A 56,723-nucleotide genomic window follows, 5' to 3' on the forward strand; every position below is an offset into this window, starting at 1 on the left:
GAGGTCCGGCGCGGCCAGGATGCCGAAGAGCAGGATTCCCCCGCCCAGCAGGAACGATGCCGTAACGGCGCGCAGGATGGCCTTGGGAGCGGTCTTCTTGGGATCCTTGGTTTCCTCGCCCAGCGAACTGGCAGTGTCGAAGCCGTACATGACGTAGCCGGAGGCCATGGCGCCGATCAGGAAGACGCCGAAGAAGCCCAGGTCGTGGCCTTCGCCGAAGCCGTTGGTCTGGAAGAAGACCTCTGGGCCGCGCACCACATGCCAGCCCAGCGCGAGGATCAGCAGCACGGCCGCGATCAGCTCCACGAAGACACCGATGCTGTTGATCCTGGTCATCAGCTTCACGCCGAACGCGTTGATGAGGGTGGAGATGGTGATCATGATGGTGGCCAGCACCACGCCGTTCATGGCGAAGTCGTAGGGGCCGGTGCCGTCACCAACGAACTGGAAGCCAGACCAGAGCTGGGGCAGGGTTATCTGCAGGGCCAGGGCCACGGAGCCCAGCGCCATGATGGAGGACAACAGCAGCAGCCAGCCGGCCAGCCAGGACGAGGTCCCGGACGCCAGGCGCTTGGCCCAGTTGTAGACCGAACCCGCAACCGGGTAGCGGCCGGCCAGTTCGGCAAAACACAGGGCCACCATCAGCTGGCCGACGAACACGATGGGCCAGGACCAGGCGTACGCCGGGCCGGCCATGGAAAAACCAAAGTAGAACAGTTGGAAAACACCGGTGAGGATGGAGATATAGCTGACACCTGCGGCGAAGCTGGCAAACTTGCCGATGCTCCGGTCAAGGGTCTGGGTGTAGCCGAATTCATCCATGCCGCTTGAATCAATACTCTTGCTGGGTTCCAATATGGACTCCTAGATCAGAAAAGCACGATGGGACCGGCCGCCCTGGGGTGCGGCGGAATAACGAGGGTGGGGGCCGCCGCTGTTGGGGAAGTGCGGCCCCCTAAGACCTGCCGCTCAGGCGAGGGATGTGGTGAGCTCCTTTTCTTCCATGGCGTCTTCGACCGTGCGGTCCGCGCGGATCAGATCGGCACAGCGCTCGCCGATCATCATGACGGTGATGTTGGGGTTGACGGTGACGTGTTCGGGCATGACGGACGCATCGGCGACGCGGAGGCCGGTGACGCCCTTGACCCGCAGCCCGGGATCCAGCGGCGACATGTCGTCGTCGGCCGGGCCCATGCGGACGGTGCCCACCGGGTGGTAGACGGTGTTGTGGGTCTTGCGGATGTAGTCCTGCAGCTCTTCATCCGTCTGCGCCTCGATGCCGGGCGACAGTTCCCGGCCGGTCCATTCCGCCATGGCGGGCTGGCTGGCGATTTCACGGGCCTTGCGGATGCCGGCCACCATGACGCGCATGTCGTGGCCGTCGGGGTCCGTGAAGTAGCGGGGGTCCACCATCGGCTTGTCGCGGAAGTCGCGGCTGCGCAGCCGGACGGTGCCGCGGGAGCGGGCGTGCGTAACGTTGGGGGTGAGGCTGAAGCCGTTCTCCGTGGTGGGGTAGCCGTGCCGCAGCGTGTTCATGTCGAACGGGACGGAACCGTAGTGCATCATCAGGTCGGGGCGGTCCAGGCCGTCCTCGGTGGGGGTGAAGATTCCGATCTCCCACCACTGCGTTGAGGTCTGCACCATGGGCTGTTTTGCCTCGAACTGGACCACGCCCTCGGGGTGGTCCTGCAGGTGCTCGCCCACGCCGGGGGAGTCCACCAGGACGTCGATGCCGTGCTGTTCAAGGTGCGCTGCCGGTCCGATGCCGGAGAGCATGAGCAGTTTGGGGGAGTCGATGGCGCCGGTGGACAGGACCACCTCGCGGTGTGCGGAGAGCCGGTGGGTGCGGCCGAAGGCCGAGTCCACCACGTCCACACCGGTGCAGCGCTTGGCCGCATCGAACACCAGCTGGCGGGCGCGGAGGCCGGTCAGCAGGGTGAAGTTGGGCCGGTCGATGATGGGGTGGATGTAGGAGACGGAACTGGAGGCGCGCGTGCCGTCCGCCCGGCGGTTGATCTGGAAGAAGTTGGCGCCGTTGACCACGGTGGTGCCGGTGTTGAACTTGGCGCGGGGAATTCCCGCCTGCTCGCAGGCGTCCAGAAGAGCGACGCCGGCAGGATCCGCCGGGGGCACGTTCATCAGGTGCACGGGGCCGGAGTCCCCGTGGTGGGGTGCGTCCGGGCCGGCGTCCTCGTTGGTTTCCAGCCGCTTGTACAGCGGCCAGGCCGCGTCGGCATTCCAGCCGGCGGCGCCGTACTTGGACTCCCACTCGTCCAGGTCCTCCCGTGGCGCCCAGAAGGCGATGCACGAGTTGTGGCTGGAACAGCCGCCCATCACCTTGGCACGGGCGTGGCGCATGAAGGAGTTGCCGTTTTCCTGCGGTTCCACCGGGTAGTCCCAGTCGTAGCCGGATTCCAGCAGCTCCATCCAGCGGTCCAGCTGCAGGATCTCGGGGATGTTGCGGTCGTCCGGGCCGGCCTCCACGAGGGCCACGGTCACGTCCGGGTCCTCGCTCAGGCGTGCGGCGACGGCGGCGCCGGCGGATCCGCCGCCGATGACGATGTAATCGAACGAGCGCTCGCTGAGGTCCTCGATGTTGTCGAAGTGCATCTAGTTCTCCTTGCCGTGGTCAGCGAACCAGCCGGTGACCTGCGGGCTTGTGTTCTGGTAGATGTGCTTGGCTTCCTGGTACTCCGCCAGGCCCGTGGGGCCCAGCTCGCGGCCGACGCCGGACTGGCCGAAGCCGCCCCACTCGGCCTGGGGGAGGTAGGGGTGGTAGTCGTTGATCCAGATGGTGCCGTGCCGCAGCCGTGACGCCACGCGCTGCGCCTTGCCGGCGTCCTGGGTCCAGACGGCGCCGGCCAGGCCGTAGATGGTGTCGTTGGCGGTGGCCACGGCTTCGTCCTCGGTGCGGAAGGTTTCCACTGTCACCACGGGGCCGAACGCCTCGTCGGTGACCACGGACATGCCGCGCTGCACCTGGTCCAGGATGGTCGGCTGGTAGTAGAACCCGCCGTCGTACTTCTCCCCGGAAGGTGCCGCGCCGCCGGTGCGGAGCCGCGCGCCCTCCTGGATTCCGCGCTGGACGTACGCGTGCACCTTGTCCCGGTGGGCGGCGGAGATCAGCGGGCCCGTCTCGGCGGCATCGTCAAAGGGGCCGCCGAGCCGGATGCCCTGGGCGCGGCGGACCAGCTCGTCCACGAAGCGTTCGGCGATGGATTCCTCCACCAGCAGCCGGGCGCCTGCCGAGCAGACCTGCCCGGAGTGGACGAAGGCACCGTTGAGGGCGTTGTCCACGGCGGCGTCGAAGTCCGCGTCGGCAAAGACCACGTTGGGGTTCTTGCCGCCCAGCTCCAGCGCCACCTTCTTGACGGTGGCTGCGGCGGCGGCGGCGATCCGCTTGCCGGTTTCCAGGCCGCCGGTGAAGGAAACGAGGTCGACGGCGGGGTGTTCCGAGAGCGGTGCGCCCGCCTCGGCGCCGGGTCCGGTGACCAGGTTGGCCACGCCGGCGGGCAGGCCAAGGTCCTTCAACAGCTGCATGGCCATGATGCTGGTGGAAGGGGTCAGCTCGGACGGCTTAAGGACGAAGGTGCAGCCGGCGGCCAGCGCGGGGGCGATCTTCCACGCCGCCTGGAGCAGGGGGTAGTTCCATGGTGTGATCAGGCCGCAGACGCCAACGGGTTCGTAGACGATCCTGCTCACGACGCCGGGGTCCCCGGCGTCCACCACCCGGCCGGCCTGCTGCCCTGCGAGCCTGCCAAAGTACTCAAAGCAGGCGGCGATGTCGTCCATGTCGATGCGGCTCTCGACCATGCGCTTTCCGGTGTCAAGGGACTCGGCCCGGGCGAACTCTTCCCGCCGTTCCCGCAGCCCGGCAGCGACCTTGAGGAGGAAGGACCCGCGCTCTGGTGCCGGGACGGAGGACCAGGCGCCGGAGTCGAAGGCGGCGCGGGCCGCGGCAATGGCGCGTTCGGCGTCTTCCCGGCCGGCCTCGGAGACCGTGGCCACCAGCTCGCCGTCTGCCGGGTTGCGGATCTGGCGCACGGCGCCGGATGCCGCCGGCTCCCACGCGCCGTTGATGAACAGGGAGGACGCTGCGTCCGTTGTGGTGCTCTCGACGGCGTCCAGGGTTGGTGTGGCGTATGTCATAGGAAGGACAGTAATGCACGTTGAACGAGTGTTCAATACTTTTTTGAACACTCGTTCAATGTTACTTTCGGGCCGTCTGCGCCCGGGAGCAGGCGGGTTAGCGCGGGCTGGGCTCCTGCCCGCCGGCCCCTTCATCCTGGACCGGCGCGAAGGCAATCTGTTCCGTGCGCTGGATACTTCGCTGGATGGCGGCATTGTCCACCCCGAGCAGTGCGGTCAGCCACATGCCGTTCTGGATGACCACGATGTCCGATGCGCGCTCCCGGCATGCCTCCCAGGAGAGCCCTGGCCTGGCGCTGGATACCAGTGCTGCGAGCCCGTCGATGTAGCGGTCGAAGGCGGCGGCGTTGATCTGGGCGTAGTCCTCGTCGGCCTGGGCGAGGGCCCAAAGGTGGAGGCGCAGGGACAGGTAGCGCGTGGTCAGCAGGTCGGCGCCGGCAACCCGCCGCAGGGCCTTGCGCAGCTGTTCATCCGGGGGCATGGACGGATCGGGGGCGACGAGCAGAAGGTCATGCTCATCCACCCGGCGCAGGGCTGCCCGGATCAGGGTGGTTTTGTCGTCGTAGTAGTAGTTGACCAGGCCCAGCGCCACGCCGGCTTCCCGCGCCACGGACCGCATGCTCACTCCGGAAATGCCGTGCCGGGACAGCAGGTCCATGGCCGCCTCGAGTATGCGCGTCTGCCTGTCCACTTGTTCGCCGGAGTTAACGGCACTGGTCCCCATCTGGCCAGACTATTGCCTAACCGGCCGGGAGCGCACTTTCGCGGATCCGCACTCAAACAGAAGAATCCCCGCCCTGCTGCCGGCAGGGCGGGGATTCCTTCGTCGGCAGGCTGCCTTATTTCTTGGGCAGGCCCGCCGGGTTCAGCTCGGACTTCTGGATGGCCTCGGAGGAGAGGCCCCAGCGGTCCAGGATTTTGGCGTAGGTGCCGTCCTCGATCAGGTGGTTCAGCGCAGCCTGGGCGGCCAACGCCAGGCCGTTGCCCTTCTTGGTGGTGAAGGCGATCTGTGCCGTCAGCGGCCAGCCGCCGTTCAACGTGCCCACCTGCTTCGTCTTTCCGTCCTGCGCTGCCTTGTACGCGGCAGCCGCGTTGGGGCCGAACGTCAGGTCAGCACGGCCCGACTGAAGGGCCAGGCTCGAGGCGGAGTCGTCGTCGTAATACTGGAACTGGACCGGCGCCAGGCCGTTCTTCTTGTTCTCCTCGTCCCAGCGCACCAGGATGGCTTCCTGGTTGGTGCCGGATCCAACGATGATCTTCTTGCCGGCTACATCCTTGGCTTCCTTGATCTCACCGATGCTGGAGTCGTTCTTGGCGTAAAAGCCCAGCAGGTCATTTCGGTAGGTGGCGAAATCGAACTTCTCCTTCCGCGCCTCGGTGACGGTCACGTTGGAAAGCACGGCCTCGTACTTGGCAGACTCCACGCCCAGCGGCCAGACTGCCCACGCCACAGGCAGGACCTCCACGTCCAGGCCCAGCGCCTCGCCCACCGCGTAGGCGATGTCCACCTCGCTGCCAATCAGGGTCTTGTTGTCCGTGGCGAACAGGCTGAGCGGCGCCGCCCCGCCGGTGGTCACTACGGTCAGCTTGCCGTCCGCTTTGATGGCCTCCGGCACCAGGGCCGCCGCGGACGGGTCTTTGGTCGCTGTGATGCGGTTCTGATCCGGGGACAGGTTGAAGGTCTTGCCACTGGCGTTGGTGGCGGACGACGACGGTGCCGTCGCCGCCGAGGCGCCGGGATCGGAGCAGGCAGCCAGTCCCAGCAGGGCTGAGACGGCCAGGGCAACGACGGCGGCCGGCTTGGGCTTGATGGCCATGATTCCTCCTTGGAAAGGGGGTGGAGATGCAACGGAATGTGCGCGTTGCAGCAACTATCCGGCAGCCGCCGACAGCGAATCAAAGCCCCCGAAACGCTGGGATACAGGAAGTAACGGCGGTTAACCGGAGGACCGCGGCGGTCACATTTCAGCCCAGCCCGGGCCACTACCCCCATGGCGCGTCACAGATCCATCAGAAAACGAGTACCCGGCCGGAAAAGACAGGTGGTGACTACGCGTGTTCTCCGCCCGTGCCCCAACTTACGGTGAGATACGCTGCGGCCCGGATGGGCTGCGGGCAAATGAGGGAGGCACAAACATGAATCATTCGCCGGGTGGGAAGACTGCAACTGGGGGGACGGGCCTGCTTAGGCGAACCAGCACCAGGACAGCGGCGGCAGTAGCTGCGGGAAGCATGCTGCTTGCGGGCGGTGGGGTGGCTTACGCCGATGACATTTTCAACAACCTTGACGGCACGGTTGACTCAGTGGCAGAGCTGATGCCGCTCAACGTCGGCGGTGCCAACGGCAGCACTACGCTGGCAGTGGCGCCTACGGGCAGCGATGGCAAGAGCGGCTGCAACCTGACAGGTGCAACCACGCTCACGCTGAACCTCAGCTCCAGCAACCCTGCCGTCGCCACGGTGTCCCCGTCGTCGGTGACCTTCACGTCATGCGGTGACACGAAGTCCTTGACCGTCACCCCGGTCAGCGCCGGTTCTGCCACCGTGAGTGCAAGCCAGGCAAGCAACAACAGTGGCGGAACCTTCAACCTTGCCCCAGCCACGTTCACGGTGAACGTGGTTGCCCCCGCGCCGTCCAACACGGCGCCCAAGCTCAATATCACCGGCGTCACCGCTGGCGCCTCGTATCCGAAGGGCGCCGTTCCTGCCGCAACCTGCAGCGTGACTGACGTTGAGGACGGCAACAGCTCCTTCCCGGCAACCTTCGGTGCCGTCTCGGGCGCCGACGGAGCCGGCGGTGTCGGCACGCAGGAAGCCAGCTGCAGCTACACGGACAAGGGCGGACTCACCGTAGCCAGCTCCGTTACCTACGGGATCACTGACGGGTCGGCTCCCGTCATTTCCTATACCCTGTCGCCCACTACGCCGGATGGCTCGAACGACTGGTACAAGAGCGCTGTCGCCCTGCATTGGACGGTGACAGAAAGCGATTCTTTGAGCACCCTCAGCAAGACGGGGTGCCAGGACCAGACCATCGCCGCGGACCAGGTGGCTACCGACTTCAGCTGTTCCGCCTCCAGCTCCGGTGGGACTGCGGCCACTCAAACCGTCAACCTGAAGAAGGACGGCACCGCCCCCACGGTTGGTTTCACAGACGCAACGGGAACCGCCGGCACCAACGGCTGGTACACGTCCGACGTGGATGCCACATTTACCGGATCGGATGCCACTTCGGGATTGCTGACCTCATCACAGAAGGTGACCTCCTCCGGCGAAGGACCGGCAGTCCAGGTAAACAGCCCGTCTTTCACTGACATTGCGGGCAACACCGCCGCGGAGGGCGCGGCTTCACACACCTTCAAGATCGACAAGACGGCTCCGGAGGTAAGCTACGCCGATGAAACCGGAACCGCCGGCACCAACGGCTGGTACACCTCCGATGTCCAGACGGACTTCAGCGCCACGGACCTGATCTCCGGACCGCTCACCGCAACGCAAACTGTAACCTCTGCCGGGGAAGGCGAGGCGGTGACGGTCCAGAGTCCGGCGTTCACCGACAACGCGGGCAATACCACCGCCGCTGGTGCCGTTTCCCGGTCATACAAAATCGACAAGACCGCACCGGATGTCAGCTACGCCGACGTTGCGTTCGGCACCCTGGGCCTGAACGATTGGTACGTATCGGACGTCGAGGCCCGCTTTACAGCCACGGACAAGACATCGGGGCTGGCTGTCTCCTCCCAGACGGCAACCTCCAGCGGTGAGGGCTTGGACGTGTTGGTACCGAGCCCTGCCTTCGTCGACAACGCCGGCAACACCACACCCACCGGGGCCACCACCAAGTCGTTCAGGATTGACAAGACCGCGCCGAAGGTCGCCTACAGCGGGGCCACGACGCAGGCCAACAGCAACGGCTGGTACAACACAGACGTCACTGCCACCTTTACAGGAACTGACGACGTGTCAGGTCCTGCCTCCGCAACCCAGTCACGGACCACCACCGGCGAGGGTGGGACGGTGACCGTGAACAGCCCGGCCTTCACGGATGGCGCCGGCAACACCACTCCTGAAGGCGCCACCTCGGCCACCTTCAAGGTCGACAAGACGGCGCCCGCCGTTTCCTTCGACTCGATCGTGGGGGACAGCTTCTTTGGCTCCACCGCCGCCAAACCCACCTGCACGGCAACGGACAGCGGCGGTTCGGGCCTCTCGGGCAGCTGCGCGGTCACCGGCTATGACACCAAGAACGGGACGCACACGCTCAAGGCAACGGCAACCGACCTGGCCGGTAACACCACAACGGTGGAGCAGACCTACACGGTCAAGGCCTGGACGCTGAAGGGGTTCTACCAGCCGGTGGACATGAACGGTGTCCTGAACACGGTGAAGAACGGCAGCACGGTTCCGGCGAAGTTCGAGATCTTCGCCGGTGCTACCGAGCTGACTGATCCGGCACTTGCCAAGTTCACCACCAAGCAAGTGGCCTGCTCGCTCCTGAGCCCGATCGACGACATCGAAACCACAGCCACCGGCAACACCTCGCTGCGGTACGACGCCACGTCAGGACAGTTCATCTACAACTGGAAGACGCCCGCCACGGCCGGCAGCTGCTACACGCTGACCATGACGGCGAACGACGGCAGCTTCATCAGTGCGAACTTCAAGCTGAAGTAGCACTGCCGGGCCGGCGCCCAATGACGCGCGCCGCAAGGAGGGGACCAGTTCATTGCGAACTGGTCCCCTCTTTTATGGCCGTTTGTGCTTGCTGAACTAGCTCAGGGCAGCCAGGACTTCCTTGGCCACGTCCTCGCTGGACTGCGGGTTCTGCCCGGTGATGAGGTTGCCGTCGCGGACCACGTTGGAGGACCAGGCGGCACCGTTTTCGATCACCGCGCCCTTCTCCTTCAGCGCATCCTCCACCAGCCACGGGGTGTTCTCCCCGGTCCCGCCGCCCAGCTCCTCCTCGTTGGTGAAGACCGTCAAACGCCGGCCCTTGAAAGCGAACCCGCCGTCGTCGTCCGTTGCACTCAGCAGCCCCGCCGGACCGTGGCAGAACGGCGCAATGATCTTGCCGTCCCTGTTGGCTGACACCAGCAGGCGTCCCAGGTCGGCGTCCTGGTACAGGTCCGCCATGGGGCCGTGGCCGCCGGGCATCACCACGGCGTCATACGCTGCGGCGTCGACGTCGGCCAGCACCAGCGGGTGCGCCAGCTCGCCGTCGATCTTTTCCAGGTAGTCCCGGAAGCCCTGTGCCCGGTCCTCGCCACCCGCCGATTCGGCAGCCAGGCTGACTTGGTCCACGGTGGGCTTCCGGCCGCCGGGGGTTGCGATGTGGACGGTGTTGCCGGCCTGCGTCAGGGTCTGGTGGGCCACCACCAGTTCCTCTGCCCAGTAGCCGGTGGGGTGCTCGCTGCCGTCCTTCATGGTGAGGGAATCCGCGGCCGAGACGACCATCAAAATGTTTGCCATGGTGTTTCTCCTGTCTCTGATGCTCTACTTGCCGGCCGCTTCAAGCTCCGCGTACGTATCGTCATCGAGCGTGATGCCTGCGGCGGCCATGTTCTCTTCGAGGTGCTGCACGGAGCCGGTGCCGGGGATGGGCATCATCACGGGGGAGCGGCGCAGCAGCCAGGCCAGGGCCACCTGGGAGGTGGTGGCGCCAAGGCGCTTGGCGGCCTCATCCAGCGGTCCGCCGGGCCGGGCGAGCTCGCCGGCGGAGATCGGCGCCCACGGGATGAAGCCGATTCCGTTCTCCTCGGAGTAGCGCAGCACGTCCTCGGAGCTGCGGTCCGTCAGGTTGTAGCGGTTCTGGACGGTGGACACCGTGAAGTGCTTTCCGGCGGCTTCGAGTTCGGCCACGCCCACCTGGGACAGGCCCAGGGCGCGGACCTTGCCTTCGTCCTGGAGCTCCCGCAGCACGCCGAACTGCTCCTCGGCGTCCACCTTGGGATCGATGCGGTGCAGCTGCAGCAGGTCCAGTGTGTCCACCTTCAGCTTGCGCAGGCTCAGTTCCGTCTGCTGGCGCAGGTATTCCGGCCGGCCAACGGGAACCCATTTGTTGGGCCCCGTGCGTGTGAAGCCCACCTTCGTGGCGATCTTCAGCCCCTCCTTGTAGGGGTGGAGGGCCTCGGCAATGATTTCCTCGCTGATGTTGGGGCCGTACGAGTCGGCGGTGTCAATGAAATCCACGCCGAGTTCGACGGCGCGGCGCACCACGGCCACGGCGGCCTGCCGGTCTGCGGGCTCACCCCAGACGCCGTCACCCACAATGCGCATGGCACCAAAACCCAGCCGGTGCACGGTTCCCAGGTCCTTGAGGTCGATCGTTGCGGACAGTTCCAGCTGCTTCGTTGAATCATGGCTCATAGGGGCGGCAACCTCATCAGTATGCTGAGTATTCCCCAGCTCACAGAAATAAGGCGGGGCCCGCCGTCGTTATGCATCACGTGCCCGCCGCAATCCGGCCGGCACCCCCCCCTACGAAACATTTTGAAAGGCCGGCACCTGACGTGACTCTTCCCCTCTCCATCCTTGACCTGGCAACCATTGGCAAAGGCCAGACGGCGGCGGAGAGTTTCGCAGGCAGCGTGGCCATGGCGCAGAGCGCCGAGAAGCTGGGCTACCGGCGCGTCTGGTACGCCGAGCACCACAACATGTCCTCCATCGCCTCCTCCGCCACCAGCGTGCTGATCGCCCATGTGGCGGCGCACACCGAAAGCATCCGGCTGGGCGCCGGCGGCGTCATGCTGCCCAACCATTCCCCGCTGACCATCGCAGAGCAGTTCGGCACCCTGGAAACGCTGCACCCCGGACGGATCGACCTGGGCCTGGGCCGGGCCCCGGGCAGTGACCAGAACACCATGCGGGCGCTGCGCCGGGACCCGATGTCCGCCGACAGCTTCCCGCAGGACGTCCTTGAACTGCAGGGCTACCTGACCGGCCCCACCCGCATCGAGGGCGTCGAGGCCACCCCGGGCAAGGGGACCAACGTGCCGCTGTACATCCTGGGCTCGTCCCTGTTCGGCGCCCGCCTGGCCGCGCAGCTGGGCCTGCCCTACGCCTTCGCCTCGCACTTCGCCCCCGCCGCTTTGCAGGACGCGGTGGCCATCTACCGCAGCGAGTTCAAACCGTCCGCCCAGCTGGACGCGCCGCACGTGATCGCCGGCGTCAACGTCATCGCCGCCGACTCCGCGTCCGAGGCGCAGGCCATGTTCCAGGCCACCAAGCGCGCCCGCGTCTCCCTGTTTTTCGGCGGCGGCCGCGAATTCACCGACGACGAGGCGGACATGATCCTGGACTCGCCGCAGGGACGCCACATGGCACAAATGATGACGTACTCCGCAGTGGGGACGCCCGACGTCGTCATTGACTACCTGGACAGCTTTGGAAAGCACGCCGATGCAGACGAACTCATCGTGGCGCACCAGAGCCCGGGGACGGAGGCGCGCCTGCGGTCCGTGGAACTCCTGGCCGAGGCGGCCGGGCTGGTCCGGGTGTAGCCGCTGTGGTTTGCCGGCCGGTGCGCAACATGCAACGCCACTCGGTCGGTCGGACTTTTACACATACGCAATGAAGGGGACTTCCGGGGGTAACTGCCCGGGCTGAGGATGGGATGTGCCCCGGGTCATCCACCCGGAACCCCGGGGCGCCAACCGGTAGCCCGCGGACCGTCCGTGCGGCTGTGTTCCCGGCCTGGCCCTGCCTCAAAGGGGTTTTGGATGCCGACGCCATTGAACCAGAGCGTGGCGGATTCCGCGCTGCTCACCCGGTCCCTTCCGCTGGACATGCTGCGCGCCTTCATCCAGTCCGATGCGGCGGACAACGGGCTGACCCCCGCCCTGCTCACGGAACTCAAGGTGCTGGCCCGCGTCCCCAGCCTCCTGGTGGCCTGCAATTACGGCGGAACGCTGTGCGACGCCGAAGGCATTTCCACCGAGACGCTCCCGCTGGGCAGCGCGGCCATTGCGCTTCGTGCGCTGGCAGCGCTGCCCAATACCCATGCGGCGATCATCTCGGGCCGCTCACTGCGTGACCTGGCAGCGGTGTCACGGCTGCCCGCGGAGGTGCACCTCATCGGTTCGCACGGCGCCGAAGCGGACATGGGGTTCGCCCACGCGCAGACCCTGGCCACCGAGTCCGTCCTGCAAAAGGTCAATGCCGCCCTCAACGAGGCCGTCGGCTTCCACGAGGGCATCTGGATCGAACGCAAACCGGTGGCAGTTTCGGTGCACACCCGGCCGGCCCGGCCGGACGTGGTGGCGACCGTGACGGAAATTTCCCGGCAGATCGCTGCTGCCCACGGGCTGTTCTTCATTGTGGACGGCTCCGTGCTGGACCTGTCCGTGGTGGAACCGTCCAAGGGCGAGGCCTTGGAGACCCTCAGGTCCCGGCTGGGGGCCAGCGCGGCCATGTTCGCCGGGGACGCCGCCAGCGACGAACTGGCCATCGCCACCCTGCGCGGGCCCGACCTCGGGCTGCACGTGGGCCCGGGCGAGACGGCAGCACCGCACCGCCTCCGCGACCCCCAATCCTTCGCCCGCGTCCTGGCGTTCCTCTTCGAACTGCGGCGGGCGTGGCTGTTCGGGGAGGACGCGGTTGGCCTTGAACGCCACTCGATGATCGGCAACGGCTCCTCCACCGCGCTGCTGACGCCCGACGCGAAGATCTGCTGGATGAGCCACCCTCTGCCGGACTCCGGTTCACTGTTCGCCCACATTTTGGGCGGCGATGCCGCCGGGCACTTCTCGGTGGAACCGGTCAAAGCCTCCCAGGTGCTGGGACAGCGCTACGTGGACAGCACCATGATTGTCGAAACCCGCTGGGCGGACGTCACGGTCACCGACTACCTGGAGCCCGCACCGGAAGGCATCACCAGCCTGGTCCGGGTGCTGACGGGCCACGGCGCAGCCAGGATCACGTTTGCTCCGCGGCCGGACTACGCCAACGCCCCGTTCAGCATGGAGGCGCGGGGCGGGGAACTGCATGTGCTGGGCACCTCGGAGCCCATCATCCTGTTCGCGCCGGGCGCCGCGTTCAGCATCACCTCGGACGGCCGCCATGCCACGGCAACGGCATCCGTCAACCTCCAGGACGGGCCCGTGGTACTTAACCTCCGCTGCGGGGACACCGAACCGCAGTCCGCGGACCCCGGCGGGGAGACGGAACGGCGGGCCCGGGTGGCGCTCCATGCCCGGCAGTGGGTGCAGAACCTTTCCCTGCCATCGGTCAAGCCCTCGCTGGTACGGCGGTCGGCGCTGGTGCTCCGCGCCCTGGTGCATGAACCCACGGGCGCCGTACTCGCGGCCCCCACCACTTCCCTGCCCGAGGGAATCGGCGGGACCAGGAACTGGGATTACCGGTACTGCTGGCTGCGGGATGCCTCCATGACCGTCAATGCGCTGGTGGACCTGGGCTCCACGGCGGAGGCAGCCGGATTCCTGGGCTGGCTGGGCCGGATCCTCGAACACGCACCCGGCCCCGAATGGCTGCACCCCCTTTACTCGGTGACGGGCGCGCCGCTGTCCACGGAAGCCGTGGTCGACAGCCTTCCCGGGTACGCGGGCTCCCGTCCGGTGCGGATCGGAAACGCGGCGGACCACCAGGTCCAGCTGGACGTCTTTGGGCCGGTGGCCGAACTCATCCACTCGCTGAGTGAACGCGAGGGCGCGCTCGCCGACGACTACTGGGAGCTGATGATCCAGATGGCCTCGGCGGTCCTGGCCCGCTGGCATGAGCCGGACCACGGGATCTGGGAAGCCCGGCGGGCGGCACGGCATCACGTGTATTCAAAGGTGATGTGCTGGGTGACCCTGGACCGCGCGCTGCGGACCGCGGCGCGGCACGGCCGGGAGCCGGACCCGGCCTGGGCGCCGGCGGCAGCCACGATCCGTGCGGAAGTGCTCCGTGAGGGCTGGGACGAGTCCGCGAAGTCCTACACTGTTGCCTACGACAGCCCGGACCTGGATGCCGCCGTCCTTCACATCGGTCTCTCCGGCCTGCTGGACGTCACGGACCAGCGTTTCCTGGACACCGTCACCGCCGTGGAGCGGGAGCTGCGGGTGGGGCCAACGGTCTTCCGCTACAGGTACGACGACGGGCTGCCGGGCCTGGAGGGCGGGTTCCACATCTGCACCACCTGGCTGATCGAGGCGTACGTGGCCGTGGGCCGCATCGATGAGGCCTGGGACCTGTTTGACCAGCTGGTGAACCTTTTCGGCCCCACCGGGCTGCTCCCCGAGGAATACGACCCCGGCACCGAGACCCACCTGGGCAACCATCCGCAGGCCTACTCGCACCTGGGTTTCATCCGCTGTGCCCGGCTGCTGGACGAACACCAGGGCAGGAGATAGTCGGCTCCCGTCGTGGGTACGTAGAGTGGAGGTAACAGGGACCCACATTACTGAAACGAGACTGATGACGACCGCCCGCGCCCAGGGAGTGGGGTTCCGGTCCGAACGCGGACCCATCCTCATCGCACTGATGCTGTCCACGGGACTCGTGGCCATCGACTCCACCATCGTGGCCACGGCCGTGCCGTCGATCGTCCGTGACGTGGGCGGCTTTTCGTCCTTCCCCTGGCTGTTCTCCGCCTACCTGCTGGCGCAGGCAGTCACGGTACCCATCTACGGAAAACTTTCGGACATGGCGGGCCGCAAGCCCATCATCCTGACCGGCATTGGCCTGTTCCTGCTGGGTTCCGTGCTGTGCGGCGTCGCCTGGAGCATGCCGTCGCTGATCGCCTTCCGGGCCCTGCAGGGACTGGGCGCCGGCGCGGTGCTTCCGGTGTCCATCACCATCGCGGGCGACATCTACACCCTGCAGGAGCGCGCCAAGGTCCAGGGCTACCTGGCCAGCGTGTGGGCTGTTTCCTCGGTGGTTGGCCCCAGCCTGGGCGGCATTTTCTCCGCGCTGGGCATCTGGCGCGGCATCTTCCTGGTCAACGTTCCGCTCTGCCTGCTGGCCGGGTGGATGCTGGTCCGCACGCTCCACGAAAACGTGGAACGTGCCAAGCACAAGGTGGACTACGCCGGCGCCGTGCTTTTGGCCGGCTCGCTGGGGCTGCTGATCCTCGGCGCCCTCCAGGGCGGCCAGGCCTGGGCCTGGAATTCGCCCATCAGCATTGGCGTCTTCGTGGTGGGCGCAGTCCTGCTGGCCGCGTTCCTCCTGGTGGAGCGGCGCGCGGCCGAACCCATCCTGCCCTCCTGGGTGGTATCGCGGCGCCTGCTGGCCACCACCGCCCTGGTGTCCTTCGGGGTTGGCACGGTGATGATCGGCCTCACCTCCTACGTGCCCACCTTCCTGGAGGGAGCACTGTCTTCCTCGCCCCTGGTGGCCGGCCTGGCCCTGGCAGCCCTGACCCTCGGCTGGCCGCTCAGCGCTTCGCAGGCCGGCAGGTTCTACCTGCGCATCGGCTTCAAGTCCACGGCCCTGATCGGCATCGCCATTTCCGTGGCGGGCCTGCTGATCCTGTCGCTGACCGCCGGCGCCCCCAACGTTGCGCTGATCGCCGTCAGCTGCTTCGTCGTCGGGCTCGGCCTGGGCCTGCTGGCCACGCCAACCCTGATCGCCGCTCAGTCCAGCGTCCCCTGGCATGAACGCGGCGTGGTGACCAGCACCAACATGTTTGCCCGCTCCATCGGCAGTGCGCTGGGCGTGGCCGTGTTCGGTGCCGTGGCCAACGCCATCTACGGCCGCAGCAGCGGCGGCGAGGGGGACCCCGCCACCGTGGTGGCCGCGTCCGGGGCTGTGTTCCTGGCCGCGCTGGTGGCCGGGTTGCTGACCGTCGCGGCGGTGCTGGCCATGCCCGCCGTCAAGGCCGAAACAGCGGAGCCTGCCGCAGAACCTGTGGAGGAACCTGTCGATCCGGAACCCGTGTCCAGCCCCGAAGGCGGCTCCAGCCATGGCCGCGCCGTCTAGTGGAATGCCGGCTGGCGCGATGCCCGCCGGGGGATGACTACCGGGAGGCTCGGAAGATCGACGGCGCGGGCCGGGCCCCGGTGGCAAGGTCGGCCAGGATCCGTCCGATGACGGGGGTGAACTTGAAGCCGTGCCCGGAGAAGCCGGCGCCGATCACCACAGGCCCCACCCGGTCCAGGATGAAGTCCTCGTCCGGGGTGGTGGTGTACGTGCAGCTGATGGCCTCGAGGTCATCGGGGTCGACGCCGGGCAGCCACTGCCGCGCGTAGTCCTGCAGCGCTGCCAGCTGCGTTGGTTCGGGCCGGAAGTCGCGGTGGTCCGGGTCCACCACGGGTCCCACCCCATGCCAGCCGGCCTTGATGCCCTCGCCCGGAGTCTGCATGCCATAGACAGGGGAGTACCAGCCCCGGTAGTCCGGACCCGGATAGTGGTTGAAGCCGGGCCACACGGCGCCGGCGTCCGCCACCCGGAAATGCGCAGGCTGCTCCTGCGTCACCCGGAGCCGGGGTAGGCGGATCCTGCCAGCGTCCGCGTCTGACGCGTTGCCGGAGAGAATATCCAGCAGCTTCCCGGTCCAGCCGCCTGCCGTCACCACTGCCTGCGCTGCCGTAACCACCTCGGTGCCCGCAGCCGATTCGAGCGTCAGCCGCACGCCGTCGTCGAGCACCACAAAGTCCACCACCTTGGTGTGGTGCCTGATCTCGGCGCCCCGGGCGGTGGCCAGCCGCTGGAAGGCGGGCAACGCGGCTTCCGGGTTGAGCTGGCCGCCGTCGGGCATGTGCAGGACCTGCTGGTCGAAGCGGATGCCGCGCCACCGTTCATGCGCCTCGGCAGGGTCCAGGAACTCGGCCCGGATCCCGGCAGCGGTGAGGGCAGCCGAAACCTTTTGGAGGTCCCCGCCGGGGCCGTGGTTGACGATCCCGGTGCGCGCCAGCAGCTGTGTGCCGCTTTCCTGCTCCAGCTCGTCCCACAGGGCCAGCCCCTCGGCCAGCATGTCCACGTACTCGGGCCGGTGGTAGCCCGGGTTCAGGTTCCGTGTTGCCCCGTGGGATGCGCCGATCCTGTGCCCGGGACCGAACTGCTCCACCAGCGTTACCTGCCGGCCGCGGCGGGACAACGCCCACGCGGCGGCGGAGCCCATGGCGCCGCCGCCGATCACCACGGTGTCAAGAACAGTGTTCATCAGCCCTCCAAGCTGGGTGTGCGGTTCAACAGATTCACAGGCTTATGCCAACAAAAGCGCGACGCCGATCATCGCCGGCACTGCCACCACGGTGGTGATTAGCACGGTGTCCTTCGCCACGGTGAGCCCCGTCTGGTACCTGCTGGCGGCCACGAACACGTTCTGCGCGGTGGGCAGGGCCGACGTGACCACCACCGCGAACAGGGCATGGCCGTCCATCCCCAGCGCGAAGCGCGCGAAAACATAGGCAAGGGCCGGCTGGACCACCAGCTTGAAGCCGCTCGCCAGCAGGGTGTCCACGCGCCGCCCGGCCGAAGCCTGCAGCGGGCGGGTGCCGTTCAGGCTCATCCCGAAAGCGATCAGCATGGCGGGAATCGCCGCGCCGCCAATGAGGTGGATGGGTTCCATCACCAGCGCCGGAACCTGGAATCCGGTACCGGCCACCAGCAGCCCCAGGCCGGAGCCCACAATCATGGGGTTCCGCAGGATCATCAGGAGGAAGCCCAGGGCAGTGGTGCGGTGCGTGCTGGTGCTCGAGTCGAGGATCATCAGGAACATCGGGGTGAAGAACGCCAGCTGGAAGATCAGCAGCGGGGCCACGTAGCTGGCATCGCCCAGGACATATACCGCGATGGGAATACCCAGGTTCGCCGAGTTGGCCAGCGATGCTGACATGGCGGACATCAGCGATTCGGGGAGCGCCCGCTTCAGCCAGAACCTGGCGAGGGCGAAGAAGATGCCGGCGGTGGTGATGGCCGCCGCCGCGGTAACCAGCAGCGGTTCGGCGAATACTTCCTGCAGCCGGGCCTTGCTGAGGGTTTCGAAGAGCAGCGCCGGGCTGGCGACGAAGAAGGTGAGGCCGCTGAGTACGGGCCGGGCGTTGTCGCCCAGGATCCTCCGCCGGCCCACGAACCATCCCACCAGGATGATGCACCAGACCACGAAGAACCCGGCCAGCACCCCTAGCAAGGATCAGCCTTTTGGGCGCACTGGAGTAAAGGACCGGGTTGCACGCTCCGGTTACAGGGTGGCGTTGTTAAGCGCGAAAGGGGGGCGCATCATCCCGGGGGTGAGGCCCTCTGCGGGATCGTTGCCCAGCTGGATCATCCGGTTGTTTTCATCCACATGGACCACGCGGGGCTCGTAGGCCTTGGCCTCTTCGGTGGTCATCTGGGCGTAGGTGATGAGGATGACAATGTCGTTCTCGTGCATGAGGTGCGCCGCTGCACCATTGATGCCGATCACGCCGGAGCCGCGCTCACCGGCGATGGTGTAGGTCTCAAGCCGCGCGCCGTTGGTGACGTCCACAATGGACACCAGCTCGCCGGGGAGGATGTCGGCGGCCTCGAGCAGGTCAAGGTCCACGGTGACCGACCCAACGTAGTGCAGGTCGGCGTGCGTGACGGTGGCCCGGTGGATTTTGGACTTGAACATTGTTCGATTCATAACGGCTCCAGTCTAGACCTGCGGCCTTCTGCCCGCAGTGACGCAGGAAACACAAGAGTCACGTACGCTGCTGCGCAGTGATGCCGGGGATCGCTGCGCAAGGGGGGCGCACCTGCGCAACGACGTGCTGTGTGGCGGCGCAGGGAAGGGTGCGTACGACGGCGGCCGGTCACCCGGCGTCGTCCCTTGCCACTGCGGCGGCGGCCGCAGCCAGGGTCTCCCGGGCGGCCAGGATGGCCGGGCGCTGGGCGCTGGAGCGGCGGACCGAGGTGAAGATGGTGCGGTGCGGCTTGCCGGGAAGCTCCAGCAGCTGGGCCGTGGTGCCGCGGCCGGTCCACACCAGGTCCGGCATCAGGGCCACGGCATTGCCGGACTCGATCAGGCGTGCCTGGGCCTGCAGGTCTGCGGTCTCAAAGCGGACATCGGGCTCGAAGCCGGCGCTGCGGCAGGCCTGTTCCGCCCAATGGCGCGACGCGGCACCCCTCGGTTCCATGACCCAGGCGAGGTGCGCCGTGTCCTCGATTCCGCGAATGGCCGGGCCGCCGTCGGACGCCGGGGGGACCGCCAGCCGGATGGCGTCGGTGGTCAGCTTTACCCGGTCCAGCTCCGGATAGCGCGGGGCGGCGTGCCCGGGGTATTGCTCGGCGATGACCAGGTCGAAGTCCCGCGCCCATGTCTCATGCAGCGCGGTCTCGGGCTCGCGCTGGATCATCTCGATCCGGACCTCGGGGTAGGCGGTGGCCATGCGGGTGAGGGTGTCCGGCATCAGGGCCAGCGCCGCGGACTGGAACACGGCAATCCGCACCGTCCCCGTGACTGTGGTCAGGGACGCGGCCAGGTCCGCTTCGGCCTGCTCCATGGTTTCCAGCAGCTGCGCCGTGTGCGCCACGAGCACCTCCGCCTGGGGTGTCAGCTGCACCCGCCGCCCGGTCTTCCGGAGCAGTTCCACGCCCACTTCCTTCTCCAGCAGGGCCAGCTGCTGGGATACCGACGACGGGCTGTACTGCAGTGCCTCAGCCACCTCTGCCAGCGTCCCCCGGATGCTTAACTCGCGGAGCAGCCGAAGCCTGCGGACGTCAAGCATGATGGATTCCTAACTGAAACTAATGAATATAGGTTAGAAGTAGTCACTTTATCTAACGCAACCGCGCACGCATACTGTTGAAACCGAGTTACCCCCCTCACAGCCAGTTTCCTTGGCGTGCCGCGGCGGGGTCGCACCCCAAGCAGGAGTTCCTGATGAGCAGTAAAGATATGAGCCAATCGATCATGCGGCGCAAGCCAATTGATGACATCGAAGAAGAAAACAAGCACAGCGGACTGTTCAAGTCCCTTGGCCTGTGGCAGCTCACCGCCATCGGCGTTGGCGGAATCATCGGCGTCGGCATCTTTTCCCTCGCGGGACTGGTGGCCGCCGGCAGCGAAGGAACACCCGGGGTGGGGCCCGCGGTACTGATTTCCTTCCTGATCGCAGGCCTGGCCTCAGCGGCCGCAGCCCTGTCCTACGCGGAGTTCGCGGGCATGATCCCGCGCGCCGGCTCCGCCTACACCTATGGCTACGTAGCGCTCGGCGAGGTGATCGGCTGGTTCATCGGCTGGGACCTGCTGCTGGAATACATTGCCATTGTGGCGGTGGTGGCCATCGGCATCTCCGGCTACCTTGACGCCTTCCTCGCCGGCATCGGCATCCATTTGCCCACCTGGATGACCTCCACCGCAGACGAGGGCAAGGGCGGCATCGTCAACATTCCCGCCATCCTGGTCTGCCTGCTGGTGACCTGGATCCTCTCCCGCGGCACCAAGGCGTTCGGCCGGTTCGAACTCGTGGCCGTGGCCATCAAGGTCATCCTGATCCTCTTCATCATCGGGCTGGGCATCTTCTACATCGACACCAACAACTACAACCCGTTCATGCCCAGCGGCTTCGGTCCCGTGGTGGCAGGCTCCGCCACTGTCTTCTTCGCCGTGTTCGGCTACGACGCCATGAGCACCGCGGCAGAGGAAGCCAAGGACGGCAAGAAGCACATGCCCAAGGCCATCGTGCTTTCGCTCATCATCGCCATGCTGCTTTACGTTGCCGCCACCCTGGTCCTCACCGGCATGCAGAACTACAAGGACATCGACCCCAAGGCGGGCTTCGCCTCGGCCTTCACCTCCGTGGGGCTCCCGGTCATCGCCACCATCATCTCTGTGTTCGCCGTGCTGTCCATCCTCACCGTGATGCTGACGTTCCTCCTGGGCGTTACCCGTGTCTGGTTCTCCATGAGCCGCGACGGCCTGCTCCCCGGCTGGTTCTCCAAGACCGACCGCCACGGCACCCCGCAGCGCGTCACCTGGATCGGCGGCATCGCGTCCGCTTTCCTTGCCGGCGTGTTCCCCATCAAGGCGGTCGCTGACCTGACCAACATCGGCATCCTGGCCGCGTTCGTCGTCGTCTGCCTGTCCGTGATCATCTTCCGCTACAAGCGCCCCGACGCGCCCCGCACGTTCCGCCTGCCGCTGATGCCCCTGGTTCCGGCCTTCGGCGTCCTTGCCTCGGCCTTCCTGATGCTGCAGCTGCACTGGGAGACCTGGCTGCGGTTCGTGGTGTGGCTGATCATCGGCCTGGCCATCTACTTCGGCTACGGCCGCAAGCACTCGCTGATGAACCCCAACAGCCCGCGCCATGAGGAGCTCGTGGAGCTGCACCGCCCCCTCGCCTAACCCTCCTCCGGGACGCCCGCTCACATCCGGCGGGTTTTCCGGGAACCCCCGCTCACTTATGGGCGTCCCGCAGCGAACCCCCGCTCACCCAGTGAGCGGGGGTTCGCTGTTTGTTGCCGGAAGTGAGCGGGCGTTGAGGTTTCGGGCGTCAAAGGTGAGCGGGCGTGCGGGGGCGGAACCAGGGCGGCAAACCATCGGTTTTCCTAACCTGTATTGGTTGGAAAAGATCGCTTTATCTTATGTGAGCAGAAGCTCATACTGGTGGAAAGACCTTCTCCCACGGCAAGAAAGATCGGGAAAAATCATGACCCACGTTGCAATGGAACCAGCAACTTCAGCCGGTACCGCACCGCAGACCGTCGACGTCGACGTCCCCCAGGCAAAGGCCCTCGCCAATGAGTCAGTCGCCTTGGTCCGCCGCTGGCTCACCGAGGCCTCCAAGGTCCCCGTGGACGCCTCCGCCGAGCAGCTGGCCGGCGTGCTGAAGGACCCCAACGGCCTGGAGTTCACCGTGGGCTTCGTGGATGGCGTGGTCCGTCCCGAGGACCTGAACGTGGCGGCCCGCAACCTGGCCAAGCTCGCCCCCAAGGTCCCGGCCTTCCTGCCCTGGTACATGCGCAGTGCCGTGGCCATCGGCGGCACCATGGCCCCCGTCATGCCGCAGGTGGTCATCCCCATCGCCCGCAGGGTGCTCCGTGAAATGGTGGGCCACCTGATCGTTGACGCCACCGACGCCAAGCTGGGCCCGGCCATCGCCAAGATCCGCAAGGACGGCATCAAGCTCAACGTCAACCTCCTCGGCGAGGCAGTCCTGGGGGAGCACGAGGCGTCCCGCCGGCTCGAGGGCACGCACACGCTGCTGGCCCGTCCCGACGTCGACTACGTTTCCATCAAGGTCTCCTCCACCGTGGCCCCGCACTCCGCCTGGGCGTTCGATGAAGCCGTGGAACACGTCGTCGAAAAGCTCACCCCGCTCTTCCAGCGCGCAAACTCCTTCGCCGGCCCGGGAAAGAAGGCCAAGTTCATAAACCTGGACATGGAGGAGTACAAGGACCTGGACATGACCATCGCGGTCTTCACCAGGATCCTGGACAAGCCCGAGTTCAAGGACCTCGAAGCCGGCATCGTGCTCCAGGCCTACCTCCCGGACGCACTCTCCGCCATGATCCGCCTGCAGGACTGGGCCGCCGAGCGCCGCGCCAAGGGCGGCGCGGGCATCAAGGTCCGCGTGGTCAAGGGTGCCAACCTGCCCATGGAGCAGGTGGAGGCCTCCCTGCATGACTGGCCGCTGGCCACCTGGGGCACCAAGCAGGACTCGGACACGAGCTACAAGCGGGTCATCAACTACGCGCTGCACCCGGACCGGATCCAGAACATCCGGATCGGCGTGGCCGGCCACAACCTGTTCGACATCGCCTTCGCCTGGCTCCTGGCCAAGCAGCGCGGCGTGGAGTCCGGCATCGAGTTCGAGATGCTGCTGGGCATGGCGCAGGGCCAGGCAGAGGCGGTCAAGAAGGACGTGGGCTCCCTGCTGCTCTACACCCCCGTGGTGCACCCCTCCGAGTTCGACGTCGCCATCGCCTACCTGATCCGCCGCCTGGAAGAAGGCGCCAGCCAGGAAAACTTCATGTCCGCCGTCTTCGAACTCAGCGAGAACGAAGGCCTCTTCGAGCGCGAAAAGCAGCGCTTTCTGTCCTCGCTCGACGCCCTGGACAACAGCGTGCCGCTGCCCAACCGGCGCCAGGACCGCAACCTCCCGCCGGAGCCCATGCCGCACGCCGGTTTCCGGAACACCCCGGACACCGATCCCGCGCTGCCGGCCAACCGCACCTGGGGCCGCGCCATCCTGGAACGCGTCCCGGCCTCCACCCTGGGCAACGCGTCGGTCAAGGCCGCGTTCATCAACGACGAAGCAACCCTCAACACGGCCATCGCCAACGCCGTGGAAAAGGGCAAGGACTGGGGCGCCCTGTCCGGCAACGAGCGCGCGGACATCCTGCACCGCGCCGGGGAAATCCTGGAAGCCCGCCGGGCCGACCTCCTGGAGGTCATGGCCAGCGAGACCGGCAAGACGATCGACCAGGGCGACCCCGAAGTCAGCGAAGCCGTGGACTTCGCCCACTACTACGCCGAGTCCGCGCGGAAGCTGGACACGGTCGACGGCGCCACGTTCGTCCCAGCCAAGCTCACCGTTGTCACGCCGCCCTGGAACTTCCCGGTCGCCATCCCCGCAGGGTCCACCCTCGCGGCACTCGCCGCCGGCTCCGCCGTCGTCATCAAGCCTGCCAAGCAGGCCGCACGCAGCGGCGCCGTGATGATCGAAGCCCTGTGGGAAGCCGGCGTGCCCAAGGGCGTGCTGACCATGGTGCAGCTGGGGGAGCGGGAACTGGGCCGGCAGCTGATCAGCCACCCGTCCGTGGACCGCGTGATCCTCACCGGCGGCTACGAAACCGCCGAGCTGTTCCGTTCCTTCCGCAAGGACCTGCCGCTGCTTGCTGAAACGAGCGGCAAGAACGCCATCATCGTCACGCCCAGCGCAGACCTGGACCTGGCGGCCAAGGACGTGGCCTACTCCGCGTGCGGCCATGCCGGCCAGAAGTGCTCCGCGGCCTCGCTGGTGATCCTTGTGGGCTCGGTTGCCAAGTCCAAGCGCTTCCACAACCAGCTGATTGACGCCGTGACGTCCCTGAAGGTGGGCTACCCGCAGGACCCCACCAGCCAGATGGGCCCCATCATCGAGCCCGCCAACGGCAAACTCCTCAACGCCCTGACAACCCTGGGCGACGGCGAGAACTGGGCCGTGGAACCGCAGAAGCTGGATGACACCGGGCGGCTGTGGAGCCCCGGCGTGCGGTACGGCGTCAAGCGCGGCTCCTACTTCCACCTGACCGAGTTCTTCGGCCCGGTCCTGGGTGTGATGACCGCTGACACGCTGGAAGAGGCCATCGCCATCCAGAACCAGATCGAGTACGGCCTCACCGCAGGCCTGCACTCGCTGAACTCCGAGGAGCTGGGCATCTGGCTGGACACCATCCAGGCCGGCAACCTCTATGTGAACCGCGGCATCACCGGCGCCATCGTGCAGCGCCAGCCGTTCGGCGGCTGGAAGAAGTCCGCCGTCGGCGCCGGAACCAAGGCCGGCGGCCCCAACTACCTGGCCGGGCTCGGCGATTGGGCGCCGGGCACGGCCTCGGCGAATGCCGCTGTCACCCACCCCGGCGTGCGGCGCATCGTCAACGCCGCCGGCCCCGCCCTGCAGCCCGCCGAGCTCGAGTCCGTCCAGCGCGCCCTGGCCTCCGACGCCGAAGCGTGGGCCAAGGAGTTCGGCACCGCCAAGGACGTCTCCGGACTCAGCGCCGAGCGCAACATCTTCCGCTACCGGAGCCTGCCGGTCACCATCCGGCTCTCCGAAGGCGCGCCGCTGGCGCACCTCGTCCGGACTGTGGCGGCCGGCGTGCAGGCGGGTTCGGCAGTCACCGTGTCCACCGCCGTCGAACTTCCCGCCCAGCTGCGCTCCGTGCTCACCGCCCTTGATATCGACGTAGTGGTGGAGTCCGACGCCGGCTGGCTGGCTTCGGCGGCAGGCCTCGCCTCCGCGGGCAAACTGTCCGGTGCGCGCATCCGCCTGATCGGCGGCGACGCTTCCGCGCTCGCCGATGCGACCTGCGGCCGGCCGGACGTGGCCATCTATGCCCACGCCGTCACAGAGGCCGGGCGCGTGGAACTGCTTCCGTTCCTGCACGAGCAGGCCGTCAGCATCACGGCACACCGGTTCGGCACCCCGAACCACCTGTCGGACGCGCTGATCTGAGCCATTGAGGCTCTGATCCCTTGAAACCCGCGCGCCGGAGCCAGGCGCAAGGAATGGCCGGGCAGCCACCGAACGGTGGCTGCCCGGCCGTGTCTCTTTAGGGCCTTGTCTCTTTAGAGCAGTGTGTTTAGCCGGTCTCGCTAGCCCAGATACCAGCCCGGTGGTGTCCAGGTGGCCGGGACGCTGTGGGCCGAGAATTCCTCGCAGCGGGTGCAGGTGTACGCCACTTCGCCAAGAGTGGCCACGGTTCCGTCACGCCGGTAGGTGGGCGGAATGTACGATTCGAGGTAGACGAACTCGTCGGTACGGCATTTGTCGCAGGTGGGTTTTCCCACGTAGCCGGAGTCCACGGAGGCGTGTCCGGTTCCGAGGGTGTTCTGGCGGGTGGACGGCCGTGCGGTGTTGTACGGGCGCGCGTGCGCTGAACCGAGATGGATGTTCCTGGCTGTCGTCATTGGCTGCCTGTCCCAGGCGCGGCTTTCCGGCATGCGGATGCGCGCTTGTTTTAGTGAACCGGCCTGCTGCTTGACCTTGGTAATTGAGCATAGGGGATGGCACCTCCCCTATCAATGGACACGGGCCCCTAACTCCCCTAAATGCAGGAATTTGTGCCGATAGGGAGTTAAGTTTGGCGGTTAATGGTCCTTCCGACGATCGATTGGGTGAGGGCGTCGATCACCTCGGCGTTGGCCAACGGGTTGCGGATCAGCGTGAAATCCACATCCCCCACGGCGGGAAGATCGAACCGGCGCGTGATGATTTTCAGGTCCTCGGGCACCAGCGACGTCGGCATCACGGCCACGCCGATGCCGGCCCGGACTGCCGCAAGCACGCCGCTGATCTGGCGGGTGGTGCAGGTGATCCGCCAGGTCCTGCCATGGGCTTCCAGCGCATCGATGGCCAGCTTCCGGCTGAGGCTGGGGGCCGGGTAGGCGATCAGGGGCACGGGCGTTCCAGGCTCCAGCACCGTCTGCTCCAGCCCCACCCAGGAGAAGGAATCGTGCTGGACCACGGTGCCGTCCTTTGCGCCGGCCACCCATTTCACGAACACCAGGTCCAGCTGTCCGGCGTTGAGTTTCCGGTACAGCTGGTCGCTTTGCCCAACGGTCAGTTCCAGGTTGATCTGCGGGTAGATCTGCCGGAATTCACGCAGGATCCGGGGCAGCCCGGTGATGGCGAGGTCGTCCGCGGTGCCGAACCTCAGGCGGCCGCGCATTGCCGAGCCGGAGAAGTAGCGCGCGGCGGCGTCGTGCGCGGACAGGATGTTGCGGGCAAAACCCGCCATGGCGTCGCCGTTGTCCGTGAGCCTGACGTCCCGGGTATCCCGGGCAATCAGGCTGCGTTTGGCGGCCGCTTCAAGTTTTCGGATGTGCTGGCTGATGGTGGGCTGGGCCAGGCCCAGGCGCTCGGCGGCCTTGGTGAAACTCAGGGTGTCCGCCACCGCGAGGAAGGAACGCAGCTGGGCTGGTTCAAACATTGTGGGTTCCCGGGCCTTCCACTCTGGATGGGTTATTGCGTTTCGCAATACGAGTTATAGGGACTATACGCCTCCATAATCTGCTCCGCCAGCCTAGCGTTAAGGACATCCCAGACCGCCCGCAATTTGAGGACACTCCTGTGGCACCCCCACCGCCTTCGTCGGCCTCCGTCTCCCAGCCAGTCATCGACGCCGCGGGCACCCCGCCGCCGGACAACCAGACCCAGCCGCTCGCCGTCGTCGCCGAAAAGCTCCCCTGGAAGCACACCTTCATCTCGTTGAAAGTGCCCAACTTCCGGATCTTCGCCGTGGGCCACTTCATCGCCGTCATTGCCATCTGGATGCAGCGCATCGCCCAGGACTGGCTGGTGCTGCAGCTCTCGGGATCGGTGACGGCCGTCGGATTCACGGTGGCCCTGCAGTTCATGCCCTCCCTGCTGCTTGGCCCGTGGGGCGGCATGATCGCCGACCGGTTCGCCAAGCGGAAAATCCTCATTCTGTGCCAGGCTATGGCCGCCATCCTGGCTGCGTCACTGGCCCTGCTGGCGCTCACCGGCGTCATCATGGTCTGGCATGTTTATGTCATCGCCTGCGTCCTGGGCCTGGTGACCGTCCTTGACCAGCCCGCACGGCAGGTGTTCGTCAATGAACTCGTCGGCCCCAAGTATCTGCGGAACGCCATCAGCGTCAACTCCACCACCTTCCAGCTGGGCGGGCTGATCGGTCCCGCGATCGCGGGCCTGCTCCTGACGGCAGTAGGGGCGGGCTGGGCGTTCGCTGCGAACGCCCTGGCCTGCTGCTCAACGGTGACCATGCTCCTGCTCCTGCGCAAGGACCAGCTGTACGTCAGCGCCCCGACGCCCAAGAGCAAGGGCATGCTCCGGGAAGGGCTGCGCTACGCCCTGAGCAAGCCCACCATCTACTGGCCATGGCTCATGGCGGGGTTCATCTCGGTCTTCGCCATGAGCCTGCCGGTGCTGCTTGCCGCCTACGCGGACCACATCTTCCAGGTGGGCGCCGGCGGGTACGGACTCCTCAACGCCCTGGTGGCACTGGGTGCCCTGTCCGGCGCCGTGGCGTCCACCCGCCGTCGGCAGCTCCGCCTCCGGTCCGTGGTGTTCTGCGCGGGGATGTATGGCCTGATGCTCTGCCTCGCAACCCTCGCCCCGTCCATGGTGTGGTTCGGGGCCGTGATGGTCCTGTCAGGGTTCTGGTGCCTGATGTTCCTTACCGGCTCAAACCAGCTGGTGCAGGTCAGTTCCAACATGGCCATCCGCGGCCGCGTGATGAGCCTGTACATCATGGTGCTGATCGGGGGCCAGGCGCTGGGCGGCCCCATGCTGGGCTGGATCGCCGAACATGCCGATCCCCACGTTGCCCTGCTGGTATCCGGCGGTGTTCCCGCGCTGGCGGCCATGACGGTGGCGGTGGTCCTGGCGCGCAAGGGTGGATTGAAGCTCCGGATGGACCTGAAAGGCGGCCACCCGGTGAGGATCGTCAGCCGCCACGCAGGTGCCTAGGACTGCGCCAGCCGGTCCGCCATGTGAAGAACCCGGTGCGGATACTCCGGGGAGCGCTCCTGGAACTGGAGCACGGCTTCATTGCGGATGACCCCGTCACGGATCTCGATGGCCCGCGCGATGGTGTCATTGCCTTCCCAGGCGTCAGGACCGGCCATCACGGTTTCGAGGAACGGCTGCAGGGCCTGGCTTATCTCCCAGCTGGAGGAGTTCCAGAGGTAGGAGGGGCTGTGGTCCACCGCGTAGTAGTTGATGTGGTCCCCGACCGTAAACATCGGATCGGCAAACGTGGTGGAGCGGGCCCAGCTGAATCCCATGCCCTCATCACAGGAGACATCGATGATGAGGCTGCCCGGGCGGAATCCCGCCAGGTCCTCTGGCCGCAGGTACGTCAGGGGGTTGTTGGGGTCCTGCAGCGTGCAGTTGACCACGATGTCGCTTTCGGCGAGGAACGGGGCCAGCGGAACCCGGCCCCGCTCGGTGATGACCTGGCTCAGGAAGGGGGCCTCGGCGTCGTGGTCAAACTGCACGATGTTCACCGAATGGATAGGGGCACCCACCGCAGCCACACCGCGGTTGGTGAGCACCTGGACGTCGTGGACGCCGTGCGCGTTCAGTGCCGTCACAGCCCCGCGGGCGGTGGCGCCGAAACCGATCACCACGGCACTGAGGCGGCGCCCGTAGTCCCCGGTGGAACCGGTCAGGGCCAGCGCGTGCAGGACCGAACAGTAGCCGGCAAGTTCGTTGTTCTTGTGGAACACGTGCAGGCCGAAACCACCGTCGCTGGCCCAATGGTTCATCGCCTCAAAGGCGATGAGGGTGAGCTTCTTGTCAATGGCGAGTTGGGTGATGGCACGGTCCTGGACGCAGTGCGGCCACCCCCAGAGGACCTGCCCATCGCGCATGTCGGCAAGGTCTTCCGGCTGGGGTTTGGGCAGGAGCACGACGTCGGCCGCGGCCAGCAGCTCTTCCTTGTCCGCCATTCTTCCCACCAAGGTGGAGAGATGGCTGTCCGGAACACCGAAGCGCTCGCCGTAGCCCTGTTCCAGGATGATGCGGCCGCGGAGTTCGGGGTCGATCCGCTCAAAATGCAGGGGATGGATGGGAACCCGGCGCTCGTCCGGTTTCCGCGTAGTGGCCAGGACGCCCAGGCTCAGCTGGGCCTGTTGGCCTGTCACTTCTTCTTAGCGGCCTTGCTGGATGTGATGTCCAGGGAGCTGGCGGGCGCAGCGGCGGCCTTCTTGTCTGCGCGCTTTTCCTTGAGGGACTTGCCGGACTTTTTTGATGCCGTTTGACGCGGGGACTTGTCAGCCATGATTGCTCCTGTAGCGGAACCGAAAAGGTTCCTGACTACCGACCCTACACCCCTGTACCTAATACGCGCCGGGGGTTGCAAAGCTGTGGGAAGAGGGAAAACAGAGCGGCTGACGGGAATCGAACCCGCGTATCAAGCTTGGGAAGCTAGCGCTCTACCATTGAGCTACAGCCGCATGCCGCCACTCGCGCGGGGCAGAACTTAGCTTAGCGCAGATCTGCGGGCTCCCCGCCAACCCCGAAGCTGTGCGGGTTCCGTGTCCTGAACGCGGGACGTCATCCAGTAACTCTTCAATAACGTCGGCGCTGTCGGCTGGGTCTGGGCGCCGGGCGCTGGCTAACCTGATCCGGGTAGCGGCCGCGTTGGGGGAGGCAGCTATTGCGGCAGCCGACGTCAACCACAGGAACTATCTTCATGGCAATCGCAGAGTACGAGGTCCTCATAGAACGCGACGCCATGGCGGTCTACCAGTACCTCCTCGACGCCACCAATCTTCCCTCCTGGCGCAACGATGTCCGCAGCGTGAAGCTCGTGCAGGGGCCGGCCGAGGCCGCGGGGGCTGTCTACCGGAAAATGGTGGCGGGCCGTTCGGGCCTGAGCATTCCCGCGGACCTGGAAATCACCAACGTGCGCCCCGGCGCAGAAATCCAGTTCCACGTTGTGTCCGGGCCGGCAACCCGCTGGGGCGGCTATTACCTGAGCACCGAAGACGGGGGAACCCGGGTCCGGTTCGCCATGGAAGCCAAACGCGAGGGGCGCCTCGGTTTCTTCAGCAGGTTCGGCTTCCTGGACGGTATGCTGCAGCGCCGTGTCAGCGCGGATGTGGCCCAACTGGACCGGCTGAAGCACGTGCTGGAGCTCCAACCGGCCATCTGAGCCCATGCCGGCAGTCCCGGCCTACTGGGCCAGGCGCTGCCCGGTCCAGGGTCCGGCAAGGTTCGACGGCGAGGCAAGGCTTCCCGCGGTCAGGTCCCAGTACTGCACGGTGTCGTTGGCGCGGCGGAGCGCCACGCCCGTGGAGTTCAGCCCAGTGACGTTGCGCAGCGCCCGGATTCCCGTAACGTCCGTCCAGCCGGTGGCCACGGTGGGCCGCGTCTCTGCACGGAGTGCGGTGGTGCCCCACCCGCGGTAGAGCTGCACGCTGCCGTCCGCTTTCAGCGCCAGCACGTCCTGGAAGCCATCGGCGTCATAGTCCACCATCGAAAGCCGGGAAGCGTAAACACCGGTGGCAACGGTGGCCCGCTCCGCGATATCGCCGGTGCCCTTGTTGGCGTAGAGGAACAGGTTCCCGGCCCCGTCCAGGGCCAGGATCTGGGGCATCCGGTTGTTGGCGCACCAGCCGCCCACGGCCAGGGTCAGCGTGTTCCAGCCGCCCTTACCGAGAGTGATGGCGGCCTGGAACCCACCCCCGGCGATGCCCCGGTGCAGAGTGAGGTCGCCGCCGGTCCACTGGGTGAGGACGTCATACGTGCCGTCACGGTCCCAGTCCGTGACAAAGACTTCCTTCGCTCCGCTGAACCCTGAGCCGATCACCCTGGCCGGAGCATAGGTGCGGGGTCCGGTGGATGCCCTGTCCAGCAGCTGCCCCGCGGAGTCGACGGACACGATGTCGGCCGGGCCTGTGATCGCGGCGGCGGCGCGATTAAGCGTGGGCGGCATGTGCTTGGCGGGTGCATCGCACAGGCTAGGCGCCGGCGGCGGGAAAGCGTCCCCTGATCCCGGGCCGCCCGGGGAATCCAGGGTCCCCGCCGGCAGCGTGGTGTAGCCGAAGAAGTTCACCACGCCCCAGATCTGGTAGGTGGAGTTGGTGTAGGAAATGCCGGCACCCATCACGTTGAACCGTGGATCGAGGAGCATGGCGTTGTGGCCCGGTGACCCCTTCCACCATTCCACCAGCTGGGCGGCGTCGCGGTCGGTACGGATGGCGATCACCTCGCCGGCGCCGTTGTTGGGGCTGAGGGCGCGGGGATCGGTCCAGAAACTTGCCCGGTGCTCGATCACGTCACGGCCGGCGATGCTGTCCGACCATTCCTGCGACATGCCGGCCACCGTGGGGTGGTACTTGACCTTGTTCAGGCCGTTGGCCACCCGGTATTCGTTGATCCTGGTGAACACGGTGAGGACGGCTGCAGCATTCGAGTCCGGGACCAGTGCCTCCGTGGAGGGAAGCGCGGTGCCGGACTCAGGGGTGGCCAGCCGGGTGGCCGGCGGCGAAGCCAGTTCCTGGTCCGGCGCCCACAACGGAGGGATGGACACCGTCCGGGGTGCGGGCTCCGCCGGAACGGCAGTTGGTGATGCCACCGGTGACGTTTCCGTGGAGGGCACAAGCGCAGTAGTTGCAGGAGCGGCTGTCACAGGCGCGGACGCTGCAGTTGGCGTGGCTGTGGCCGCCGGCAGGGGCGAGGCCACCCGGATGTCCGGGTCCACGGCAGGGGTGAGGCGTCCTGCGGAACCGTCACCATCGACGGATGTTCCGCCCCGAACCACGGGAGCCGCCAGCGAGATGCCAGCCGAATCCGCCTGGCTGAACGGCAGCGGCGCGGGAGGCGCTGCTGCCGACGAAGAGACCAGTGCCCACGCACAGAGCACGCCAATAAAAGAGGGTGCCACCAATTTATTCACAAACATCCCCAGCCCTGTTACGCCATCCGGGAGACCATTCCGGCGGCTTTCATTCGCAACATTAGCCCCACGAGGCCACAGCAACAACGGGAAAGTGCGGCTGTGGATAACCGATACGGTAATTTGGGACGGTGCTGATCTCTGACCGCGACATTCGTGCCGAAATTGATTCCCAGCGGATCGTGCTGGAACCGTTCGATCCTGCGATGGTCCAGCCGTCGTCCGTGGATGTCCGGATCGACAAGTTCTTCCGCCTGTTCGACAACCACAAGTACGCGCACATCGATCCCGCGCAGGAGCAGCCTGAGCTGACGAGGTTGGTGGAAGTGGAGCAGGACGAGGCCTTTATCCTGCACCCGGGGGAGTTCGTCCTGGGTTCCACCTATGAAACCGTGACGCTGCCCGACGACATCGCGGCCCGCCTGGAAGGCAAATCATCCCTGGGCCGCCTGGGCCTGCTCACGCACTCCACCGCAGGTTTCATCGACCCCGGATTTTCCGGCCACGTCACCCTGGAGCTGTCCAACATGGCCACGCTGCCCATCAAGCTGTGGCCGGGGATGAAGATCGGGCAGCTGTGCTTCTTCCGGCTCAGCTCGGCCGCGGAATACCCCTACGGCCAGGGCGAATACGGCAACCGGTACCAGGGCCAGCGCGGCCCGACCGCAAGCCGCAGCCACCTCAACTTCCACCGCACCAGCATTTAGCCGCACCAGCGTTCAGCTGCGGCAGTGTCCGGCAGAACCGGCACGGCCGCCGGCGCGCCTCCAGCGCCTAGAGCTGCGGGGCGACGGCCGGCCTCCGGATAAACGGCCTGGCCAGCGGTTCCACGTAGCGTGCGGCCAGCGGGCCCAGCACCGCCATCAGCAGCACGTAGGCCGTAGCCAGCGCCGCCAGCTCGCGCGGGACCACTCCCGATGCAACGGCCAGGCCGGCGATCACGATGGAGAATTCGCCGCGGGCCACCAGCGCGGCGCCGGCGCGGAACCGGCCGGGCCTGGCGATGCCGGCGCGTTTGGCGGCCCAAATCCCGGTGGCCATCTTGGTGGCGGTGGTGGCCGCCGCAAGGACCAGGGCCCAGCCAAGGACCGGGGGAATGGATGACGGGTCCGTGTTGAGTCCGAACGCCACAAAGAAGATGGCGGCAAACAGGTCGCGCAGGGGTTCAAGGATCCGGGTGGCGTTGTGGGCCGTGGAACCCGAGATTGCGATGCCCAGCATGAAGGCCCCCACGGCTGCGGAGACCTGCATTGCCGATGCCGCCCCCGCCACCAGCAGGGCGGCCCCCAGGACGTTGAGCAGGAAGACCTCGGAATTTTCGCTGTGCACCGCCTTGGAAACATGGTGCCCGTGCCGCAGCGCCACCATGAGGACCATGGTGACCACCGCCAGGGCGATGCCCACCGCGGTGAGCCCGCCCAGGAAACTTACTCCCGCGAGCGTTGCCGTGAGGATGGGCAGGTAGACGGCCATGGCCAGGTCCTCGAACACCAGGATGGACAGCACCACTGGTGTCTCGCGGTTTCCCAGCCGGCCGAGGTCGGTGATGACCTTGGCGGCGATGCCGGACGAGGATATGTACGTGACGCCGCCCATGACCATGGCGCCCACGCCGCCCCAGCCCAGGAGCAGGGCCAGTCCCGCGCCGGGCAGGAAGTTAAGGACCAGGTCCAGGACGCCGGCCTGCCACGAGCGCCGCAGGCCGGTGAAGAGCTCAGACGCCGTATATTCCAGTCCCAGCATAAGCAGCAGCAGGATGACGCCGATCTCGCCGGAGAGATGTGCGAACTCGTGCATGCCTTCCAGTTTGACGATGCCGCCCGCACCAAAAGCCAATCCGCCCAGCAGGTAGAGCGGGATGGGCGACATTCCGATCCGTCCGGCCAGCCTGGCCAGCAGCCCCAGGCAGAACACAACGGCCCCCAGTTCAATGAGGGTCAGGGCCAACGGGTCCATAGGGCTTAGCCGTGGCGCAGGATATCGGCCGCTGAGTCGAGGCCTTCCTGGGTACCCACAGCCACCAGCAGGTCGCCGGGGTGCAGCACGACGTCGGGGCCGGGCGACGGCAGCACCTCGCCCTCGCGCATGATGGCCACGATCGACACGCCGCAGCGGGTGCGGATGCAGGCCTTGCCCATGGGCTGGTTCTGGAACGGGGAGTCCGCGGCGATGGAGAACTGCCGGGTGACAATCCCGGGAACGTCCTTGTGCTCTTCCGCGAGCTTCATTGCCAGGTGCGTGCCGCCGAGGAGGTTGCCCAGGGTGGCGGCTTCGTCGCTGGTGAGCGGAATGGAAGCCTGGCAGGTGTCGGGGTCGTCCCAGGTGGAAACGATGAGTTCCGTCTGGCCTTCCCGCCGCTCCACGACACCGATGCGGCGTCCGGAGGCGGTCATGAAATCCTTCCGGCGGCCCAGGCCGGGAAGGTTGGTTTCGTCCACGTTCATAGGTCAAGCCTAGTCTGCCTGGCAACACTTGGCCGGGGCCTGGAACGTGGCCCGGAAGGTGTTTTCAGGCGGCGGGGACCACGGCGATGGGTGCCTTGGCCGGCGACTTCACCGGTAGCAGCACCACGAGCCCTGCCAGGAGGACCACCATGATGCCCAGGATCCCCCACCGCTGTGCCTGCCCGGCCGGCACCAGGGGGGTGGCCACGGTGATGCAGAGGGTGAACAGCGCCGGCGCCAGGAAGCTGACGGCCCGTCCGGTGGTGGCGTAAAGGCCGAACAGCTCCCCGGATTCGCCGTGCGGCGCGAGCCGGGCCAGGTATGCGCGGGAGGAGGACTGGGCAGGCCCGACGAACAGGCAGAGGAAGAGCCCGAATACCCAGAACGTGGTGGTCCCGGCCCACTGCATGCCGAAGAAGACATAGTCCCCGTTGCCCAGGGCCAGGATCGCCGACCCGGCGACCAGGAGGCCCGCCAGGGACCCGGTGATGACAGCTTTGGGGCCCACCTTGTCGTCCAGGAATCCGCCAATGACCGCCCCGACGGCAGCCACCACGTTTCCGAAAATGGCGAAGAAGATCACTTGGGACAGGGCAAAGCCGAAGGTACCGGCAGCGATGATGCCGCCAAACGTGAAGACGGCGGCCAGTCCGTCACGGAACACGGCACTGGCCAGCAGGAAGTAGATGGTGTGCGGGCTGGTGGCATAGATCGCCTTGATGCGCCGGAACAGCAGCCCGTAGCTGGCAAAAAAGCCCAGGCGGCCCGCCTGTGCGGACCGGGGCAGTTCGGGGACGGCAAACAGGACGGGGAGGGCGAAGACGAAGAACCACAGGGCGGAGAAGACGGCAACGAGCCTGATGTTGAGGCTGTCCCGGGTGGACGCGCCGAACCAGTCAAAGGCCGGCTGGACGAACAGCTGCAGGACGATCAGGAGTGCCACGATGCCGCCAAGATAGCCGGCTGCCCAACCCAGGCCGCTGACCTTTCCGATGTTTTGCGGCGTGGAGACCTGGGCCAGCATGGCGTTGTAGTTCACGCCGGCAAATTCAAAGAACACGTTGCCCAGGGCGATCAGCGATACCCCGAGGAGCAGGAATTCCGGGCGGGGGAATACGAAGAAGCACAGGGCCGTCAGGATGGCGACGGCGGCCGAGTTGACTCCCAGCCACAGCTTCCGCCGGCCCCCCGCGTCCGAACGCTGGCCCGTGACGGGCGCCAGCAGGGCGATGGCGAACCCGGCAACGGCAAGTGCGGCGCCCAGGACCGCCGAGGCACTGTCCTCGCCGCCGAAAGCCTTGGACGTCAGGTAGACGGTGAAGACAAAGGTGGTCATCACTGCGTTGAAGGCCGCCGAGCCCCAGTCCCAGGAAGCCCAGGCCAGTACGCGGCCCTTGCTGGAGTTCCGGGTTCCGGCTTCGAGTTCCGAGGCAGGCTGCATTGCTCCCGGAGCGCTGGCGCTGTTCATACGATGCATCGTATCCGCCGGTGGCGAACACCCTTGGGACCACGGGCCTTTGACGGCGGGGTTCCGCCGTCGGTGGCGCCGCTGACGGGGGAAGACACCCGACGGGCCTTGATAAACTGAGCCCTCCCGGACCTTACTTTTTGCCGCCTGCTCCAACTTTTGACAATCGAATTCCTGACGTTGCGGAGAATACAGTGATCACAGTCCTTGCCGTGCACTTTTCGGTGGCTGTCCTCGCGCCCTTCCTCTTCAGGCTCTGGGGCCGCAACGCCTTTTACGCGCTGGCTGCCGTTCCGGCTGCTTCCTTCGGCTGGCTGGTGTTCCAGCACGGTCCCGTCTACTCAGGGTCAGGGTCAGGAGCCGTCACCGAGGCCTTGGACTGGATCCCCAGCCTCCACCTGGAATTCGCCTTCCGCATGGACGCACTGGCTTGGGTGATGTCACTGCTGGTGCTTGGCGTCGGCGCCCTGGTGCTGGTTTATTGCGCCCGGTACTTCAAACGGAAAGACCAGGACCTCGGCCAGTTCGGCGCCCAGCTGCTGGCTTTCGCTGGTGCCATGTTCGGGCTGGTCACCGCCGATGACCTGCTGCTGCTGTTCATCTTCTGGGAACTGACCACCATCCTGTCCTACCTGCTGATCGGCTTCGCCCGGACCAGGCTTGCCGCCCGCCGGTCCGCCCTCCAGGCACTGATGGTCACCACTGCCGGCGGCCTGGCCATGCTGGTGGGCCTGATCATGCTGGGCTACACCGCGGGCACGTACCGTATCTCCAGCATCCTGGAGCAGGCTTCCACACTGGCGTCCGGACCGTCCGGCGCCGTGGTGGGTGCCGCCGTCGTGCTCATCCTGGTGGGTGCCATCACCAAGTCCGCGCTGGTCCCGTTCCACTTCTGGCTCCCCGGCGCCATGGCCGCGCCCACCCCCGTCAGCGCCTACCTGCATGCCGCCGCCATGGTGAAGGCCGGCATCTACCTGGTGGCGCGCCTCGCTCCGGGATTCTCCGCGACGGCGTACTGGCAGCCCGTGGTCCTGGGCCTGGGCCTGGCCACCATGCTGGTGGGCGGCTACCGGGCACTGCGGCAGACCGACATCAAGCTGATCCTCGCGTACGGCACCGTCAGCCAGCTGGGCTTCCTCACCATGGCGGTGGGCCTGGGAACGCCCGACGCCGCGCTGGCGGGCCTTGCCATGCTGCTGGCCCACGGCCTCTTCAAGGCCACGCTCTTCCTGGTGGTGGGCATCATCGATCACCAGTCCGGAACCCGCGACGTGCGCAAGCTGTCAGGGGTCTTCCGTTCCTCCCGTGCGCTGGGCATCGTGGCCGGCATCGGTGCCGCGTCCATGGCGGGCGTTCCGCTGCTGGCCGGCTTCGTCGCCAAGGAATCCGTGCTGGAGGCGTTCGTGCACCACGCCGCGGACCCGCACTCCGGACCGTGGGGCACGGTGGTCCTGGCTGGGCTGGTGGTGGGGTCAATCCTCACGTTCGCCTACAGCGCCCGCTTCATGTGGGGTGCCTTCGCGGTCAAACCCGGCGTGGACCCCATCCCCTTCAAAGCCATCCGGCCCTCCTTCCTCGCCGCCCCTGCCGTCCTCAGCGTCCTGACCATCGTGTACGGGCTCTGGCCCGTGCCGGTGGACGCCTGGATCCAGCCGTACGCGGCGCTGTTCGCTTCCACAGCGCCCGACGCCGGCACTCCGGCCGCGCAGGCGGGCCACCTTGCGCTGTGGCACGGACTGACCCCGGCGCTTGGGCTGACGGCCGTCACCTTCGTGCTTGGCGCGGCCATGTATCTTGGCCGCAACGCGGTGGCCCGCGTCCAGTCCCTGGTCCCGGCCTGGGTGGACGGCGACCGTGCCTACCAGCTGACCATCGGCGCCCTGGACGACGTGGCCGTCTGGATCACCGGCCGGACCCAGCGCGGCTCACTGTACTTCTACCTTGCCGTGATCCTCAGCGTGGCGTTCGTCCTGCCGCTCACGGCCATCCTCCTGGGCGGCAACCCCCTGCCGCAGAACGTCTACCTGGTGGATCCCAACTCCCCGCTGCAGCTTGTGGCCGGGGTGGGCATCGTGATCGGCGCCCTGGCCGCCGTCAAGGCGAACAAACGCTTCCTCGCTGTGCTGATGGTCTCCGTGACCGGGTACGGCATCGCCCTGGTGTTCGCCCTGCAGGGCGCTCCGGACCTGGCGCTGACCCAGATGCTGGTGGAGACCATCATCCTGGTGGCGTTCGTCCTTGCCATGCGCAGCCTCCCGCCGGAACTGCGGGACCGCACCGGCGGCAAATACCGGGTGGTGCGCGTCATCATCGGTTTGGGTTTCGGCGCCACCATGGTGTTCGCGGCCATTTTCGCCATGGGCGCCCGGACCGCCCTGCCCGTATCACTGCAGTTCCCGCAGCTTGCCTACGAGGGCGGCGGCGGCCTGAACGTGGTCAACGTGACCCTGGTGGACATCCGCGCCTGGGACACCTTCGGCGAGATCAGCGTCCTTGCGCTTGCCGCCACCGGCGTCGCCAGCCTGATCTTCGTACGCGGGCGCGGCGACCGGCTGCAGCGGTCCGCATCCGTTGCCGAGGGCACGGTGGGACGGTCCCACGGCGTGGATCCCGGCTCCCGCGACGGCGCGGCACTGGCCATCAGCCGCAGGTTCGCAGCCGCAGCCCGGGATCCCTGGATCGTCGCGGGCCGCACCCTGGCCCCCGAACGGCGCTCCATCATCTTCGAAGTGGTCACCCGGCTGCTCTTCCACTCGATGATCATCTTCTCGCTCTACCTGCTGCTGGCCGGCCACAACCTGCCGGGCGGCGGTTTCGCCGGCGGCCTCACCGCCGGCCTGGCGCTGACCATCCGCTACCTGGCCGGCGGACGCTTCGAACTGCGGGAGGCGGCGCCACTGAGCGCTGGCGCGCTGCTGGGCACCGGCCTGGCCCTGGCCGCCGTGTCCGGCGTGGTGCCCCTGCTGCTGGGCGGCCAGGTGTTCCAGTCCGCCATCATCCAGGTGTGGCTGCCCGTCTTCGGGGACATCAAATTCGTCACCTCCACGATCTTCGATATCGGGGTGTACATCGTGGTGGTGGGCCTGGTGCTTGACGTGCTGCGCAGCCTCGGGGCCGAAATTGACGAGCACATGGAGGAACGGTCGGCGGCCGCCCCACACCAGGACGAGCCGGACATCGACCGCCCCGGGCAGCCGGAACTGGAAGCTGAACGGGACCTGGAACCCCCGCTGGAGCCCGACACCGTCCCCGCCGAGACCACCGCAAAGGGCCACGCATGAGCGTCAACCTGACCCTGCTGATCGTCATGGGCGCCCTGTATGCCTGCGGCATCTACCTCATCCTGGAACGCAGCCTCACCCGGGTGCTGCTGGGGCTGATGCTCCTGGCCAACGCCACCAACCTGCTGATCCTGGCCACCGGGGGCTATGCAGGACTGGCGCCGCTGTTCGCCAAGGACACCCCGGCACAGGACTACAGCGACCCGCTCCCGCAGGCCCTGATCCTGACCTCGATCGTGATCTCGTTCGCCGTCACGGCGTTCATGCTCGGCATCATCTACCGCACCTGGCTGCTGGCGCGCCAGGACGACATCCAGGACGACCTGGAAGACCGCCGCGTGGCGGCGACCCCCAGCTTCGACGCGGAGGACGACGCCGAAATTCCGGCGGAAACCTCCGAGTTCCCGCTCACCATGCTGGGATCGGACGGCCGGGACGTCTCAAACCATGCAGCGTCCAACAACAACGCAGATCTGCAAACGGACCAGCCGGTGGCCACGCTTGTGGCCGGCGGCCGGGAGATGCCCGCCGAACACGCTGCCGCGGAGGAAAAGCCCGGCTCACTCAACGTCGACTCCGGCCCGGAAGGAGGCGGAAAGTGAACATCGCAAGCTTTGCCCCGCTCGCCGTCGTACTTCCCATCCTGGGCGCTGCCCTGACCTTCCTGCTGATCCGGCATACCCGGGCCCAGCGCGCGGTGAGCATCGCCCTGCTCTCGCTGACGCTGGCGCTCGAATGCCTCCTGCTGGCATCGGCGTGGAACGGCGGGACCGCTGCCGTGACCATCGGCGGCTGGCTGCCGCCGTGGGGCATCGTGATGGTGGTGGACCAGTTCTCGTCCCTGATGCTGGTGGTGTCCTCCGCCGTGAGCCTGGCCGTGCTGGTGTATGCCACCGGGCAGGGCATGGCCGACGGCGACCAGGACGCCCCGGTCTCGATCTTCCACCCCACCTACCTGATCCTGGTGGCGGGGGTGTCCAACGCGTTCCTGTCCGGGGACCTTTTCAACCTGTACGTGGGCTTCGAGATCCTGCTCACGGCAAGCTACGTCCTGATGACGCTGGGCGGCACTGGGCCGCGCATCCGCGCCGGCGTCACCTACGTGGTGGTGTCCGTGGTGTCCTCGGTGCTGTTCCTGATCTCCATAGCCATGGTCTACGGCGCCACCGGAACGGTGAACATGGCGGATCTGGCCATCAAGCTCGGGGACCTGGACCAGGGCACCAGGACCCTGCTGCACGTCATGCTGCTGGTGGCCTTCGGCATCAAGGCCGCCGTCTTCCCCCTGTCCTTCTGGCTCCCTGACTCCTACCCCACGGCGCCGGCCCCCGTCACCGCCGTGTTCGCCGGGCTGCTCACCAAGGTGGGTGTGTACGCGATGGTCCGGACCGAGACCCTGCTGTTCCCCGGGGACACCCTCAACACCCCCCTGATGGTGGCGGCGCTGCTGACCATGGTGGTGGGCATCCTTGGTGCCCTGGCCCAAAGCGACATCAAGCGGCTCCTGTCGTTCACCCTGGTCAGCCACATCGGGTACATGGTGTTCGGCCTGGCCATGTCCTCCGTTGCCGGGCTGGCCGCAGCGGTTTTCTACGTGGCCCACCACATCACCATCCAGACCAGCCTCTTCCTGGTCACCGGCCTGATCGAACGGCGGGGCGGGAGTTCCTCCGTGGACCGGCTGGCCGGCCTGGCCAAACTGTCGCCCATGCTGGCGATGCTGTTCTTCGTTCCGGCCATGAACCTCGCTGGCATCCCGCCCTTCTCGGGGTTCCTCGGCAAGGTGGGCCTGATGCAGGCCGGCGTTGAGCTGGGCACGCCACTGGCCTACGCCCTGGTGATCGGCGGGGTGGTGACGAGCCTCCTGACCCTGCTGGCCGTTGCCAGGGTCTGGAACCGCGCGTTCTGGCGCAGGCCCACCGACGCTGAGCATCCGGATCCGGTGCTCCTTGCCAGCCCGGCCCGGGTGTCGGGACCGGGCGCCAAGCTGAACACCGTGACCCTCCTGCCGCGCACCATGGTGGGCCCCACCCTGGGCCTGGTGGCGCTGGGCGTTGCCCTGACCGTCTTTGCCGGGCCGCTGTTCGGGCTCTCGGACCGGGCAGCGCGGGACATGCTGGACCGGACCCCGTACATCCAGTCAGTCCTGGGCCCTGATGTCCCGGTTCCCGCCACGCCTGCCGTGGGAGGTATGCGATGAGCCGCAAACGCATCTCCCTGCGCCAGGAACTGCCTCTCCTGGTCTGGCTGGTGATTGTCTGGGGCGCCCTGTGGCAGGACTTCAGCCCCGGGAACCTCCTCTTCGGTGCCCTGCTGGCAGTGGGCGTGGCCCGGTTGTTCTACCTTCCGCCGGTGGAGCTCAGCGGCCGGTTCAACATCCTTTACGCGGTTCCCTTCGCGCTTGCCTTCGTGGGCAAAGTGGTGGTGGCCAGCGCCCAGGTGCTGTACCTGGCCACGGTCCGCGGCCCCAAGGTGACCAACGCCGTCGTTGCGGTGAGGCTGCGCAGCCACCAGGACCTGATCGTCACCGCCACCGGCCACGTGATCTCCCTGATCCCGGGGTCCCTGGTGGTCGAGGTGGACCGCTCCACATCCACCCTCTACCTGCACGCGCTCAACATCGCCTCCAAGCAGGACGTGGAGGGCCTGCGGAACGAAGTCCGGTCCATCGAGGCCGGCCTGATCCGCATCATGGGCAGCCCGGAGGAACTCGAAGCCGTCCGAATGGAGGCCGCCACGTGATGCATGTTGTCCTGGCTGTTACAGCCGTCATCTTCTCGCTTGCTGCGGCCGGTGCCATCATGCGGATCGCCCGCGGCCCGTCATTGCTGGACCGGGTGCTGGCGGCCGACGTCCTCCTGGCCATCCTGGCCGGAGCCCTGTGCATCGACATGGCCGTGAACCGGCACCTGAACAACCTCATGCTGGTGGTGGCCATTTCCATCATCGGCTTCATCGGGTCCGTCACCGTGGCCCGTTTTGTGGCGGACCGAAGGGTGAAGCCCGATGAATCCTGACTTGTCCGGTCCCGACGGCTGGATCGACGCCGTCTCGGCAGTATTCATGGTGGTGGGGGCGCTCATGTCCCTGGGCGCCGCCATCGGCCTGCTCCGCTTCCCCGACCTGCTGAGCCGCATGCACGCGGCCACCAAACCGCAGGTCCTGGGCCTGTTCCTGCTGCTGGCGGCTATTGGACTGCAGATGCGGACATGGTGGGTATGGCCTGTCCTGATGGTTGCCTGGATCTTCCAGCTGCTCACCGTACCGGTGTCCGCGCACATGGTGGGCCGCGCGGGGTACCGCACCAAGCACCTGCACCGGGAGCTGCTCACGGCCGACGAGCTGGAGGCCGTGGTGCAAAAAGCCGCCGCCGAGGCTGCCCGGAAAGACAGCCCCGACGGCGGCGGGTAATGCCGGGAGCTAGACGATGTCCTGCGACTTGGCGAAGCGGGTGATGGCGCGCTGGGTGCCGCGGTTGGCCAGGACCTGGATGATGGCGCTGACCGACGCCGAGATCAGCGCGAAGGTCAACGCCGAACGCAGGCTGGTGGGGACATCCTCGTTCTTGCCGGTGGGGGCTTTCTGCCCGGTGGTCTTCTCCCAGATGGTGTTGACCAGCTTGGTGCCGGCCAGGCCTGCGCCGAGGCTCACCCCGGTTCCGAGCAGCTTGATGAAAAGGTTCATTCCTATTACTCCTTGCGGGCGGAAAACGGACTGCCTCCAGCCTAGCCGTACGCCCGTGCCGGTCCGGGCAAGGCCGTGGCGTGCTGCAGGCAGGTTGTTGGACTAAATGGCTTGTTGGACTACTTCGCGGGCGGCTCGGTGCGGAACTTGATCATCTTGTGCGTGCCGTCGCAGTAGGGCTTGATGGCCGAGGCGCCGCAGCGGCACAACGCAACGGTCCTGCGGTCGCGGGGCACCGCGTCCCCGGATGGGGTGACGATCTCGAAATCACCCCTGACGATCAGGGGCCCGTCCGGGCAGACCACGATGGAGCCCGCGGCGGATTCCTGGTCCATGTCCGGTCCTGTTCCATGCTGTCCGGGTTTCATGCCTGCACCGCTTTCGTCGTAGTCATGCTGCCGCCGGCACGGCCGCCCGCAGCGATGATGCCCCGGCTTCCCATGAGGACATCAGATGGGCGGACAGCCGGCCGTCGAGGGCCATGGCGGCAGTGGCCCCAAACAGGACGTCCGCGAGGAGTTCCGGCTCGGCTTCGACGAGGCCGCCGGCGAGGTCCCGGCCTGCGATCTGCTCGTGGACGGCGTCGGCCTCCACATGCTCATCGAAGTAGTGGGTGACGTCCGCGCCGAAACCGTGCCGGCGGAATCCGTTGCCGTAGAACCGGTTGGGCTGGGAGGAGGTCATCTCGTAGATCGCCAGGTGGCCGGTGATGGCACCCCGGAGCCGCCGGTTCAGGCCGCACAGCGACATGAGGTTGACGGACGCGAGGGAGACAGCGGGGACGGCATCCACGTACGCGCCGTAGCTGACGTCGAGGCCCAAACCGCGCATGGTCCGGGCGAACAGCGCGCTGTGCATGCGCTCGGGGCGGCCGCCGCCGTATTCATCCGCCTGGATTTCCACCAGGGCCGCCTTGGGCCGTCCGCTGAGCCGAGGAATGGCCCATGTATGCGGGTCGGCTTCCTTCAGCTGGTACATCGACTTGTGGATCAGGAACTCCCGGAGCTGGTCCACGCCCGCCTTCCTGGCGACGTAGCGGGAGACGCTGGGCCCGGTGTCCGTGGCTGCGAGGCCGAACAGGACGTCGGCTACCTGGTCGCTGGTCAGGGCACCGGCAGGCAGTTCGAAGTCTGCGGCGGCCTGGTGCGCGGCAGCACGGAGGGCTGCCTCAAACGGTGCCTCGACCAGCTGCCGGACCCGGATTAACGCCGGCTCCCACTCCCAGTTGTCGGAGACGCCGGCCAGGCCGGAATAGTGGAGCTCGTAGAGGCAGAAGAGGGCAAGCTGGATGTCCTCGTCGCCGATGATGTCATTAGTGCCGGCCACCTGCCGTGCCGCGAGGTGGTACAGCCCGTCCAGCCCCGTCCCGGCTTCGGCCGGAGCCTGCGCAAGGAGTGCGAACAGGGCGTTGCTGAGGGGGCCTCTGGATTCCGGGATTCTCATGGTGCTCCTTGGTCTGCCGCGCTGGTGACGGGAACGAACGCGGGACCGCCCATGGTGACTCCCATGCCCTGTCCTCCTCGAAACCCGGGAACCAATATAGTAAGCATGATTACTAATAAAAGCTAAGCAGGCTTCCTGTTGGCGGCAGGTCAACCGGCGCCTAATCCCGCAGCGACGACCCCAGGATGTCGCGCAGCGCCTCAACCACCAGGTCATGGTCCTGCAGTTGCGGCAACCCGGAGACGGTCACCGTGGCCACGGCGCCCACGCCGGTGACGTAGATCGGAAAGGCGCCGCCATGGGCTGCATACCGGGATTGGTCGAACCAGGCGTTGTCCTCGATCCGGCCGCCGCCCAGCCGGCCCCGCAACCCCACCAAAAGTGACGGCAGCTCGTACCGGGCGGCAGTGCGCTGCTTGGCGCGGATCCAGTGCCCGTTGTCCGGCGTGGCGCCCGGAAGCGCGACGTGGAACAGGACCTGCTCGCCCTTGGTGATGTCGATGGCGATGGGAAGGGACCGCTCCTTGCCCAGCTCCACCAGGAGCAGGCCCAGGTTCAACGCGTCATCCAGCGAAAAGCCGGGGAACTGGAGCTCCCGGACCTCCGCCTCGATGCGGGCGATCGACGCTTCCAGCGACCCCTCCAGCTGGGCGTCGGCGGAATCGGGATCGAATCCGGTCACATCCGGTGGAATGGCGCTCATGGCCCTCAATCTACCCCCGCCAGGTGTAAACTTGACCACGCCCGGAAGGGCAGTTCAAAAAGCCTTACCCATCCAAAAGCACCACTAATAACGACAGGGGAGCGCCGCCGTCGGACATCCTGGCACAAGCCGGGCACCGCAGGTGGGCGCTGAGAGTGCGGACAGCCGCAGACCCTCGAACCTGATCCGGTTAGTACCGGCGCAAGGGAGTCGAGTTCTCAAAGTGCCGCGGCTGCACGGCAACAGCCGTCAGCCGGGTCCACTTTCCCCTCCTGTTTCCCAGGAGGATCACATGAGTACTGCAGCAATCAAGAAGACCGCCAGTAAGTCCTGGCGCGTCGTGGACATCGTGGTCGCCGCGCTGGTGGCCATCGCGGGCGGCGTCATTTTCTGGGCGTGGGACCAGGGAGCAGCCGCGCTTTCTGCCCCCATGAATGCCGCCTACCCGCCCCTGACCGGGCTGCTGGCGGGCGGCTGGATGATTCCCGGCGTGCTGGGAATGCTCATCATCCGCAAGCCCGGGGCCGCCCTGTTCTGTGAAACCGTGGCCGCCACCGGGGAACTCCTCATGGGTTCCCAGTACGGTGCCTCGGTCCTCTTCTCCGGCTTCATCCAGGGCCTCGGCGCGGAAATCATCTTCGCCATCTTCGTCTACCGCAAGTTCAACCTGCCTGTCTCCCTGCTGGCAGGCGCCGCGGCTGGATTCTTCTGCGGACTGAATGACTCGTTCGCACCGTGGGGCTGGAACATCGCCTACTCCGGTGCGGACAAGCTGGCGTACATCGTGCTGACCACCCTCTCCGGCGCCATTCTCGCCGGCGCCCTGTCGTGGCTGGCCACGCGCGGCCTGGCGCGTACGGGCGTGCTGAGCTCCTTCGCTTCGCGCAAGGCCGCCACGGAGCCTGTCTTCTCCTGATGGCACCAGCCCAGCGTGACGGCGGCACCGTCCGCCCTGCCGCCGTCACAGCCCGGGGCTGGGGGTGGCGGCACGCCGGCAGGGCCAAGCCTGCCGTCCATGCGCTTGACCTGGACATCAGCCCGGGGGAGCGGGTGCTCCTGCTCGGCCCCTCGGGTGCCGGGAAGTCCACGCTCCTGCATGCGCTCGCAGGGGTGCTGGGGGACATTAACGACGACGGCGGCGAGGCGGGGGACGCCGACGAGTCGGGTTCGCTGCTGGTTGACGGCGCCGTGCCCCGCGCCCAGCGCGGGCGCGCCGGACTTATGCAGCAGGACCCCGAGACGCAGGTGGTCCTGTCGCGGGTGGGGGACGACGTCGCCTTCGGTGCCGAAAACCTTGCCGTCCCACGGGAAGCAATCTGGGCGCGCGTGCACGAGGCGCTTGCCGACGTCGGACTGTCCCACCTGCCGCTGGACCACCCGACGTCAGCCCTGTCCGGCGGGCAAAAGCAGCGCCTGGCGCTGGCCGGCATCCTGGCCATGCGCCCGGGCCTGATCCTCCTGGATGAGCCAACCGCCAACCTGGACCCGGACGGCGTGCTGGAGGTCCGCGATGCCGTGGCGCGGTGCCTGGACAAGACCGGGGCCACGCTGGTGGTGGTGGAGCACCGGGTGTCCGTGTGGAAGGACCTGGTGGACCGGATCGTGGTCCTGCAGCCGGGCTCCGCCGCGGATCCCGCCGTACTCCTGGACGGGCCGCCGGCCCGGGTGCTCACGGAGGCGCGGGCCATGCTGGCCGCCGCCGGTGTGTGGGTCCCCGGCTACGTCCCGGCAACCCGTGCCCGGGCGGTGGTCCCGGCCCCCGGCACGGGAAACCTCCTGCTCGCGGCCGAACAGTTGGGAGTCGCCCGCGAACGTCCCCGACGCAAGGGCTTAAGGAAGATTCCGCCGTCACCGGTCCAGGAAGGCCTGGCCGCGCAGGTGCGCGCCGGGCAGGCGCTCGCCGTGACGGGTCCCAACGGCGCCGGTAAGTCCACTTTCGCCCTGACCCTGGCAGGGCTGCTGGAACCGGTGTCCGGAAAGGTCTCCGCCACCATGGACCTGAGCCGCGGTGCCGGCATTGACCCGTACCGGTGGAAGGCGGATCAGCTGATTTCCCGAGTGGGGACGGTGTTCCAGGAGCCGGAGCACCAGTTCGTGACCGGCAAGGTGCTTGACGAACTGCTGTTCGGCCCCCGGCACCTGGGCCACGGCGGGGATCGGGTGGACGAACTGCTGGAGCGGCTGCGGCTCACCGCGCTGGTGGACGCCAACCCCTACACGCTCTCCGGTGGCGAGAAGCGGCGGCTGTCCGTGGCCACCGTCCTTGCCGCCAGCCCGCAGGTCCTGGTCCTGGATGAACCCACGTTCGGGCAGGACGCCAACACCTGGGCCGAGCTGGCGTCCTTCCTGTCCGAGCTCCTGGATACCGGCACTGCCGTGGTGTCCGTGACCCATGACGCCGAATTCACCCAGGCCTTGGGCGGGGCCGAACTGCGGATGGCCGCGGCGGAAGCGGTGGCGCCATGAGGCAGCAACTCACCCTGGGCGGCAACCATGCCCTCCTGGTCCGCGCCAATCCACTAAGCAAGTTCGCTGCCGTCCTGCTGATCACCGCCGTCCTGGCGCTGTCCATCGACTGGGTTTCGGCGTCCGTGGCCCTGGTCTTTGAGCTTCTGCTCTTTCCCCTGGCCGGGCTCACCCTGTCCCTGCTGTGGCAGCGCGGCTGGCCGCTGATCCTTGCCGCTGCCGTGGGTGGCTGGAGCACCTCCATCCTGGCCCCGGACAGCGGCCGGATCCTGCTCGACGCCGGGATCTGGTCCATGAGCGAAGGTTCCCTGCAGCTGGGCATCGGCTTCCTCCTGCGCGGCTTTGCGATCGCCCTTCCGGCCGTGCTCCTGATGAGCTGCACCGATCCCACGGACCTTGCCGACGCGCTGGCGCAGAAGGCGCGCCTGCCGCACCGCTTTGTCCTGGGAACGCTCGCCGCGATGCGCCTGGTGGGGCTCATGGCTGAAGAATGGCAGACCATCGGGATGGCCCGGCGTGCGCGCGGCGTGGGTTCGCGCGGCAGCGTGGCCCAGCGGGTGAAGGCCACGCTGGGCCAGAGTTTCGGGCTGCTGGTACAGGCCATCCGCCGCGCGTCCCGGCTTGCTGTGACCATGGAAGCCCGCGGTTTCGGCGGCGGCAACCGGACCTGGGCCCGGGAATCCACGTTCAGCGCGCTGGACCTTGGGGTGGTGGCCGGCGGTGTCCTGGTGGCCGGCCTCGCGCTATTTGCTGCCCTGGCCGCCGGGACCTGGAACATGGTGTGGCTGGGCAGTTGATGTTGGCGGTCCGGCCCAGGTGATTCCTATCGCATGCAGTGGGTAGAGGCTTTCCCGATGCCCCATACCAGTGGCCGATCAGGGCCCGCGTAACTCATCTATGATATATTTGCGGATATGACGCAGGAGACCGCTGAGCACGTTGCCGCCATGTTGAGGGATGCCCGGAGCGAGAAGGGCTGGACCCAGGGCCAGTTGGCCGCCGAGCTCGGCACCAGCCAGAGCGCCGTTGCCCGGATGGAGCAGGGCAAGCAGAACCTGAGCCTGAAGATGATCCAGAGGCTGGAAAAGATCTTCGACCGCAGCATCGTCAACGTCGGCAAGCCGCAGATGACGCACCTGCGGGTGGAGGGCGGCCGTACCCTCTCCGGTGCCGTGGATGTCAACAGCAGCAAGAACGCCGGCGTCGCCCTGCTGTGCGCCAGCCTGATCAACCGTGGCACCACCGTGCTCCGCCGGCTGGCACGGATCGAGGAAGTCAACCGCATCGTCGAAGTGCTGACCAGCATCGGCGTCGAGTGCACCTGGCTTAACGACACTGACCTGCGTCTTCGCCGCCCCGCCGTCCTGGACCTGGAAGCCATGGACGTTGACGCGGCGCGCAGGACCCGCAGCGTCATCATGCTGCTGGGTCCCCTTCTGGATGAGTCGCGGGAGTACCGGCTGCCCTACGCCGGCGGCTGCGACCTCGGCACCCGCACCGTGGAACCGCACATGCAGGCGTTGCGCCAGTTTGGCCTTGCCGTGGAAGCCACGGCCGGTTTCTACACGGTCCAGGCTCCGCCGGCGGACGGGCAGGACCGCTCCTTCGTCCTCACCGAACGCGGGGACACCGTCACCGAGAACGCCATCATGGCCGCGGCGCACCGGCCGGGAACCACCGTGATCCGCAACGCCAGCCCCAATTACATGGTGCAGGACCTGTGCTTCTACCTGCAGATGCTGGGCGTCACCATCGAGGGCGTGGGCACCACCACCCTGAAGATCACGGGCCGGCCCGACATTGACGCGGAGATCGAGTACTTCCCCTCCGAGGATCCCATCGAGGCGATGAGCCTCATCACGGCCGGCATCGTCACCAATTCCGAGGTCACGGTGCGGCGGGTACCCATCGAGTTCATGGAAATCGAGTTGGCCACCTTGGGCCAGATGGGGCAGAAGCTGGAAATTTCGGGCGAGTACATGGCCCGCAACGGCCGCACCCGGCTGGTGGACGTCACCACCAAGCCCTCCGGGCTGCATGCCCCGGAGGACAAGATCCATCCGATGCCGTTCCCCGGGCTGAACATCGACAACCTGCCGTTCTTTGCCGTCATTGCCGCGAACGCCGATGGCCAGACCATGATCCACGACTGGGTCTACGAGAACCGGGCCATTTACCTGACAGAGCTGAACAGGCTTGGGGCGCAGGTGCAGCTGCTGGATCCGCACCGGATCTACGTCAACGGGCCCACCAAGTGGCGCGCCGCCGAGGTGGGCTGCCCGCCGGCGCTTCGTCCGGCCGCCTGCCTGCTGCTGGCCATGCTCGCCGCCCGGGGCGTGTCCGAACTGCGGAACATCTACGTGATCGAGCGTGGCTACGAGGACCTGGCGGAACGCCTGAACACCATTGGCGCCAAGGTGGAGTACTTCCAGGACTAGCATTCACGGTTCGTCATGAATCGCCGGGGCCCCTCGAATGCCGGACAAGTATCGCAGAATGTTCGTATGCGTACTTTTGGCGTAGAGGAGGAACTCCTGATCGTTGATCCGGAGTCCGGGGAACCCCTTGCCCTGGCCGACGCCCTCCTGGCCGGCCACCGCGTTGCGGCTGACGATCTTCCCGTGGACCCGGAGGTCCACCACTCCGGAAAACAGGCGGATTACGACGACGAGATGGGCTTGAGTGCCGAGCTGAAGCTTGAGCAGATCGAGACCCAGACCCGTCCGTGCCTCGAATACGGGAGCCTGCTCGAACAGATCCGCGCGGGCCGCGCCCTGGCGGACCAGGCCGCCAGGAAGCATGGCGCCCGGGTGGCGGCCCTCGCCACCTCGCCCTTGGCCTCCACCACCCACACGACGCCCGACCCCCGGTACGCCAAAATGCTGGAGCGCTTCGGCCTCACCGCCCAGGAGCAGCTGACCTGCGGCTTCCATGTGCACACGTTCATCGAATCGCCCGAAGAGGGCGTGGCGGTCCTGGACCGGATCCGCGACAAGCTGGCAGTGCTGACGGCCCTGAGCGCCAATTCACCCTTCTGGAACGGCGTTCCAACCGGGTTTGAAAGCTACCGCACCCAGGCCTGGAACCGGTGGCCCACGGCGGGCCCGGCCGGTATTTACGGGACGTACCCTGCCTACCGGCGCGTGGTGACGCGGCTGCTGGAAAGCGGCGTCATGCTCGATGAGGGCATGCTGTACTTCGACGCCCGGCTGTCCCGCAACCACCCCACCGTCGAGGTTCGCGTGGCGGACGTCTGCCTTCGTGCCGAGGATGCAGCGCTCATTGCCGTGCTGGTCCGGGCGCTGGTGGAATCCGCCAGCAGGGAATGGCAGGCCGACGTGGATCCTGCGCCGGTTCCCACCGTCCTCCTCCGGATGGCCTCGTGGCAGGCCAGCAGCGCCGGGCTAAGCGGTGAACTCCTGGATTTTGGGAATTTCCGGCCCGCACCGGCCGCGGACGTGGTCCGGTCCCTGGTGGATTACCTGGCTCCCGTCCTGTCCGAACAGGGGGAGCTGGCACTGGCACGGCAGGGGGTGGAGGACATCATCGCCCGCGGAACAGGAGCCGCCGAACAGCGCCGCGCCCGGGACAAGGCGCTGGCGGGACCGCCCCCGGAGGACATGGGGTTCGGCGCCGTGGTGCGGCAGGCCGTCAATGTGACCATGCGGGATGCCCTGGATCTAGCTGACGTGGAGGGCACGCCCGAGCTGCTGCGGGTCCGCCAGAGCTGACCTTCGACGCGCATATCCATTCCCGACGCGCAGATTCCTCCTCGCGGCCCATATTTGGTGCGCGCCAGGGAATCTGCGCATCGAAAAGGAGGAAGCGCGTCGCCCGGACCCAGAGGAGCTAGGGCTTCCCGCGCGGCTAGATCTGCTTGAGGGCCTGTTCCAGGTCGCGGAGGAGGTCCTCCGGGTCCTCGAGCCCTACCGAGAGCCGCACCACGCCGTCACTGAGCCCAATGGCGGCGCGCCCTTCCGGCCCCATGGCGCGGTGCGTGGTGGTGGCGGGGTGCGTGATCAGGGACTTCGAATCACCAAGGTTGTTGGAGATGTCGATGATGCGCAGCCCGTCCAGCAGTGCGAAGGCCGCTTCCTTGCCGGAGCGCCCGCCGGAGGGAGCCAGCTCAAGCGTGAGGACCGTACCGCCGGCGCTCATCTGCCGTGCCGCCAGGTCGTACTGCGGGTGGGACTTGAGCAACGGGTACTTCACCCAGCTCACGGCGGGCTGTTCTTCCAGCCACTCTGCGAGCCGGAGCGCCGTGGCGGAGGAATGGTTCACGCGCAGGCTCATGGTCTCCAGGCCCTTGGTCAGGACCCAGGCGTTGAACGCGGAGAGCGCGGGCCCGGTGTGGCGCATGAGCTGTTTTACGGGACCGTCGATGAACTCCTTGGTGCCCAGGATGGCGCCGCCCATGACCCTGCCCTGGCCGTCGATGTGCTTGGTGCCGGAGTAGACGATGACGTCGGCGCCCAGGTCACCGCAGCGCTGCAGCAGGGGAGTGGCGAAGACGTTGTCCGCCACCACCTTGGCGCCGGCGGCATGCGCAAGTTCGCTGACCGCGGCGATGTCCACGATCTCCTGCATCGGGTTGGACGGGGATTCGAAGAAGACGGCGGTGGTGGGCTTGGAGAGGGCCTCGCGCCACTGGTCCAGGTCCGGCCCGTCCACGAAGACGGTCTCCACGCCCCACCGGGGAAGGATCTCGTTCAAAATCACGAAGCACGAACCGAACAGCGACCGGGCGGCCACCACCCGGTCGCCGGCAGCCAGCAGGGCACCAAGCGCGGTGAACACCGCGGACATTCCCGACGCCGTCGCGAAGCAGGCTTCGGTGCCTTCCAGCAGCCGGAGCCGCTCCTGGAAGGTGGCCACGGACGGGTTGCCGTAGCGGGAGTAGACAAAGCGTTCGTCCTCGCCGGTGAAGGCGCGTTCAGCTGCTGCCGCGGATTCGTAGACGAAGCCGGAGTTCAGGAAAATGGCCTCGGACGTTTCCTGGAAGTTGGTGCGGTCCAGCCCGCCACGGACAGCCTGGGTGTCGGGGTTCCAGCCGGGGGCGTCTTGGTTGAAGGTCACTTAGTTCTTTCCGAGGTTGGTGGGAAGGCCGCGGTTTTTCCAGCCGTTGACGGTGCGTTCGCCATAGCGGTCCGGCTCGCCTTCAAAGCCCTCCAGCACGTTGTAGGAGGTGAAGCCGGCCCGGGTGGCCGCTATGGCTGCCGCGATGGACCGCTGGCCGGAGCGGCACAGGAACACCAGTTCGGTTGAACGGTCCTCGGGCGCCTGCTGGCTGAGGTCGTTGATGAAGTCGGGGTTGGGGATGCCGCCGGGGAAGGTCCACTGGATGAAGAGGGGGTCGTTGTCCGTGGCCTTGGTGTCCGGAATGCCGATGTGGGCCCATTCGCCCTCGGTACGGACGTCCACCAGGATGGCGCCCTGTTCCAGCTTCTCCCATGCTTCCTGGGGCGTGAGGTCTCCCGCGTAGCTCATGCGTGGCCCTCGCCGTCGAACTCGCCTTCAAATTCGGCGTCCAGTTCATCCACTGCGGTGGCAACCGCGGCATCGGCCGAGGCGATTGCCGCCGGAAGGACCACTGCCTGCGCCACGATCACGCTGGTGCCGTTGAAGGTGGCTGCCGGGCTGCCGTGCAGCACATAGCCGTCGGCCAGGGCCGTGGAGATCCGCTCGCAGAATGAACGGTCATCCGGTCCGGTGATCAGGCGGTAGGACAATTTTTCGTCAGGGGCAGGTGCGTCAGACACGACGGATCTCCTTCTTTCACGCTTGCAGCTCGAATCGGTCGATATGCCGAGTATTCACCTGAGGCACCCCGCCGCGAAAGGGAGGGTTGCCGACCGGCCAGTCAGGGCTTCACACCGGTACTCATTACTCCCCAAAAACGTAACATCTGCCGCGCCAAGCCGCACCGCCGCCGTCGTCATGTTCCGTAATTGAGCAGCGCTGAAGGGAGGCGCGGGGTTGAAGGAAAGCGCGACGGCGGACATCGCCGCAGGTGGGCGGCCCGCCACGTGCCGCCCGGGGCCGCGGGGCCGATAAAGTTCTTACCGGGGCGCCGCCCCGTCGTCACAGCAATGAGCACCGGGGGTCCTGTCAGCATGCGGGCAAACACATCGCGCCACCAGGCCGCCATCCGCGGGACCCGGCGGCCGTCCATCGGTGCGTTCCTGGCCGCGGCCATCGTCAGCCTCCTTGCCCTGCTGGCGGCTGCGCCGGCGCATGGGGCGGACGCTGCGCCGGAGAAGGGAAAGCCCTGGCTGGGCGCGGTGCTCGAGTGGGGCGAGGACACCGCCGCAGGCTTCAGCGGCCGGCTTGGTGCCAGTCCGGCCGTCTTCGGCCACGACATCACCATCCCCTACCGCGATTCGGAACGGAACGACCTTGACGGCTTCCTTCAGCAGGCCGCGTCCCTAGGCGCCCACGCCCTGCTCACGGTGAAGCCGTCAGTGCCCCTGGACCAGCTCGGCACCGCGGAAGCGGAAGCATTCGCAGCGCAGGTGCGCGACCTTACGTCCGGGTTCAAGGGGCAGCTGCTGATCCGGTTCGCCCCGGACATGAATGCAAGCTGGGTGGCCTGGGGCCAGCAGCCCGCCGCGTACCGGCAGGCCTTCAGGGCTGTGGCGGCAGCGTTCAAGAAGTACGACGGCGGCCGGGCCACCTTGGTGTGGGCGCCTTACCTGGGCAAGGACTACCCCTTTGACCGCAACCGGGATGCCCCGCGGCCCGGAACCGAAGGCTTTTCCCTCCTGGACACGAACGGCGACGGGGCCTGGAACTCAAGCGACAGCGCCTACGCCCCGTACTACCCGGGTGACGACGCAGTGGACTGGGTGGGGCTGGCCGCCTATCACGACGACACGGCCGGCGGCCCCGCCGTCAACTCCGAGCCGAGGGCCGGCGAGCTCCAGGACATGCTGACATCCTCCGGCGGCGAAAACTTCTACGGCACCTATTCCGAGGGGCGCAACAAGCCGTTCCTCCTCCAGACCTCTGCTTTCTACAGCCCCGCGTCCGGCGGCGCGCAGGAAACGGACATCAAGGCAGGCTGGTGGGACCAGGTGGTGGGAACTGCCACTTCCCCCGCTTTTGCCCGGACTGCCGCCGTTGTCTGGGACGAGCGCACCAGCACCAGGGATACCGGCGTGGCAAGCATCAGCTGGCTGCTCACGGGACAGCCGGGCATCGCCAAAGCGGCCCTGGACAGGCTGAAGGCATCGCCAATGGTCACCGGGCCGGTCACCGACGTGGCATCCGGGAGCACCTACGTCCGGGCCAACACGCTCTCCGGGGCTGCCGCCTGGACTGTTGCCGCCGCCATGGCCATCCTCCTGGTGGCCCTGTGGCAGATACCCCGCCGGATCAACGCAGCCACGGCCTGGGGCTACCAGGATCCCTCCGCCAGGGACTCGCGCATCGATCTGCTGCGCGGGATGGCCATCGTCTTTGTGGTGGTGAACCACCTGGGCATGGCATCGCTGTTCCAGCTGCTCACCCAGGAGGCCGTGGGCTTCGTGTCGGGTGCGGAACTGTTCGTCCTGTTCTCCGGACTGGTGGTGGGCATGGTGTACGGGCCCAAGGCCAGGGAGGACTTCGGGCAGGTGGTCGACCTCACGACCCGCCGCGCCGGCAAGCTCTACCTGACGGCGCTGGCCGTGCTGATCGGCGTCTTCCTTCTGTCCCTGCTCCCGTTCTTCCACACCGAGGCCCTGACCACGTTCGTGGACCAGGGGACCGGTGGCGCCGGGCACAACGGGGCCGGCCGGACCTACGACCTCTATTCGGGCATGGCATCGCTGTTCCAGTTCCCCGTCCCGCCCCAGGTGCTTCCGGCCATCGTGCTGCTGCAGTTCGGTCCCTGGCAGTTCAATGTCATGGGGCTCTATGTGGTGCTGTTGCTGGTCAGCCCGCTGATCCTCGCGGCGCTGAACCGCGGGAAGGCCATCTGGGTCGTGGCGGTGTCGGTTGCCGTGTATGCGGCAGGTGCCATGACCAGGTTCCGGATCCTGCCCTCGCAGTTCGAGGACTCCTTCCCGCTGCTGGTGTGGCAGGTGCTTTTCGTGCTTGGGCTGGTTGCGGGCTACCATCGGCGCAGCATCACAGCGTGGCTGTCGCGCCACACGTGGGTGGTGGTTGCCTGCACCACGGCAGCATTCGCTTTGGCCTTCCTGTCCTGGGGCAACCCCTACCTGGCCAACGCCTATGACGTCCGACTGGCGCTTCTGCCGGATGCGTCCTACCGGGCAATGTATGACGCCTTCTTCGGCCGGACATACCTGGCCCCGGGCCGGCTGCTCAACGTCCTGGTCCTGGTGGTGGCTGCGTACGCATTCCTCAGTGCCTACTGGAAACCGGTGGACCGGGCCCTGGGCTGGTTCCTGGTCCCGCTGGGCCGGGCCACGCTGTACGTCTTCATCATGCACGTGGTGCTGATCGCCGTCGTGGCCAACATCCCGGCCCTGCAGCAGCAAAGCATCTTCCTCAACACCGTGGCCTACGCCGTGGTCCTGGGGCTGCTCTGGGTGATGGTCCGCACCAGGTTCCTCTTCCGGATCATCCCTACCTAGCCGGGGGCATGAAAAATGCTGCGGCACGAGCGTGCCACAGCATTTGATCATGTACCACCCGGCTGCCCGGTGGCCTCTTACGAATCCGGGGGTCTCAGACCAGGCCCGGGTAGCTGGTCATGATGTAGTCCGCAGCGGCAGGACCCTTCATGCGCAGCCCGTTGCGGCGCGGCGGGATCCGGTGCTTCATGGCTGCCCAGAAGGTGGACTCGGTGCCGGCCGGCTGCTGGTTGAGGAAGCACCAGCTGGTGTACAGGCCGTAGAGGCGGTCGCGGTCCATGCTGGAACCAGCGGCGTGGTCGGGGTAGGTGGCTTCGTGGAGAAAAGTATCGAACTGCGAATGTGCCATGATGGCTTCCCTTCGCTAAGTGCTCGGCGCCGCCGTTCGGCTACAGCAGCAAGATTTGATGCCCTGCACATGGCCATCGAATCTATAGGTTGGGTCCCGTGAAAAGCATCTGGGGCCTCAGCGTCGTCAGCGCCTGTCTACGATGTAGACTTTACTCGTAGACT

48 protein-coding genes, 1 tRNA gene and 2 riboswitches (1 of these 51 cut by a window edge) are annotated in these 56,723 nt (G+C 67.0%); of the genes, 21 read left to right on the top strand and 28 right to left on the bottom strand.

Features of this window, described 5'->3' with window-relative positions; genetic code table 11:
- From ACV095_RS01290 to ACV095_RS01310, 5 genes are all read right to left on the bottom strand, one after another.
- A protein-coding gene (locus tag ACV095_RS01290) for an APC family permease (protein WP_018769944.1) crosses the window boundary here: on the bottom strand, positions 1–822 show its 5' portion. Its footprint begins 741 nt before the window's first position; the window shows 822 of its 1,563 coding nt (coding positions 1–822); it begins with the start codon at positions 820–822; its stop codon lies off the left edge, out of view.
- Positions 823–969: 147 nt separating this feature from the next.
- Positions 970–2,610, bottom strand: coding sequence for a GMC family oxidoreductase (locus ACV095_RS01295; RefSeq protein WP_478222740.1), 1,641 nt, complete (start codon positions 2,608–2,610; stop codon positions 970–972).
- A complete protein-coding gene (locus tag ACV095_RS01300) occupies positions 2,611–4,149 on the bottom strand; it encodes an aldehyde dehydrogenase family protein (RefSeq protein WP_478222741.1) in 1,539 nt (512 codons plus the stop codon).
- A 97-nt stretch (positions 4,150–4,246) separates the two neighbouring features.
- Positions 4,247–4,873 (bottom strand): TetR/AcrR family transcriptional regulator, encoded by a 627-nt coding sequence (locus ACV095_RS01305; RefSeq protein ID WP_478222742.1) that lies wholly within the window; start codon positions 4,871–4,873, stop codon positions 4,247–4,249.
- A 115-nt stretch (positions 4,874–4,988) separates the two neighbouring features.
- Positions 4,989–5,966 carry a transporter substrate-binding domain-containing protein gene (locus tag ACV095_RS01310; RefSeq protein ID WP_478222743.1) on the bottom strand — a complete coding sequence of 326 codons (978 nt, stop codon included), beginning with the start codon at positions 5,964–5,966 and terminating at the stop codon, positions 4,989–4,991.
- Positions 5,967–6,381: 415 nt separating this feature from the next.
- Here ACV095_RS01310 and ACV095_RS01315 point away from each other — a divergent pair, with 415 nt between their 5' ends.
- A complete protein-coding gene (locus ACV095_RS01315; RefSeq protein ID WP_478222744.1) occupies positions 6,382–8,823 on the top strand; it encodes a PxKF domain-containing protein in 2,442 nt (813 codons plus the stop codon).
- 96 nt (positions 8,824–8,919) lie between these two features.
- Here ACV095_RS01315 and ACV095_RS01320 read toward each other — a convergent pair whose 3' ends face one another.
- Positions 8,920–9,618, bottom strand: a complete 699-nt coding sequence (locus tag ACV095_RS01320) for a type 1 glutamine amidotransferase domain-containing protein (RefSeq protein WP_134164999.1) — start codon at positions 9,616–9,618, stop codon at positions 8,920–8,922.
- Between the two features lie 24 nt (positions 9,619–9,642).
- Positions 9,643–10,515, bottom strand: a complete 873-nt coding sequence (locus ACV095_RS01325; protein ID WP_018769950.1) for an aldo/keto reductase — start codon at positions 10,513–10,515, stop codon at positions 9,643–9,645.
- 143 nt (positions 10,516–10,658) lie between these two features.
- Here ACV095_RS01325 and ACV095_RS01330 point away from each other — a divergent pair, with 143 nt between their 5' ends.
- The 3 genes from ACV095_RS01330 (at position 10,659) to ACV095_RS01340 (ending at position 16,065) form a co-directional block, all read left to right on the top strand.
- Positions 10,659–11,648 carry an LLM class flavin-dependent oxidoreductase gene (locus ACV095_RS01330; protein ID WP_223992913.1) on the top strand — a complete coding sequence of 330 codons (990 nt, stop codon included), beginning with the start codon at positions 10,659–10,661 and terminating at the stop codon, positions 11,646–11,648.
- A 219-nt stretch (positions 11,649–11,867) separates the two neighbouring features.
- Positions 11,868–14,498 (top strand): trehalase-like domain-containing protein, encoded by a 2,631-nt coding sequence (locus ACV095_RS01335; RefSeq protein WP_478222745.1) that lies wholly within the window; start codon positions 11,868–11,870, stop codon positions 14,496–14,498.
- Positions 14,499–14,562: 64 nt separating this feature from the next.
- Entirely contained in the window at positions 14,563–16,065 is a 1,503-nt protein-coding gene (locus tag ACV095_RS01340; RefSeq protein WP_478222746.1) for an MFS transporter, read from the top strand.
- Between the two features lie 37 nt (positions 16,066–16,102).
- Here ACV095_RS01340 and ACV095_RS01345 read toward each other — a convergent pair whose 3' ends face one another.
- From ACV095_RS01345 to ACV095_RS01360, 4 genes are all read right to left on the bottom strand, one after another.
- Entirely contained in the window at positions 16,103–17,248 is a 1,146-nt protein-coding gene (locus ACV095_RS01345; RefSeq protein ID WP_478222747.1) for an FAD-dependent oxidoreductase, read from the bottom strand.
- Between the two features lie 42 nt (positions 17,249–17,290).
- Positions 17,291–18,217: an AEC family transporter gene (locus ACV095_RS01350; protein WP_026265877.1), complete on the bottom strand. Its 927-nt coding sequence runs from the start codon at positions 18,215–18,217 to the stop codon at positions 17,291–17,293.
- 51 nt (positions 18,218–18,268) lie between these two features.
- Complete coding sequence (gene panD / locus ACV095_RS01355) at positions 18,269–18,694, bottom strand: aspartate 1-decarboxylase (protein ID WP_026265878.1); 426 nt, start codon at positions 18,692–18,694, stop codon at positions 18,269–18,271.
- Positions 18,695–18,863: 169 nt separating this feature from the next.
- Entirely contained in the window at positions 18,864–19,778 is a 915-nt protein-coding gene (locus tag ACV095_RS01360) for a LysR substrate-binding domain-containing protein (RefSeq protein ID WP_018769957.1), read from the bottom strand.
- Between the two features lie 155 nt (positions 19,779–19,933).
- On the opposite strand from ACV095_RS01360, the gene ACV095_RS01365 reads away from it, so the two are divergent.
- Positions 19,934–21,397, top strand: coding sequence for an amino acid permease (locus tag ACV095_RS01365; protein WP_026265879.1), 1,464 nt, complete (start codon positions 19,934–19,936; stop codon positions 21,395–21,397).
- 304 nt (positions 21,398–21,701) lie between these two features.
- Entirely contained in the window at positions 21,702–25,208 is a 3,507-nt protein-coding gene (locus tag ACV095_RS01370; RefSeq protein WP_478222748.1) for a bifunctional proline dehydrogenase/L-glutamate gamma-semialdehyde dehydrogenase, read from the top strand.
- A 140-nt stretch (positions 25,209–25,348) separates the two neighbouring features.
- Here the strand turns inward: ACV095_RS01370 and ACV095_RS01375 are convergent, their stop codons facing one another.
- Positions 25,349–25,663 carry a hypothetical protein gene (locus ACV095_RS01375; protein ID WP_018769960.1) on the bottom strand — a complete coding sequence of 105 codons (315 nt, stop codon included), beginning with the start codon at positions 25,661–25,663 and terminating at the stop codon, positions 25,349–25,351.
- Positions 25,664–25,830: 167 nt separating this feature from the next.
- A complete protein-coding gene (locus ACV095_RS01380; RefSeq protein ID WP_134165003.1) occupies positions 25,831–26,685 on the bottom strand; it encodes a LysR substrate-binding domain-containing protein in 855 nt (284 codons plus the stop codon).
- A 140-nt stretch (positions 26,686–26,825) separates the two neighbouring features.
- On the opposite strand from ACV095_RS01380, the gene ACV095_RS01385 reads away from it, so the two are divergent.
- A complete protein-coding gene (locus ACV095_RS01385) occupies positions 26,826–28,205 on the top strand; it encodes an MFS transporter (RefSeq protein ID WP_134165004.1) in 1,380 nt (459 codons plus the stop codon).
- Here the strand turns inward: ACV095_RS01385 and ACV095_RS01390 are convergent.
- The 3 genes from ACV095_RS01390 to ACV095_RS01400 all read right to left on the bottom strand — a co-directional run bounded on the left by ACV095_RS01390 (position 28,202) and on the right by ACV095_RS01400 (position 29,695).
- Positions 28,202–29,383, bottom strand: coding sequence for a N(5)-(carboxyethyl)ornithine synthase (locus ACV095_RS01390; protein WP_478222749.1), 1,182 nt, complete (start codon positions 29,381–29,383; stop codon positions 28,202–28,204). The genes ACV095_RS01385 and ACV095_RS01390 overlap by 4 nt on opposite strands.
- Positions 29,380–29,520, bottom strand: a complete 141-nt coding sequence (locus ACV095_RS01395; protein ID WP_018769964.1) for a hypothetical protein — start codon at positions 29,518–29,520, stop codon at positions 29,380–29,382. The genes ACV095_RS01390 and ACV095_RS01395 overlap by 4 nt, the downstream gene beginning before the upstream one ends.
- Before the next feature lie 104 nt (positions 29,521–29,624).
- A tRNA-Gly gene (locus tag ACV095_RS01400) sits at positions 29,625–29,695 on the bottom strand.
- A gap of 239 nt (positions 29,696–29,934) precedes the next feature.
- Here ACV095_RS01400 and ACV095_RS01405 point away from each other — a divergent pair.
- On the top strand, positions 29,935–30,396 hold the full coding sequence (locus ACV095_RS01405; protein WP_478222750.1) for an SRPBCC family protein: 462 nt from the start codon (positions 29,935–29,937) through the stop codon (positions 30,394–30,396).
- A gap of 21 nt (positions 30,397–30,417) precedes the next feature.
- On the opposite strand, the gene ACV095_RS01410 is transcribed toward ACV095_RS01405, so the two are convergent.
- Positions 30,418–32,148, bottom strand: coding sequence for a CAP domain-containing protein (locus ACV095_RS01410; protein WP_478222751.1), 1,731 nt, complete (start codon positions 32,146–32,148; stop codon positions 30,418–30,420).
- 125 nt (positions 32,149–32,273) lie between these two features.
- Between ACV095_RS01410 and dcd the strand changes: the two genes are divergently transcribed.
- The gene (dcd, locus tag ACV095_RS01415; RefSeq protein ID WP_018769967.1) at positions 32,274–32,849 is read left to right on the top strand and encodes a dCTP deaminase; all 576 of its coding nucleotides are present in this window, start codon (positions 32,274–32,276) and stop codon (positions 32,847–32,849) included.
- A gap of 67 nt (positions 32,850–32,916) precedes the next feature.
- On the opposite strand, the gene ACV095_RS01420 is transcribed toward dcd, so the two are convergent.
- From ACV095_RS01420 to ACV095_RS01430, 3 genes are all read right to left on the bottom strand, one after another.
- The gene (locus ACV095_RS01420) at positions 32,917–34,098 is read right to left on the bottom strand and encodes a cation:proton antiporter (RefSeq protein WP_026265881.1); all 1,182 of its coding nucleotides are present in this window, start codon (positions 34,096–34,098) and stop codon (positions 32,917–32,919) included.
- 5 nt (positions 34,099–34,103) lie between these two features.
- Positions 34,104–34,586, bottom strand: a complete 483-nt coding sequence (locus tag ACV095_RS01425; protein ID WP_018769969.1) for a cation:proton antiporter regulatory subunit — start codon at positions 34,584–34,586, stop codon at positions 34,104–34,106.
- A gap of 64 nt (positions 34,587–34,650) precedes the next feature.
- Positions 34,651–36,054, bottom strand: coding sequence for an MFS transporter (locus ACV095_RS01430; RefSeq protein WP_478222752.1), 1,404 nt, complete (start codon positions 36,052–36,054; stop codon positions 34,651–34,653).
- Positions 36,055–36,248: 194 nt separating this feature from the next.
- On the opposite strand from ACV095_RS01430, the gene ACV095_RS01435 reads away from it, so the two are divergent.
- The 6 genes from ACV095_RS01435 to mnhG are packed head-to-tail and all read left to right on the top strand — an operon-like array spanning position 36,249 to position 42,746.
- Positions 36,249–39,335, top strand: a complete 3,087-nt coding sequence (locus tag ACV095_RS01435) for a Na+/H+ antiporter subunit A (RefSeq protein ID WP_223992901.1) — start codon at positions 36,249–36,251, stop codon at positions 39,333–39,335.
- Positions 39,332–39,937 (top strand): Na(+)/H(+) antiporter subunit C, encoded by a 606-nt coding sequence (locus ACV095_RS01440; RefSeq protein ID WP_268002122.1) that lies wholly within the window; start codon positions 39,332–39,334, stop codon positions 39,935–39,937. Before ACV095_RS01435 ends, ACV095_RS01440 begins: the two co-directional genes overlap by 4 nt.
- Complete coding sequence (locus ACV095_RS01445; RefSeq protein ID WP_134165010.1) at positions 39,934–41,535, top strand: Na+/H+ antiporter subunit D; 1,602 nt, start codon at positions 39,934–39,936, stop codon at positions 41,533–41,535. Before ACV095_RS01440 ends, ACV095_RS01445 begins: the two co-directional genes overlap by 4 nt.
- Entirely contained in the window at positions 41,532–42,077 is a 546-nt protein-coding gene (locus ACV095_RS01450; protein WP_018769974.1) for a Na+/H+ antiporter subunit E, read from the top strand. The genes ACV095_RS01445 and ACV095_RS01450 overlap by 4 nt, the downstream gene beginning before the upstream one ends.
- The gene (locus tag ACV095_RS01455) at positions 42,077–42,352 is read left to right on the top strand and encodes an MrpF/PhaF family protein (protein WP_018769975.1); all 276 of its coding nucleotides are present in this window, start codon (positions 42,077–42,079) and stop codon (positions 42,350–42,352) included. The genes ACV095_RS01450 and ACV095_RS01455 overlap by 1 nt, the downstream gene beginning before the upstream one ends.
- Positions 42,342–42,746 carry a monovalent cation/H(+) antiporter subunit G gene (mnhG, locus tag ACV095_RS01460; protein WP_478222753.1) on the top strand — a complete coding sequence of 135 codons (405 nt, stop codon included), beginning with the start codon at positions 42,342–42,344 and terminating at the stop codon, positions 42,744–42,746. Before ACV095_RS01455 ends, mnhG begins: the two co-directional genes overlap by 11 nt.
- 9 nt (positions 42,747–42,755) lie before the next feature.
- Here the strand turns inward: mnhG and ACV095_RS01465 are convergent, their stop codons facing one another.
- The 4 genes from ACV095_RS01465 to ACV095_RS01480 all read right to left on the bottom strand — a co-directional run bounded on the left by ACV095_RS01465 (position 42,756) and on the right by ACV095_RS01480 (position 45,165).
- On the bottom strand, positions 42,756–43,019 hold the full coding sequence (locus ACV095_RS01465; protein WP_018769977.1) for a DUF4235 domain-containing protein: 264 nt from the start codon (positions 43,017–43,019) through the stop codon (positions 42,756–42,758).
- Between the two features lie 119 nt (positions 43,020–43,138).
- Complete coding sequence (locus ACV095_RS01470; protein WP_144600106.1) at positions 43,139–43,354, bottom strand: CDGSH iron-sulfur domain-containing protein; 216 nt, start codon at positions 43,352–43,354, stop codon at positions 43,139–43,141.
- Between the two features lie 55 nt (positions 43,355–43,409).
- Positions 43,410–44,462 carry an iron-containing redox enzyme family protein gene (locus ACV095_RS01475; protein WP_478222754.1) on the bottom strand — a complete coding sequence of 351 codons (1,053 nt, stop codon included), beginning with the start codon at positions 44,460–44,462 and terminating at the stop codon, positions 43,410–43,412.
- A 160-nt stretch (positions 44,463–44,622) separates the two neighbouring features.
- On the bottom strand, positions 44,623–45,165 hold the full coding sequence (locus tag ACV095_RS01480; protein WP_478222755.1) for a heme-degrading domain-containing protein: 543 nt from the start codon (positions 45,163–45,165) through the stop codon (positions 44,623–44,625).
- An 85-nt stretch (positions 45,166–45,250) separates the two neighbouring features.
- Positions 45,251–45,391: riboswitch (TPP riboswitch) on the top strand.
- Between the two features lie 66 nt (positions 45,392–45,457).
- On the opposite strand from ACV095_RS01480, the gene ACV095_RS01485 reads away from it, so the two are divergent.
- From ACV095_RS01485 to ACV095_RS01505, 5 genes are all read left to right on the top strand, one after another.
- Complete coding sequence (locus ACV095_RS01485; protein ID WP_478222756.1) at positions 45,458–46,081, top strand: ECF transporter S component; 624 nt, start codon at positions 45,458–45,460, stop codon at positions 46,079–46,081.
- Complete coding sequence (locus tag ACV095_RS01490) at positions 46,081–47,631, top strand: ABC transporter ATP-binding protein (protein ID WP_478222757.1); 1,551 nt, start codon at positions 46,081–46,083, stop codon at positions 47,629–47,631. Before ACV095_RS01485 ends, ACV095_RS01490 begins: the two co-directional genes overlap by 1 nt.
- Positions 47,628–48,428 (top strand): energy-coupling factor transporter transmembrane component T family protein, encoded by an 801-nt coding sequence (locus ACV095_RS01495; protein ID WP_018769983.1) that lies wholly within the window; start codon positions 47,628–47,630, stop codon positions 48,426–48,428. The genes ACV095_RS01490 and ACV095_RS01495 overlap by 4 nt, the downstream gene beginning before the upstream one ends.
- A 117-nt stretch (positions 48,429–48,545) precedes the next feature.
- On the top strand, positions 48,546–50,069 hold the full coding sequence (locus tag ACV095_RS01500; RefSeq protein ID WP_134165014.1) for a UDP-N-acetylglucosamine 1-carboxyvinyltransferase: 1,524 nt from the start codon (positions 48,546–48,548) through the stop codon (positions 50,067–50,069).
- 66 nt (positions 50,070–50,135) lie between these two features.
- A complete protein-coding gene (locus ACV095_RS01505; RefSeq protein WP_056391918.1) occupies positions 50,136–51,362 on the top strand; it encodes a glutamate--cysteine ligase 2 in 1,227 nt (408 codons plus the stop codon).
- A 136-nt stretch (positions 51,363–51,498) separates the two neighbouring features.
- On the opposite strand, the gene ACV095_RS01510 is transcribed toward ACV095_RS01505, so the two are convergent.
- The 3 genes from ACV095_RS01510 to ACV095_RS01520 are packed head-to-tail and all read right to left on the bottom strand — an operon-like array spanning position 51,499 to position 53,390.
- Positions 51,499–52,707, bottom strand: a complete 1,209-nt coding sequence (locus tag ACV095_RS01510; RefSeq protein WP_056391915.1) for an O-succinylhomoserine sulfhydrylase — start codon at positions 52,705–52,707, stop codon at positions 51,499–51,501.
- The gene (locus ACV095_RS01515; protein ID WP_018769987.1) at positions 52,708–53,118 is read right to left on the bottom strand and encodes a rhodanese-like domain-containing protein; all 411 of its coding nucleotides are present in this window, start codon (positions 53,116–53,118) and stop codon (positions 52,708–52,710) included.
- Positions 53,115–53,390 (bottom strand): DUF1737 domain-containing protein, encoded by a 276-nt coding sequence (locus ACV095_RS01520; protein ID WP_018769988.1) that lies wholly within the window; start codon positions 53,388–53,390, stop codon positions 53,115–53,117. The genes ACV095_RS01515 and ACV095_RS01520 overlap by 4 nt, the downstream gene beginning before the upstream one ends.
- Before the next feature lie 13 nt (positions 53,391–53,403).
- Positions 53,404–53,519, bottom strand: a riboswitch (SAM riboswitch).
- A gap of 225 nt (positions 53,520–53,744) precedes the next feature.
- Here ACV095_RS01520 and opgC point away from each other — a divergent pair.
- On the top strand, positions 53,745–56,210 hold the full coding sequence (gene opgC / locus ACV095_RS01525) for an OpgC domain-containing protein (protein ID WP_478222758.1): 2,466 nt from the start codon (positions 53,745–53,747) through the stop codon (positions 56,208–56,210).
- Positions 56,211–56,304: 94 nt separating this feature from the next.
- Here the strand turns inward: opgC and ACV095_RS01530 are convergent, their stop codons facing one another.
- The gene (locus ACV095_RS01530) at positions 56,305–56,559 is read right to left on the bottom strand and encodes a hypothetical protein (protein ID WP_018769990.1); all 255 of its coding nucleotides are present in this window, start codon (positions 56,557–56,559) and stop codon (positions 56,305–56,307) included.
- Positions 56,560–56,723 lie beyond the last annotated feature (164 nt).

This window comes from Arthrobacter sp. JDC6, from assembly GCF_056484025.1.

What these genes read in the sequence shown, in the direction of transcription:
- ACV095_RS01295 (WP_478222740.1), bottom strand. Translation starts at nt 2,610, where the DNA reads ATGCACTTCGACAACATCGAGGACCTCAGCGAGCGCTCGTTCGATTAC.
- ACV095_RS01300 (WP_478222741.1), bottom strand. Translation starts at nt 4,149, where the DNA reads ATGACATACGCCACACCAACCCTGGACGCCGTCGAGAGCACCACAACG.
- ACV095_RS01305 (WP_478222742.1), bottom strand. Translation starts at nt 4,873, where the DNA reads ATGGGGACCAGTGCCGTTAACTCCGGCGAACAAGTGGACAGGCAGACG.
- ACV095_RS01310 (WP_478222743.1), bottom strand. Translation starts at nt 5,966, where the DNA reads ATGGCCATCAAGCCCAAGCCGGCCGCCGTCGTTGCCCTGGCCGTCTCA.
- ACV095_RS01315 (WP_478222744.1), top strand. Translation starts at nt 6,382, where the DNA reads ATGCTGCTTGCGGGCGGTGGGGTGGCTTACGCCGATGACATTTTCAAC.
- ACV095_RS01320 (WP_134164999.1), bottom strand. Translation starts at nt 9,618, where the DNA reads ATGGCAAACATTTTGATGGTCGTCTCGGCCGCGGATTCCCTCACCATG.
- ACV095_RS01325 (WP_018769950.1), bottom strand. Translation starts at nt 10,515, where the DNA reads ATGAGCCATGATTCAACGAAGCAGCTGGAACTGTCCGCAACGATCGAC.
- ACV095_RS01335 (WP_478222745.1), top strand. Translation starts at nt 11,868, where the DNA reads ATGCCGACGCCATTGAACCAGAGCGTGGCGGATTCCGCGCTGCTCACC.
- ACV095_RS01340 (WP_478222746.1), top strand. Translation starts at nt 14,563, where the DNA reads ATGACGACCGCCCGCGCCCAGGGAGTGGGGTTCCGGTCCGAACGCGGA.
- ACV095_RS01345 (WP_478222747.1), bottom strand. Translation starts at nt 17,248, where the DNA reads ATGAACACTGTTCTTGACACCGTGGTGATCGGCGGCGGCGCCATGGGC.
- panD (WP_026265878.1), bottom strand. Translation starts at nt 18,694, where the DNA reads ATGAATCGAACAATGTTCAAGTCCAAAATCCACCGGGCCACCGTCACG.
- ACV095_RS01360 (WP_018769957.1), bottom strand. Translation starts at nt 19,778, where the DNA reads ATGCTTGACGTCCGCAGGCTTCGGCTGCTCCGCGAGTTAAGCATCCGG.
- ACV095_RS01365 (WP_026265879.1), top strand. Translation starts at nt 19,934, where the DNA reads ATGAGCAGTAAAGATATGAGCCAATCGATCATGCGGCGCAAGCCAATT.
- ACV095_RS01370 (WP_478222748.1), top strand. Translation starts at nt 21,702, where the DNA reads ATGACCCACGTTGCAATGGAACCAGCAACTTCAGCCGGTACCGCACCG.
- ACV095_RS01375 (WP_018769960.1), bottom strand. Translation starts at nt 25,663, where the DNA reads ATGACGACAGCCAGGAACATCCATCTCGGTTCAGCGCACGCGCGCCCG.
- ACV095_RS01380 (WP_134165003.1), bottom strand. Translation starts at nt 26,685, where the DNA reads ATGTTTGAACCAGCCCAGCTGCGTTCCTTCCTCGCGGTGGCGGACACC.
- ACV095_RS01395 (WP_018769964.1), bottom strand. Translation starts at nt 29,520, where the DNA reads ATGGCTGACAAGTCCCCGCGTCAAACGGCATCAAAAAAGTCCGGCAAG.
- ACV095_RS01405 (WP_478222750.1), top strand. Translation starts at nt 29,935, where the DNA reads ATGGCAATCGCAGAGTACGAGGTCCTCATAGAACGCGACGCCATGGCG.
- ACV095_RS01410 (WP_478222751.1), bottom strand. Translation starts at nt 32,148, where the DNA reads ATGTTTGTGAATAAATTGGTGGCACCCTCTTTTATTGGCGTGCTCTGT.
- ACV095_RS01420 (WP_026265881.1), bottom strand. Translation starts at nt 34,098, where the DNA reads ATGGACCCGTTGGCCCTGACCCTCATTGAACTGGGGGCCGTTGTGTTC.
- ACV095_RS01425 (WP_018769969.1), bottom strand. Translation starts at nt 34,586, where the DNA reads ATGAACGTGGACGAAACCAACCTTCCCGGCCTGGGCCGCCGGAAGGAT.
- ACV095_RS01430 (WP_478222752.1), bottom strand. Translation starts at nt 36,054, where the DNA reads ATGAACAGCGCCAGCGCTCCGGGAGCAATGCAGCCTGCCTCGGAACTC.
- ACV095_RS01440 (WP_268002122.1), top strand. Translation starts at nt 39,332, where the DNA reads ATGAGCGTCAACCTGACCCTGCTGATCGTCATGGGCGCCCTGTATGCC.
- ACV095_RS01450 (WP_018769974.1), top strand. Translation starts at nt 41,532, where the DNA reads ATGAGCCGCAAACGCATCTCCCTGCGCCAGGAACTGCCTCTCCTGGTC.
- ACV095_RS01455 (WP_018769975.1), top strand. Translation starts at nt 42,077, where the DNA reads ATGCATGTTGTCCTGGCTGTTACAGCCGTCATCTTCTCGCTTGCTGCG.
- mnhG (WP_478222753.1), top strand. Translation starts at nt 42,342, where the DNA reads ATGAATCCTGACTTGTCCGGTCCCGACGGCTGGATCGACGCCGTCTCG.
- ACV095_RS01465 (WP_018769977.1), bottom strand. Translation starts at nt 43,019, where the DNA reads ATGAACCTTTTCATCAAGCTGCTCGGAACCGGGGTGAGCCTCGGCGCA.
- ACV095_RS01470 (WP_144600106.1), bottom strand. Translation starts at nt 43,354, where the DNA reads ATGGACCAGGAATCCGCCGCGGGCTCCATCGTGGTCTGCCCGGACGGG.
- ACV095_RS01475 (WP_478222754.1), bottom strand. Translation starts at nt 44,462, where the DNA reads ATGAGAATCCCGGAATCCAGAGGCCCCCTCAGCAACGCCCTGTTCGCA.
- ACV095_RS01480 (WP_478222755.1), bottom strand. Translation starts at nt 45,165, where the DNA reads ATGAGCGCCATTCCACCGGATGTGACCGGATTCGATCCCGATTCCGCC.
- ACV095_RS01485 (WP_478222756.1), top strand. Translation starts at nt 45,458, where the DNA reads ATGAGTACTGCAGCAATCAAGAAGACCGCCAGTAAGTCCTGGCGCGTC.
- ACV095_RS01490 (WP_478222757.1), top strand. Translation starts at nt 46,081, where the DNA reads ATGGCACCAGCCCAGCGTGACGGCGGCACCGTCCGCCCTGCCGCCGTC.
- ACV095_RS01495 (WP_018769983.1), top strand. Translation starts at nt 47,628, where the DNA reads ATGAGGCAGCAACTCACCCTGGGCGGCAACCATGCCCTCCTGGTCCGC.
- ACV095_RS01500 (WP_134165014.1), top strand. Translation starts at nt 48,546, where the DNA reads ATGACGCAGGAGACCGCTGAGCACGTTGCCGCCATGTTGAGGGATGCC.
- ACV095_RS01505 (WP_056391918.1), top strand. Translation starts at nt 50,136, where the DNA reads ATGCGTACTTTTGGCGTAGAGGAGGAACTCCTGATCGTTGATCCGGAG.
- ACV095_RS01515 (WP_018769987.1), bottom strand. Translation starts at nt 53,118, where the DNA reads ATGAGCTACGCGGGAGACCTCACGCCCCAGGAAGCATGGGAGAAGCTG.
- opgC (WP_478222758.1), top strand. Translation starts at nt 53,745, where the DNA reads ATGCGGGCAAACACATCGCGCCACCAGGCCGCCATCCGCGGGACCCGG.
- ACV095_RS01530 (WP_018769990.1), bottom strand. Translation starts at nt 56,559, where the DNA reads ATGGCACATTCGCAGTTCGATACTTTTCTCCACGAAGCCACCTACCCC.